Annotated in this window: 58 protein-coding genes (1 of these 58 only partly in view); 5 read left to right on the forward strand and 53 right to left on the reverse strand. The window is 41.0% G+C overall.

The genetic code is table 11. The features are described 5' to 3' along the window. Both parC and parE read right to left on the reverse strand, forming a co-directional pair. On the reverse strand, positions 1–791 hold the 5' end (the start) of the coding sequence (gene parC, locus AC4HAN_RS03285; RefSeq protein WP_491091172.1) for a DNA topoisomerase IV subunit A. 1,672 nt of this gene lie to the left of the window's left edge; only the first 791 of its 2,463 coding nucleotides appear in the window; it begins with the start codon at positions 789–791; the stop codon falls past the left edge of the window. A 250-nt stretch (positions 792–1,041) separates the two neighbouring features. Beyond that, the gene (gene parE, locus AC4HAN_RS03290) at positions 1,042–2,991 is read right to left on the reverse strand and encodes a DNA topoisomerase IV subunit B (RefSeq protein ID WP_491091173.1); all 1,950 of its coding nucleotides are present in this window, start codon (positions 2,989–2,991) and stop codon (positions 1,042–1,044) included. Between the two features lie 112 nt (positions 2,992–3,103). Here parE and plsY point away from each other — a divergent pair, with 112 nt between their 5' ends. Continuing rightward, on the forward strand, positions 3,104–3,748 hold the full coding sequence (gene plsY / locus AC4HAN_RS03295) for a glycerol-3-phosphate 1-O-acyltransferase PlsY (protein WP_491091174.1): 645 nt from the start codon (positions 3,104–3,106) through the stop codon (positions 3,746–3,748). 63 nt (positions 3,749–3,811) lie between these two features. Here plsY and AC4HAN_RS03300 read toward each other — a convergent pair whose 3' ends face one another. From AC4HAN_RS03300 to cpsA, 24 genes are all read right to left on the reverse strand, one after another. Then, positions 3,812–5,080: a dihydroorotase gene (locus tag AC4HAN_RS03300; protein ID WP_491091175.1), complete on the reverse strand. Its 1,269-nt coding sequence runs from the start codon at positions 5,078–5,080 to the stop codon at positions 3,812–3,814. 22 nt (positions 5,081–5,102) lie between these two features. Beyond that, on the reverse strand, positions 5,103–5,756 hold the full coding sequence (locus tag AC4HAN_RS03305) for a uracil-DNA glycosylase (RefSeq protein WP_491091176.1): 654 nt from the start codon (positions 5,754–5,756) through the stop codon (positions 5,103–5,105). A 21-nt stretch (positions 5,757–5,777) separates the two neighbouring features. After that, the gene (locus AC4HAN_RS03310) at positions 5,778–6,431 is read right to left on the reverse strand and encodes an amino acid ABC transporter permease (RefSeq protein ID WP_491091177.1); all 654 of its coding nucleotides are present in this window, start codon (positions 6,429–6,431) and stop codon (positions 5,778–5,780) included. 143 nt (positions 6,432–6,574) lie between these two features. Beyond that, positions 6,575–7,426, reverse strand: a complete 852-nt coding sequence (locus tag AC4HAN_RS03315; RefSeq protein WP_491091178.1) for a transporter substrate-binding domain-containing protein — start codon at positions 7,424–7,426, stop codon at positions 6,575–6,577. 112 nt (positions 7,427–7,538) lie between these two features. Continuing rightward, entirely contained in the window at positions 7,539–8,990 is a 1,452-nt protein-coding gene (locus AC4HAN_RS03320; protein ID WP_491091179.1) for an amidase, read from the reverse strand. A gap of 16 nt (positions 8,991–9,006) precedes the next feature. Then, positions 9,007–9,507 (reverse strand): YbhB/YbcL family Raf kinase inhibitor-like protein, encoded by a 501-nt coding sequence (locus tag AC4HAN_RS03325; RefSeq protein ID WP_491091180.1) that lies wholly within the window; start codon positions 9,505–9,507, stop codon positions 9,007–9,009. A gap of 56 nt (positions 9,508–9,563) precedes the next feature. Then, positions 9,564–10,193, reverse strand: a complete 630-nt coding sequence (gene pyrE, locus AC4HAN_RS03330; protein WP_491091181.1) for an orotate phosphoribosyltransferase — start codon at positions 10,191–10,193, stop codon at positions 9,564–9,566. A 99-nt stretch (positions 10,194–10,292) separates the two neighbouring features. After that, a complete protein-coding gene (gene pyrF / locus AC4HAN_RS03335) occupies positions 10,293–10,988 on the reverse strand; it encodes an orotidine-5'-phosphate decarboxylase (RefSeq protein WP_491091182.1) in 696 nt (231 codons plus the stop codon). Between the two features lie 305 nt (positions 10,989–11,293). After that, entirely contained in the window at positions 11,294–11,452 is a 159-nt protein-coding gene (locus AC4HAN_RS03340; protein WP_491091183.1) for a hypothetical protein, read from the reverse strand. Beyond that, positions 11,449–12,120 carry a zeta toxin family protein gene (locus AC4HAN_RS03345; protein ID WP_491091184.1) on the reverse strand — a complete coding sequence of 224 codons (672 nt, stop codon included), beginning with the start codon at positions 12,118–12,120 and terminating at the stop codon, positions 11,449–11,451. The genes AC4HAN_RS03340 and AC4HAN_RS03345 overlap by 4 nt, the downstream gene beginning before the upstream one ends. Positions 12,121–12,178: 58 nt before the next feature. After that, entirely contained in the window at positions 12,179–13,120 is a 942-nt protein-coding gene (locus tag AC4HAN_RS03350; RefSeq protein ID WP_491091185.1) for a dihydroorotate dehydrogenase, read from the reverse strand. 9 nt (positions 13,121–13,129) lie between these two features. Beyond that, positions 13,130–13,906 (reverse strand): dihydroorotate dehydrogenase electron transfer subunit, encoded by a 777-nt coding sequence (locus AC4HAN_RS03355; protein ID WP_491091186.1) that lies wholly within the window; start codon positions 13,904–13,906, stop codon positions 13,130–13,132. A gap of 375 nt (positions 13,907–14,281) precedes the next feature. Next, positions 14,282–15,028 (reverse strand): Panacea domain-containing protein, encoded by a 747-nt coding sequence (locus tag AC4HAN_RS03360; RefSeq protein ID WP_491091187.1) that lies wholly within the window; start codon positions 15,026–15,028, stop codon positions 14,282–14,284. A gap of 6 nt (positions 15,029–15,034) precedes the next feature. Further along, positions 15,035–15,679, reverse strand: a complete 645-nt coding sequence (locus AC4HAN_RS03365) for a hypothetical protein (RefSeq protein ID WP_491091188.1) — start codon at positions 15,677–15,679, stop codon at positions 15,035–15,037. A 175-nt stretch (positions 15,680–15,854) separates the two neighbouring features. After that, a complete protein-coding gene (locus AC4HAN_RS03370; protein WP_491091189.1) occupies positions 15,855–16,667 on the reverse strand; it encodes a LicD family protein in 813 nt (270 codons plus the stop codon). Beyond that, positions 16,645–17,049 (reverse strand): glycerol-3-phosphate cytidylyltransferase, encoded by a 405-nt coding sequence (gene tagD, locus AC4HAN_RS03375; RefSeq protein WP_491091190.1) that lies wholly within the window; start codon positions 17,047–17,049, stop codon positions 16,645–16,647. Before tagD ends, AC4HAN_RS03370 begins: the two co-directional genes overlap by 23 nt. A gap of 2 nt (positions 17,050–17,051) precedes the next feature. Further along, positions 17,052–17,873, reverse strand: coding sequence for a LicD family protein (locus AC4HAN_RS03380; RefSeq protein ID WP_491091191.1), 822 nt, complete (start codon positions 17,871–17,873; stop codon positions 17,052–17,054). 13 nt (positions 17,874–17,886) lie between these two features. Beyond that, a complete protein-coding gene (locus tag AC4HAN_RS03385; RefSeq protein WP_491091192.1) occupies positions 17,887–18,879 on the reverse strand; it encodes a glycosyltransferase family 2 protein in 993 nt (330 codons plus the stop codon). Positions 18,880–18,970: 91 nt separating this feature from the next. Then, positions 18,971–20,152: a hypothetical protein gene (locus AC4HAN_RS03390; RefSeq protein ID WP_491091193.1), complete on the reverse strand. Its 1,182-nt coding sequence runs from the start codon at positions 20,150–20,152 to the stop codon at positions 18,971–18,973. 11 nt (positions 20,153–20,163) lie between these two features. Continuing rightward, positions 20,164–20,958: a DUF4422 domain-containing protein gene (locus AC4HAN_RS03395; RefSeq protein WP_491091194.1), complete on the reverse strand. Its 795-nt coding sequence runs from the start codon at positions 20,956–20,958 to the stop codon at positions 20,164–20,166. Positions 20,959–20,967: 9 nt separating this feature from the next. Beyond that, positions 20,968–22,077 carry a UDP-galactopyranose mutase gene (gene glf, locus AC4HAN_RS03400; RefSeq protein ID WP_491091195.1) on the reverse strand — a complete coding sequence of 370 codons (1,110 nt, stop codon included), beginning with the start codon at positions 22,075–22,077 and terminating at the stop codon, positions 20,968–20,970. A gap of 9 nt (positions 22,078–22,086) precedes the next feature. Continuing rightward, positions 22,087–23,499 carry a flippase gene (locus AC4HAN_RS03405; protein WP_491091577.1) on the reverse strand — a complete coding sequence of 471 codons (1,413 nt, stop codon included), beginning with the start codon at positions 23,497–23,499 and terminating at the stop codon, positions 22,087–22,089. Positions 23,500–23,597: 98 nt separating this feature from the next. Further along, a complete protein-coding gene (locus AC4HAN_RS03410; RefSeq protein WP_491091196.1) occupies positions 23,598–24,248 on the reverse strand; it encodes a sugar transferase in 651 nt (216 codons plus the stop codon). Positions 24,249–24,433: 185 nt separating this feature from the next. After that, positions 24,434–25,906, reverse strand: a complete 1,473-nt coding sequence (gene cpsA / locus AC4HAN_RS03415; protein WP_491091197.1) for an LCP family glycopolymer transferase CpsA — start codon at positions 25,904–25,906, stop codon at positions 24,434–24,436. 156 nt (positions 25,907–26,062) lie between these two features. Between cpsA and AC4HAN_RS03420 the strand changes: the two genes are divergently transcribed. Next, positions 26,063–26,968 (forward strand): LysR family transcriptional regulator, encoded by a 906-nt coding sequence (locus tag AC4HAN_RS03420; protein ID WP_491091198.1) that lies wholly within the window; start codon positions 26,063–26,065, stop codon positions 26,966–26,968. Between the two features lie 72 nt (positions 26,969–27,040). Here the strand turns inward: AC4HAN_RS03420 and yydJ are convergent, their stop codons facing one another. From yydJ to rpiA, 9 genes are all read right to left on the reverse strand, one after another. Next, positions 27,041–27,763, reverse strand: a complete 723-nt coding sequence (gene yydJ, locus AC4HAN_RS03425; protein ID WP_491091199.1) for a YydJ family epipeptide exporter permease subunit — start codon at positions 27,761–27,763, stop codon at positions 27,041–27,043. A 1-nt stretch (position 27,764) separates the two neighbouring features. After that, positions 27,765–28,385, reverse strand: coding sequence for a YydI family epipeptide exporter ATP-binding subunit (yydI, locus tag AC4HAN_RS03430; protein WP_491091200.1), 621 nt, complete (start codon positions 28,383–28,385; stop codon positions 27,765–27,767). An 88-nt stretch (positions 28,386–28,473) separates the two neighbouring features. Further along, entirely contained in the window at positions 28,474–29,235 is a 762-nt protein-coding gene (locus AC4HAN_RS03435; protein ID WP_491091201.1) for a LytR family transcriptional regulator, read from the reverse strand. Position 29,236: 1 nt separating this feature from the next. Then, a complete protein-coding gene (gene deoD / locus AC4HAN_RS03440; RefSeq protein ID WP_491091202.1) occupies positions 29,237–29,941 on the reverse strand; it encodes a purine-nucleoside phosphorylase in 705 nt (234 codons plus the stop codon). 196 nt (positions 29,942–30,137) lie between these two features. Next, positions 30,138–31,391: a chloride channel protein gene (locus AC4HAN_RS03445; RefSeq protein ID WP_491091203.1), complete on the reverse strand. Its 1,254-nt coding sequence runs from the start codon at positions 31,389–31,391 to the stop codon at positions 30,138–30,140. Positions 31,392–31,480: 89 nt separating this feature from the next. Next, the gene (locus tag AC4HAN_RS03450) at positions 31,481–32,290 is read right to left on the reverse strand and encodes a purine-nucleoside phosphorylase (protein ID WP_491091204.1); all 810 of its coding nucleotides are present in this window, start codon (positions 32,288–32,290) and stop codon (positions 31,481–31,483) included. A gap of 172 nt (positions 32,291–32,462) precedes the next feature. Continuing rightward, positions 32,463–33,257: an alpha/beta fold hydrolase gene (locus AC4HAN_RS03455; protein ID WP_491091205.1), complete on the reverse strand. Its 795-nt coding sequence runs from the start codon at positions 33,255–33,257 to the stop codon at positions 32,463–32,465. Between the two features lie 9 nt (positions 33,258–33,266). Beyond that, entirely contained in the window at positions 33,267–34,478 is a 1,212-nt protein-coding gene (locus AC4HAN_RS03460; protein ID WP_491091206.1) for a phosphopentomutase, read from the reverse strand. A 35-nt stretch (positions 34,479–34,513) separates the two neighbouring features. After that, positions 34,514–35,194: a ribose-5-phosphate isomerase RpiA gene (gene rpiA, locus AC4HAN_RS03465; RefSeq protein WP_027975925.1), complete on the reverse strand. Its 681-nt coding sequence runs from the start codon at positions 35,192–35,194 to the stop codon at positions 34,514–34,516. 128 nt (positions 35,195–35,322) lie between these two features. Between rpiA and mnmE the strand changes: the two genes are divergently transcribed. Further along, positions 35,323–36,690, forward strand: coding sequence for a tRNA uridine-5-carboxymethylaminomethyl(34) synthesis GTPase MnmE (gene mnmE, locus AC4HAN_RS03470; RefSeq protein ID WP_491091207.1), 1,368 nt, complete (start codon positions 35,323–35,325; stop codon positions 36,688–36,690). A gap of 112 nt (positions 36,691–36,802) precedes the next feature. Here mnmE and AC4HAN_RS03475 read toward each other — a convergent pair whose 3' ends face one another. The 6 genes from AC4HAN_RS03475 to uvrC all read right to left on the reverse strand — a co-directional run bounded on the left by AC4HAN_RS03475 (position 36,803) and on the right by uvrC (position 43,137). After that, on the reverse strand, positions 36,803–37,387 hold the full coding sequence (locus AC4HAN_RS03475) for a uracil-DNA glycosylase family protein (RefSeq protein ID WP_491091208.1): 585 nt from the start codon (positions 37,385–37,387) through the stop codon (positions 36,803–36,805). A 222-nt stretch (positions 37,388–37,609) separates the two neighbouring features. Then, a complete protein-coding gene (gene pepV / locus AC4HAN_RS03480) occupies positions 37,610–39,016 on the reverse strand; it encodes a dipeptidase PepV (RefSeq protein ID WP_491091578.1) in 1,407 nt (468 codons plus the stop codon). A gap of 14 nt (positions 39,017–39,030) precedes the next feature. Then, positions 39,031–39,633, reverse strand: coding sequence for a nitroreductase family protein (locus AC4HAN_RS03485; protein WP_491091209.1), 603 nt, complete (start codon positions 39,631–39,633; stop codon positions 39,031–39,033). 438 nt (positions 39,634–40,071) lie between these two features. Beyond that, positions 40,072–40,398, reverse strand: coding sequence for a bacteriocin immunity family protein (locus AC4HAN_RS03490; protein ID WP_491091210.1), 327 nt, complete (start codon positions 40,396–40,398; stop codon positions 40,072–40,074). A gap of 210 nt (positions 40,399–40,608) precedes the next feature. Continuing rightward, entirely contained in the window at positions 40,609–41,307 is a 699-nt protein-coding gene (locus AC4HAN_RS03495) for a GNAT family N-acetyltransferase (RefSeq protein ID WP_491091211.1), read from the reverse strand. Between the two features lie 51 nt (positions 41,308–41,358). After that, positions 41,359–43,137 (reverse strand): excinuclease ABC subunit UvrC, encoded by a 1,779-nt coding sequence (uvrC, locus tag AC4HAN_RS03500; protein WP_491091212.1) that lies wholly within the window; start codon positions 43,135–43,137, stop codon positions 41,359–41,361. 119 nt (positions 43,138–43,256) lie between these two features. On the opposite strand from uvrC, the gene AC4HAN_RS03505 reads away from it, so the two are divergent. After that, positions 43,257–44,411 carry a low temperature requirement protein A gene (locus tag AC4HAN_RS03505; protein WP_491091213.1) on the forward strand — a complete coding sequence of 385 codons (1,155 nt, stop codon included), beginning with the start codon at positions 43,257–43,259 and terminating at the stop codon, positions 44,409–44,411. 95 nt (positions 44,412–44,506) lie between these two features. Here the strand turns inward: AC4HAN_RS03505 and AC4HAN_RS03510 are convergent, their stop codons facing one another. The 9 genes from AC4HAN_RS03510 to AC4HAN_RS03550 all read right to left on the reverse strand — a co-directional run bounded on the left by AC4HAN_RS03510 (position 44,507) and on the right by AC4HAN_RS03550 (position 53,205). Next, positions 44,507–44,740, reverse strand: coding sequence for a hypothetical protein (locus AC4HAN_RS03510; RefSeq protein ID WP_491091214.1), 234 nt, complete (start codon positions 44,738–44,740; stop codon positions 44,507–44,509). 346 nt (positions 44,741–45,086) lie between these two features. After that, the gene (locus AC4HAN_RS03515; RefSeq protein ID WP_491091215.1) at positions 45,087–46,931 is read right to left on the reverse strand and encodes a P-loop NTPase fold protein; all 1,845 of its coding nucleotides are present in this window, start codon (positions 46,929–46,931) and stop codon (positions 45,087–45,089) included. A 238-nt stretch (positions 46,932–47,169) separates the two neighbouring features. Then, the gene (locus AC4HAN_RS03520; protein ID WP_491091216.1) at positions 47,170–48,156 is read right to left on the reverse strand and encodes a DUF3644 domain-containing protein; all 987 of its coding nucleotides are present in this window, start codon (positions 48,154–48,156) and stop codon (positions 47,170–47,172) included. A 350-nt stretch (positions 48,157–48,506) separates the two neighbouring features. Next, positions 48,507–49,313: a Fic family protein gene (locus AC4HAN_RS03525; protein WP_491091217.1), complete on the reverse strand. Its 807-nt coding sequence runs from the start codon at positions 49,311–49,313 to the stop codon at positions 48,507–48,509. Positions 49,314–49,425: 112 nt separating this feature from the next. Continuing rightward, positions 49,426–49,617: a hypothetical protein gene (locus AC4HAN_RS03530; protein WP_491091218.1), complete on the reverse strand. Its 192-nt coding sequence runs from the start codon at positions 49,615–49,617 to the stop codon at positions 49,426–49,428. Beyond that, a complete protein-coding gene (locus AC4HAN_RS03535) occupies positions 49,614–50,621 on the reverse strand; it encodes a hypothetical protein (protein ID WP_491091219.1) in 1,008 nt (335 codons plus the stop codon). The genes AC4HAN_RS03530 and AC4HAN_RS03535 overlap by 4 nt, the downstream gene beginning before the upstream one ends. A 52-nt stretch (positions 50,622–50,673) precedes the next feature. After that, the gene (locus AC4HAN_RS03540) at positions 50,674–51,330 is read right to left on the reverse strand and encodes a hypothetical protein (protein ID WP_491091220.1); all 657 of its coding nucleotides are present in this window, start codon (positions 51,328–51,330) and stop codon (positions 50,674–50,676) included. 441 nt (positions 51,331–51,771) lie between these two features. Beyond that, entirely contained in the window at positions 51,772–52,185 is a 414-nt protein-coding gene (locus AC4HAN_RS03545; RefSeq protein WP_491091221.1) for an Ohr family peroxiredoxin, read from the reverse strand. Between the two features lie 39 nt (positions 52,186–52,224). Then, a complete protein-coding gene (locus AC4HAN_RS03550; RefSeq protein ID WP_491091222.1) occupies positions 52,225–53,205 on the reverse strand; it encodes an NAD(P)H-dependent flavin oxidoreductase in 981 nt (326 codons plus the stop codon). A gap of 136 nt (positions 53,206–53,341) precedes the next feature. Between AC4HAN_RS03550 and AC4HAN_RS03555 the strand changes: the two genes are divergently transcribed. Continuing rightward, positions 53,342–53,923 (forward strand): TetR/AcrR family transcriptional regulator, encoded by a 582-nt coding sequence (locus AC4HAN_RS03555; RefSeq protein WP_491091223.1) that lies wholly within the window; start codon positions 53,342–53,344, stop codon positions 53,921–53,923. Between the two features lie 123 nt (positions 53,924–54,046). On the opposite strand, the gene AC4HAN_RS03560 is transcribed toward AC4HAN_RS03555, so the two are convergent. From AC4HAN_RS03560 to AC4HAN_RS03570, 3 genes are all read right to left on the reverse strand, one after another. Continuing rightward, on the reverse strand, positions 54,047–55,048 hold the full coding sequence (locus AC4HAN_RS03560; RefSeq protein ID WP_491091224.1) for a DUF6568 family protein: 1,002 nt from the start codon (positions 55,046–55,048) through the stop codon (positions 54,047–54,049). Positions 55,049–55,482: 434 nt separating this feature from the next. Next, a complete protein-coding gene (locus AC4HAN_RS03565) occupies positions 55,483–55,719 on the reverse strand; it encodes a hypothetical protein (RefSeq protein WP_491091579.1) in 237 nt (78 codons plus the stop codon). 1,249 nt (positions 55,720–56,968) lie between these two features. Beyond that, on the reverse strand, positions 56,969–57,184 hold the full coding sequence (locus AC4HAN_RS03570; protein WP_491091225.1) for a Blp family class II bacteriocin: 216 nt from the start codon (positions 57,182–57,184) through the stop codon (positions 56,969–56,971). Positions 57,185–57,671: the final 487 nt, after the last annotated feature.

Genomic DNA, 57,671 nt, shown 5'->3' on the forward strand with positions numbered 1-57,671 from the left:
TTGACCTCATAAGGAATTTCTGTTACAACAATCTGCTTTTTGCCGCCTTTGAGGCTTTCAATCTCCGTCTGCGAACGAACAGCTACGCGGCCTTTGCCGGTTTCGTAGGCCTTGCGAATCTCATCCTTACCCTGGATAATGGCTCCTGTCGGAAAATCCGGACCGGGCAGAAATTCCATGAGTTTGTCCAGTTTGGCCTTTGGATGGTCAATCATATAAACAACCGCATCAATGACTTCGGCTAAATTATGCGGCGGAATATCGGTTGCATAACCTGCAGAAATCCCAGTTGCACCATTGACGAGGAGATTTGGGAAAGCGGCCGGCAAAACAGTCGGCTCTTTCTCCGTATCGTCAAAGTTCCAGGCCCAAGGCACGGTGTTTTTGTCGATATCTTGCAGCAAGTAGCCTGCAATTTCAGACAATCTGGCCTCTGTGTAACGCATGGCAGCGGCCGGATCACCGTCCATGGAACCGTTGTTCCCGTGCATTTCAATCAAAGTTTCTCTGTTTTTCCAGTCCTGGCTCATGCGCACCATGGCATCATAGATGGAGCTGTCACCGTGCGGGTGGAAATTCCCCATGACATTCCCGACAGATTTGGCAGACTTGCGGAAGCCTTTGTCATGCGTATTGCCATCTTTATTCATGGAATAAAGAATGCGGCGCTGAACAGGTTTCAACCCATCACGAATATCAGGCAGCGCCCGCTCCTGAATGATGTATTTGGAGTAGCGGCCAAAGCGCTCTCCCATGATATCCTCTAAGGATATGTTTTGAATGTTTGACATTTTCTAAATATCTTTCTTTACTTTGTTTTTTGAAAGCTCCTTTAAGTAGTGGGGGCGGAAGCGAACCTACAGTTCCATTCCTAATTTGAGAGCCAAAGTCTCTCAAATCCCCTCGAAGATAATTATTCTACGATATGAGAAAACAAAATCAATACTATTTTGTTTTCGAGCTAGTGAGCGAGTTAGCTTGTTCGCCTTAGCGGCAAGCGTCTTTTCATTAGATGCTTTAGCATCTGTTTCAAATAACCAATCAAAATACCGTATTCTCTTCCAAGGTAAACTTGACATTATCTTCAATCCATTTGCGGCGGGGTTCGACCTTATCTCCCATAAGGACGGAAACGCGGCGTTCGGCACGCGCCAAGTCTTCAATGGTGACCCGGATGAGGGTGCGGCTGTCAGGATTCATGGTGGTTTCCCAGAGCTGGTCGGCATTCATTTCGCCTAACCCTTTGTAGCGCTGAAGAACAGCGCCCTTGCCGAACTTCTTGCGCAGGTCTTCCAGCTCTTGGTCGGTCCATGCGTATTCGACGACTTCTTTTGCTCCTTTGCCTTTGGACATTTTATAGAGCGGCGGCAGAGCAATGTAGACATGGCCTGTCTCAACCAGCGGCCGCATATAACGGTAAAAGAAGGTTAACAGCAGGGTTTGAATATGGGCACCGTCCGTATCGGCATCGGTCATAATAATGATTTTGTCGTAGTTGGAATCTTCAACCTTGAAATCGGCTCCGACACCGGCACCGATGGTATATATCATGGTATTGATTTCTTCATTTTTGATAATGTCTGCCATCTTGGCCTTGGCAGTATTAAGAACCTTACCGCGCAAGGGCAGAATGGCCTGAAACTTCCGGTCACGCCCCTGTTTAGCTGATCCGCCGGCAGAATCCCCTTCGACCAGATACAATTCATTTTTCTTGGGATTTTTGGACTGGGCAGGAGTTAACTTACCGGATAAGAGTCCCTTATCTTTTTTGCTTTTCTTACCGTTGCGGGACTCATCACGCGCCTTGCGGGCTGCCTCTCTGGCATCCCTGGCCTTAATAGCCTTGCGGACAAGATTGGAAGCCAGTTCCCCATTTTCCATGAGGAAGAAAGTCAGCTTATCAGAAACCAAGCTGTCCACAATCGGCCGTGCCAAAGGGCTGCCCAATTTATCCTTGGTCTGTCCTTCAAACTGCAAATGCTCTTCCGGAACCAAAACAGACAGTACCGCTGACAAGCCTTCACGGTAATCAGAGCCCTCTAAGTTTTTGTCCTTTTCTTTCAGCAGACCGGTCTTTCTGGCATAATCGTTCATAGCCTTGGTAATGGCAGATTTGAGCCCCGTTTCATGGGTTCCGCCATCCTTGGTTCGAACGTTATTAACAAAAGACAGGATATTATCTGAAAAACCGTCATTGTACTGCAGGGCAACTTCGACCTGAAAATCGGACTCTTCGCCTTCAAAGTAAATCACCGGCGTTAGTGTTTCCTTGTCTTCGTTGAGGTACTCAACAAAGTCCTGCACGCCGTTTTCATAGTGAAATTCCACATGCTGTGCTTCTTCCGGACGCTTATCTGTCAGTGTCAGCGTCACATTTTTGAGCAGGAAGGCAGACTCATTCAGGCGTTCAGCAATCGTATTATAAACAAAATCAGTTGTTGAAAAAATACCTGCATCCGGCATAAAAGTGACCTTGGTGCCGGTTTTAGATTTTGGCGCTGTGCCGACCTTTTTTAAGGTTGTTGCCGGTTTGCCCCCATTTTCAAAACGCTGCTTATAAACCGTACCGTCCCTAGTAATCTCAACTTCTAACCAGCTGGACAAGGCATTAACGACAGAAGAGCCGACACCGTGCAGACCGCCGGATGTCTTGTAGCCGCCCTGACCGAATTTACCGCCGGCATGGAGGACTGTAAAAATCACTTCCACGGTTGGAATCCCCATGGCGTGCATCCCTGTCGGCATACCGCGGCCGCTGTCAGAAACGGTTAAGGAACCATCTTTATTAATCGTCACATCAATGCGCTCACCGAAACCTGACAGGGCTTCATCGACCGCATTGTCTACGATTTCCCATACCAAGTGGTGCAGGCCGGTGCCATCGGTTGATCCGATATACATTCCCGGACGCTTGCGGACAGCATCTAAGCCTTCCAGTACCTGAATGGCATCATCATTATAATTAGTGATTGTAATTTCTTTCTTAGCCAAAACTGACCTCCGATTATTTCATCTTTTTTATCTTACAAGTTTTTTGGAAATTTTGCAAAGTTATTTTTGAAAATCAAGAGATTTTCCCCAGAGGATTTGGTATAATGAGACTATGAAAGTCGTTATTTTTTTAATCATTGCCTACTTGCTGGGCTCTATTCCTACCGGACTGTGGATTGGTAAGTATTTTTACGGAAAAAATCTAAGAGACTATGGCAGCGGAAACATGGGAACGACCAATACCTTTCGTGTTCTTGGTCCTAAGGCAGGTTCTGCAACCTTTATCATTGATATGCTGAAAGGAACTCTGGCTACTGTACTGCCCATGATTTTTGGCGTCAGCGGCGTGACACCTCTTCTCTTTGGCTTTTTTGCCATTTTGGGCCATACCTTTCCCATTTTTGCCGGATTCAAAGGCGGCAAAGCTGTCGCAACCAGTGCAGGAATTTTGCTGGGCTTAGCACCGCTCTTTCTTATTTACCTGCTGATTATTTTTGCCCTTGTTCTTTACCTGTCCAGCATGATTTCGCTGGCCAGCGTAACAGCAGCAAGCGCAGCTATTATCAGTGCTTTAATTTTCCCTGCCTTTCATTTTCTCCTACCATTTTACGACTGGCTTTTTACAGCTATTATTATTCTGATTGCGGGCATTATCATTGTCCGTCACAAGGATAATATGATCCGCATCAAAGAAAAAAATGAAAATCTCGTCCCCTGGGGATTAAACCTGACACATCAAAAAAAGAAGGCTGACTAGCCTTCTTTTTAATATTTAAAGCGAATTAAACCTGGGCTACAAACGGCAAAAGGGTTCCATGAATTAAACGTGATAGACGATTTGGCCGCCGCAGATGGTATATTTGACTTGACCTTTCACAGTTTCTCCGATGAAAGGTGAATTGGCCGCTTTAGACGCAAAGTTTTCTCCAATCAAGCGGTCTTCCTTATCTGCAAAGATGACAACATCGGCAGGACCGCCTTCAGCCAGATATCCGGCGTCAAAATCATACAGCTGTGCCGGATTGACTGTCATTTTGGCCAGAAAATCCATTAAACTAAGATGTCCTGCTTGGACTAAATACGTCAAACCAAGTGAGAGCGATGTTTCAAGACCTGTCATACCGGACGGTGCCTTGGTCATGTCAGCTACATTTTTTTCATCAGCATGATGGGGTGCATGGTCGGTAGCAATCACCGAGATGACACCCGATTTAAGCCCTTCAATCACTGCCAAACGATCTGATTCTGAGCGCAGAGGAGGATTCATCTTGGCATTGGCTCCTTTTTCCAGCAGCAGATTTTCTGTTTTTGAAAAATGCTGCGGCGCTGCTTCTGCGGTTACCTGAGCCCCTAATTTTTGGGCAAATTCCACCACTTTGACAGACTCCGCCTTAGATAAGTGCTGGATGTGAATATGAGCCTGCCTGTCATAAGCAATCATGACGTCACGCGCAATCATGCTGTACTCAGCCACGCCCGTTGCACCGCAGAAATTAAAGCGCTCTTTCGCGATGTTTTCGTTAAAACCTAAAATGCCGTTTAATTCAGGATCCTCCTCATGAAGACTGATAAAGGTTCCGTGTTTTTTGGCTAAGTCCAGAGCCTCCTTAACAACCTTAGAGCTCGTCAAAGGAATACCATCATCAGAAAAGCCGACGGCACCCGCTTTTAACAAGGCCTCAAAATCTGTCAGCTGCTGCCCGTCAAAATTTTTGGTAATGGTCGCGACAGACTTAATGTTAATCTTTTCCTTGGCAGCACTGTCCAAAACTTCTGTCAGTGTTGCCACATCAGAGATGGTCGGTGTGGTATTGGCCATCATAACAACCGTTGTCACACCGCCCGCCGCCGCCGCCAGGGCACCTGTATGGATGTCTTCTTTGTGCGTTTGGCCCGGTTCACGAAAATGCACATGAACATCAACAAGACCGGGAGCAACCACCAGCCCTGCTGCATCAATGATTTCAGCCTCAGGTGCTTCGATTTTCTCTGCTATTTTCACCACTTTTTGACCATCAAGCAGCAGATCGCAGATCTTGTCTGTCTGAGATTTTGGGTCAACCAAACGGCCGTTTTTGATAAGTATCATTTATTTTCTCCCTTACATCTAATTATTGCAGCCAATCAATCGGCTCAATTCCTTGAGCCTGCAAGAAATCATTGGTCCGTGAGAAGGGCTTGCTGCCAAAGAAACCTCTGTGAGCAGATAAGGGACTTGGGTGAGGCGACTCAATAATATGGTGAATCGGATTGGTGATCAGTGCCTTTTTGCGGCGCGCAAAACCACCCCAAAGAATAAAGACAACCGGTGTATCCTTTTGATTGACCACCTTAATCACCGCATCGGTAAAGGGTTCCCAGATGCCGTTGGCATGAGCATTGGCCTGATGTTCAGGCACTGTCAGACTGGCATTGAGCAAAAGCACACCCTGCTGCGCCCAAGAGGTCAGGTCATGATTTTTTTTCTCCCCAATATCTGCAGCCAGTTCCTGCAAAATATTTTGCAAAGACGGCGGTGCAGGCACTTGATCAGGCACCGAAAAGGACAGTCCCTGAGCCTGATTGGGGCCGTGATAAGGATCCTGACCGATAATGACCGCTTTCACTTCTTCTAAAGGAGTGGTCTGAATAGCATTAAAAACCTTCTCCCGCGGCGGATAGATTGTCCCGCGGCTGTAAACCTCATCCATAAAATGATTGATCTGCGCAAAATAGCCATCCGGCAGCTCTTTTTTGATCAAATCATGCCAAGCTGAGTGTTGCATACATTTCTCCTTACTAAGTTATCAATAAATACTGAGTTTTGTTTCTAAATGATTTTGAAACATTTCAAATAAAAAGCAAAGCAGCCAATAAATAAAAGCAATCAAAACATACATAGACATATAGTCATATTCGCGGCCGCCAATAATTTTTGCATTTTGGAAAATATCCGGTACTGTAATCATAGCCGCTAAAGAAGAACTTTTGAGCATATCCAGTATAACATTTCCCAAAGGCGGAATAGCAATCCGAAAAGCCTGCGGTATAATAATACTTCTTAAAATAGATTTAGCAGGCAGTCCCAGAGCTCTAGCTGCTTCCCACTGTCCCCTATCCACTGCTGATATGGAAGAGCGAAATATCTCGGCAATGTAAGCAGCACTGACTGTACTAAAACCTATATAAGCACAAAGCAGAGCCGGCAACTGCACTTCAAAATAAGGCAGACCAAAATAAAGGACAAACAGAACAACAAGCATGGGGACACCGCGCATTATCGAAATATAGGTCCGCGCAAAGGATCTGAACCAGAAATTTTCAGACATCCTCAAAACAGAAATCAAAATCCCCAAAAGGCAGCCCGTCAGAAAACTAAGGACGGCAATACCTAAGGTATACGGAATCCCTGATAAAACAAAGGGCAGACTGCCGATAATCAGCTGAAAATTAATGAACATAAATCTCTTATTAATCTTTCTAAAGACGTGATTGCTAAAAATCACGCACTTACCAAACTTATTGTAACAAATTTTTAAATGGCATTCCAGTTAAGAAAAGAAGATAAAAATAAGGCGATTCCTTGAAAAGGAACCACCCGCCCTTAATCAATATCCGAAATATCAATTTTCTTATAGTTGTTTTGGTGTTTTTTTGTCACATCTTCTCCCCGGAAGAATTTTTTCGATAATTTTGAAAGAGTGCCATCCTTGCGCATATCTTTCAAAGCCTTATTGATTTTCTTTTGTAAGAGCTTATTTTTCAGAGACAGCGTAAAGCTTGTACTGTAAGGATTGGCAAAAAGCCCCTCATTAATTCTGACAGCATATTGATCCTTAATAGCTGCAACTGCCATTTTTTGCAAGTAGTAATCATTGATAATAACATCTGTCCGGCCATCAACCAAATCTTTCATGTAGACATCATTAGTCACGTTATCATACACGACCAATTTTGCCCCCAGTTTTTTGGCAATCTTCATATAGTTTGTGCTGGCAGCTCCAGCAGCTCTCTTCCCTTTGATGTCTGACCAAGAATGAATGTCTGAATCATCCTTAGAGCGAACAACCATTGAGGTAAAAGAATATTTATAAGGGGAAGTCCTCAAAAACTTACTGATATTTTTGTTGCCATCCTCTAAAGAAAAATTAGCAAGATCTATCTGGCCGCTCTTGACAGCTGTCAGCATACCATCAACACCCATTTCAGTAAACTGAAGTTTTAATCCCAAACGTTTGCCAATTTCCTTTAAAATCTCAACATCATAGCCTGTTAATTTATTCTGGTCGTCGTGATAAGACTGCGGATACAGCGTTCCCGAAGTAGCAACCTTAAGAGTTCCTCTCTTATCAATCTTATTCCAGCTCTTTTGTCCGGAATCCGATGACTGGGAACAAGCAGCCAGAAACACAGCAGCCATTAGAAGACTTAAAGCTATGAAAAGTTTCTTTTTCATCCTGTATTTTCTCCTTGTATACAACAATATTTTGTAAGCTTGAAAAGGCTTACTTTGTGAAAATACACTTTTCTTAGAAAATTTTCAAGTATTTTATCTGCATTCTCTAACTTTAGACAAAAAGCCGCTGCTCCTCAAAAGACTGTGCCAGAGCTAAAAGTAAATCTTCTCTCCCTTTAGCAGCTGTCAGCTGAACACCCAGTGACAGTTCTTGAGCATCACGATAAAGGGGGAGAGAGATGGCTGGCTGCCCAGTCAGATTGGCCTGCTGTGTAAAAGGCGTCCAAGCTAAACTCTCAGCAAACATCTCCCAAATGAACTCCTGCTGTCGGGTTTGATCAAAATCAGCCATATGCTTTAAATTGTTTTCCAAGTCTGCGGATAAGAAAAATTGCCCATGTTTAGGTGCAGCCTCAGCTGTCGTTGGTGTCAGAATCAGATCGTATTTTTCATGAAATAGCGCCATACGATGACTGTACTGGTCCCATTGGCTGAGTACCTTGGAATAGTCTTTAGCAGGAATCGTTTGACCAGCTTGATAAAGTGCCCAAGACATGATTTCCATATCATCCGGCATCAGACTACGTCCCAAAGCAGCAGACAACCCGTCAAGCATAGCAGCCGTTTCGACACTGTTCATTATATAGTAGGACTGCATAGCCTCTACACCATCTAAGGGCTGCGCTACTTCTTCTACTGTATGTCCTGCATCTTCCAAATATTTAGCCGTTTGTTGAACAGCAAAAACAGCTGAGCTGGAAATTTGGCTGCCAATAGGCGAATCAAGCAACATGGCTATTCTCAATTTTTTCTTTAGAGACTGCTCCAGAGATGCTTTCGGTAAAGTTGGTAGTACGAAAGGACTTTCCATCTGACGGGTCTGCAGATAATACAACAGACGCTTGGTATCCCGTACTGTCTTGGTTAAGGCGAACTGAACAGAGGCTCCCTGCCAGCCTCTAAAAGAAGCGGGTCCGACTGGAATGCGCCCCCTTGTTGGCTTTAACCCAATAAGCCCATTAAAAGAAGCAGGAATACGAATCGAACCGCCGCCATCGCTGGCAGCCGCTAGAGGCAAGATACCTGAACTAACCAAAGCAGCTGCACCGCCGCTGGAGCCACCCGCATTTCGGCTGACATCATCAGGCAAATTGACACTGCCATGCAGACTGGAATCACTAATATTCTTAAAGCCAAATTCCGGAGTATTAGTCCGGCCTAAAATAACGAAACCCAAAGCTTCCAAGCGTTTGACATAGTTGTCAGAGTGACTGGCACGATAATTGGCTAACAAACGAGAACCCGACGTTGATAGCTCGCCAGACTGCTCCTGACCTAAATCCTTAAGAAAGAGCGGAACACCTGCAAAAGGTTTTTCTGAGAAATCTCGATTTTGCGCCTCTAACAAAGCCTGTTCAAAACGCGTATCTACAATAGCATTAATCTTAGGATTGACAGCCTGACTTTTTTCAATTGCTTCTTCTACCAATTCTTTTGGGGAAACGTCTCTGTTCAAAACAGCCTGGGACATTGCGGTTGCATCCAGCCAATTATTAGCTACCATGTTTATCTTCCTTGTACTAAACTCTACCAATTAAATCAATTTCAGCCTGATCAATGATGTGACCTTTAGCAGCATGCCGAAGATCATTCAGGTAAAAGCCCTCTGACAAAGGCAGCTCCTCATCCAGAGCATAGACTGTCAGCGTATACTGATGATCCTTGTCTGGCGGACATGGTCCCAAGTAGCCATTTTCCATGTCGGAATAATCCGTCTGCAAAAACTTGCTGACCAGTGAATTTTTGCCTTTGATGTGATGCTGATCACGTCTGGCAAAGTCTTCTGAAATAGATGTTTTATCAGCAGGAACGTTAGCGACTGCCCAATGAATGTAGGCAAAACCGCAAACTGGGATAGAATCGTAATCGACAAAAGACCAGGCCAGTGTTTTGGCGTCTTTAGGAACCTCTGAAAGTTCAAAAGGAAAAGATTTGACAGCGTATCCCTTGTTGGTATCGCTGGCTTTTTTCCCATAAGCATCCGGGATAATCTGATTGTCAAACGAAACTGTAATTTTCATAGGATACCTCCGTATCTGTTCGTTTTTCGTGTTTTTTCTCTTAAATCTGTCAAGTTTTAGTCCTGCCAGGTTTCTTGATTTTCTTTGAATTTCTTTAAGAGCTGCAGACCATCTGCATCAATATAGCCTTGGACTTTGGCCACCTTGATCAGCTCAGAATAATTGGACAGAGTAACCAGTTTGACCCCGGCCTTTTCAAAGTTTTCGGCAGCTTTTGGCAGTTCATAAGTAAAAATAGCGGCAACACCGAGCACATCTGCTCCTTCTCTTTTGGCTGCTGCCACCGCATCAAGGACCGATCCGCCTGTTGAAATCAGATCCTCAACAATAACCATTTTTTGCCCTTTAACCACCCGGCCTTCAATCTGATTGCCGGCACCGTGGTCTTTAGGTTTGCTGCGGATATAAGCAAAAGGCAGGTTCATCTTGTCCGCAATAATGGCTCCGTGAGGAATTCCGGCCGTCGCAGTGCCTGCAATAACCTCTGCTTCCGGAAAAGTTTCTTTGATGGCCTCCACGAACCCATTTTCAATCAAGGTGCGTGTCTCAGGATAAGACAGCGTAATGCGGTTATCCGTATAAATCGGCGACTTAATGCCGGACGCCCAGGTAAAAGGATCTTCAGGCTTCAAATAAACTGCCTTGATATCCAATAAATCACGTGCAATGTCTTTGGCTAATGTCATAAAAGTCCTCTTTCATTTTTAACGTTCAGCATCTACTGCTGCTTTGAAAATAGATTAGCTAATCCGCTTTTTTCAAAAATGTCGGCTGCACAGCGCTTTTTACATGTCCAGCCACTCTGCTTTAATGGCCTGATAGGCCGCAGCAGGATTTTCAGCCTGCGTAATCGGTCGGCCGACAACGATATAGTCAGAGCCGATTTTTCTGGCATCGCTCGGCGTCATGACACGCTTTTGATCACCGACAGCAGAGCCTTTAGGGCGGATGCCCGGCGTCAGGCAGACAAAGCTGGCTGAGGTTGCTGTCTTGATTTTTGCGGCTTCATGAGCAGAGCAGACAACACCGTCAAGACCGGCTGCCGCAGCTCTTTGAGCATAGTGCACGACGGAGTCAGCAAGGCTGGTCTGAATGTTTTGGTCCTGCCTCATTTGTTCTTCAGAAGTTGAGGTCAGCTGCGTTACCGCCAGCAGCTTGGGGCCTGCCCCCAAGCCTTCACGCGCAGCTTTCATCATTTCAAGGCCGCCAGCAGCATGGACATTGGTCATGTCAACGCCTAAACCTGCCAGCACAGCCATGGCCGACTGAACCGTATGAGGAATATCGTGCAGTTTCAAATCCAAAAAGACGGAATGCCCAAGGCTCTTCACATAGCGGACAATCTCGGGACCTGCCGCATAGTAAAGTTCCATACCGATCTTAACGTAAAGCTTTTCCTCAGCCGGAAAGAGAGCCAGAAATGATTTCACCTGTTCAAATGACGGAAAATCCAGAGCAATAATGGGGCGTTCTTCGCGCATGTTTTCTCCTTTTTACCTAGCATATCATTACAGTGATTAAAATAGAGAGCTTTCAAGCATCAGTCTATTTAACCTCTATAATAGAAAAATAACCCTGCCCAAAGGAGCAAGGTTACACGAAAACAGAGGGCTGGCCCCCTTTTATGCGGAGAAAAACTCCTTCATTCGCTGTCAACCTTCCTCGCCTCTCTGGACTCAATTAAAGGTTATTCTATTTTGTCTTATTATAGCTTTTTTCAGCTTCAAAGTCAAAAAACCATCTATGTTTTTGAAAAATCCTAAAACTTAATTTGGCTACAGATGCTCTATTCTAAACCAACCAATTTTCTTTGTTTTCGATTAGATTCATCAGCTACCCATTTTAAGACCTTTTTATTTTCACGGATAGTTCCCTTATTAAAAAGTTCACCAATACTATCATCATATTTTTTGAGAATTTCTTGAATTTCTTTTTTGTCCGTCATAATAACTGTTCCTCTAATTCTTTTCTAGTATATTTATCTGGCAGAGTAAGTTCAATTGAATCCACATCAAATTGAATATCTGAAATATTATTTTGATAATCCTTAAACACAATATTTAAAGAAATTTTATCACCAAAGTGTTTTATGACTTCTTCAATATTTTGACGTGATTTAAAATAAGCATTAATAAACGTTTCCTTTGGAACAATTCTTCCTTCTACTTGTTCACGTAACTTTGTAAAATTCCAGGCTATTAAAGGATTCTGATAAACATAATAAATAGAAACATTATAGCCGCGATTCAAAGAACGTTCAACATTTTGTTTTGCTTTCGAAACGGCAAAGGTACCATCTAAAATGAATGAATATCCTTTTTTCAATAATTTTGTTAAATAATAATCTACCAGATATGCCGCCCCTCTTTGAAATTGACTAGAATTTTTCCCATTATAATGTGGAAACTGACTTCGAAAAAAGTCAGCATCAATTGTAACCAAGTTTCCAAGTAACTCTGAGAAAGTTTCAGCTACTTCAGTCTTTCCTGCTCCTGGGCTGCCTGCCATAAACAAAGCATCTTTAGTTTCTGAGACTGTTTTTCCTGTGATAATTGTTTTTAAAAAATCTTCTTTATGTGCCTTAGCATAAGTTAGGGAAAAATTCTCACTCATGGAATCACCTCAACGCTATTATATCATAAATGTTTAATTATCACTGCTGTCCTAAAACTTAATTTGACCGCAAGCTGTTCCGAACTTCCTGACGGAGAGTTTCCAGATCTGAAATCCCGTACTTATCCATGACGCTTGGCAGATCGTCAATAATTGTCGGACAGGCATAAGGATCGGTAAAATTAGCTGTCCCAACAGCAACGGCAGAGGCTCCGGCTATCATCATTTCCAGAGCAGCCTCAGCCGAATCAACACCGCCCATGCCAATGATGGGAAGCTTTGAGAAATGCGCGACCTGATGAATTAGTTTAAGCGCCACAGGAAAAACAGCAGGGCCGCTCATGCCGCCTGTGCCATTAGCGATGATTGGTTTTCTTGTCTTTAGATCAAAGCGCATACCCACCAAGGTATTAATCATGGTAAAACCGGCCGCGCCGGCATCTTCTGCGGCTTTAGCAACCGTTGTAATATCAGCTACACTGGGTGTCAGTTTGACATAGACAGGAACATCTGAATGATCGACGCTGGCCTTAACCGCTTTGTACGTAAGATCGGGCACCTGTCCGATAAGCAGCCCTGCATTGCCATGATCCACATTGGGACAGGAAATATTGAGCTCAATAGCCGCCACATTAGGCACACGCGAGATTTTTTCAGAAACATAGGCATACTCTTCGTTAGAAAAGCCGGCAACATTGGCAATGATAGGCAGTTCAGGATAATGCTTAGCCAGCCAGGGCAGTTTTTCAGCGATAACCGCATCCACGCCGGGATTCTGCAGGCCGATTGCGTTGAGCATGCCCGAAGGGGTCTCTGCCACACGAGGTGTCGGATTGCCAAAACGAGGGTGCTGAGTCGTTGCCTTGATCATGATCGATCCAAGCCGGTTCAAATCATAATACTTAGCATACTCCTGGCCGAAGCCAAAGCAGCCGGACGCCGGAATAATCGGATTTTTCAGCTCCAATCCCGGCAGCTTAACAGCAAGTCTATTTGTCACGGTCTCCTCCTAATCCAAGATAATCTGACCGGTCTTAAAAACCGGACCATCTTCACAGACACGAAGATTGCGATCCTCTGTTTGCCCTTTGAGGTGGACAACACAGGCATAGCAAGCTCCCATACCGCAGGCCATGCGGGATTCTGTCGACAGATAAGCATGGGGGTGATTTTCAAACTTAGTATCCACATATTTGAGCATGCCGGGAGCACCGCAGGCATAAACCGCATCAGGGCTAAACGTCAGCTCATCAACTACAGTTGACACATAGCCTTTTTGCCCGTATGAGCCATCATCGGTCGTTACAACAACATCCGCATATAAGCGCATCTTCTCCTCAAGAATAACGGCATCTTTCGTCGCAAAACCCAGCACCGCAAAAACAGCCACGCCTTTATTCTTAAGCTCTTTTGCCAGCTCTACCAAAGGCGGAACTCCGATGCCGCCGCCGATAAGCAGGGCAGTCTGGCCGAAACTCATAACAGACACATCAAAACCATTGCCCTGAGGCCCCAGACAGTCAAGAGTGTCACCGGCTTGGAGCTCGGAAAAGACAGCCGTTCCTTCACCTTCAATCCGATAAACAATGGCAGCCTCTTTTTTGGATTTGTCAATTTCAGATATGGAAATCGGCCGCCGCAGCAGTTTGCTTTTGTCCGGCACACGCAGATGCAAAAACTGACCGACCTTCATTTCACTGACCATTTCACCAGTCAGCACCATCTCAAAAATACGCGGCGCAATCTCCCTCTGACTGACCACCGTCATGTCTTCTTTTAAAATCATAAGCACCTTTCTAACAAAAAAACCTTACCAGCAAGGCAAGGTTGCACAAAAAGCGGGGGAGTGGGACAAAAGTCAGTCATTTAAAGAATAGACTTTGTTGTCCCACCCCCGCACAGTTGGCTAGGTTGGTCGCTATCGCTTGCCCTGCAAGGGATAAGAACAGCCAGCCAACCACTGCGCTAAAAAGTCATTCTCATGGACTATGGAATCAACACCACCCTTTGTCTCAGCCACTTTTAAACGCGATTCCCTTGACAGCCTCTCTGGACTCCATTAAAGGTTATTTCATTTTTTCTCATTATAGCTTGAAATCAGGTAGATGTCAAATGAGTAATTAAAGAATGAATTAGAACATTTTAGTCCATTTGTCAATAATTAAATCATCTCAACAGCATGATAAGTTAGAATAAGATTATCTGTAATCTCTGAATAAAGGCCTACATCCTTAGCCCTACTCCACGGACTTCCCTCTTTATGCGTAATTGTCACTAATTGCGAAGCTGTCTTTTTACCAAACTTCTCAATAGTGGACTTAATCGAAGAAATAATAGATTTTTCATCATCTGATTGAAGAATTTTAGCTAAAGCAAGCGGCATCGTAATTTCATTTAACGTTACCACATGTTCGTCGCTTCTTTCATCAATTTCTTCGCGACCATGCCCTTTGTAAAAGTCATAAACCTCTCGTATAACTGGTCCATATTGCATAGCAATAATTTTATCATCAAAAAGTTTCTTCCCAGTTCTAGTAAGATAATCAGCATAAATCAAATAGATCATCTTTTGCAGCTTAAGATTTGACATTGGCTGAACAGAAAGAAGATACTTTGCAATATCAAGAGCTGTTATTTTTTTATCGCTTGAAATTTCTTTTAAGAATTTATCTAGACTGCTATAAATTTTAATTCCTTCAAAAAAGCTGTCTTTATTAACAACACTGCTCCAGTCTTTTGAATCAGTTGTCAATTTATGAATAGCATAATCTGGTCGCCCTAATAAAGTTCTGGTTTTATCTTCCAGCCCTTTTAAAACACTTTTATCAATAACATCAGCTGCGTAATGCCAAGCAATACGCTTGCCAAGCCGATAAGAACTAGCGATAACAATGACATGCTGCACCATAGCCTCTTACTCCTCTCTATGCTTATTACCTTTATAAATTTCAGTCCAACTAATATACTGGCGCTTTTCCTTATGATCCCTATGAGACTTTTCGTTTAATATTTCATCAGATTTCTCCCAAATTTGAAGCTCCCACGGAAAATACTGATTATGACCGCTTTTAAAATAAATATGAATTCCTATGTAATCTTTATCTTGTCGGACATATGGACGAAAAAGTTCAACCTCCAAAGCATCAGAATTTCTAATGTCAACTAATAACTGCTCATAATCAACATTACCATCAATGACAATACGAAATCCTAGTAAGTCGTTCAAACATTTCTGAATGGGGATTTCAGAAACATTTCTGCCAAAACGATAATAATACAGTTTATTTAGAGCGGACTCTTTATTTTTACCTCGAAACCGCGTTTCAATCACGGGTGAATTAGAATCAAATTCAAGAAAAATCTGCCAAAAAGCAAGCTCCTCTATGTAGTCGTCTACTAGAGTAATAAAGTTCTCATCATAATTCTCTTCGTATAAAACACTGTCAACCCGCTTCTTTTTTAAATTATAAGGAACATGTTTTTCAAAAAATTCCTCTGAGAAACGTTGATGTAGTTGACCAATTTCATTTATTAATTCTATAACTCCATCGAATATCAATGTATCCTCTAAACTATCTTACTTAACAACTAAAGATTGACTGATTGTCTATCATTGTATCATAAACATAGTATTAAGTGCAATTCCTACTATCCAGTCGTAAACAGATACAGCAACATTAAACATCCCACTTAAACACTGGTTTAAAGGAAATTGTCAAGTCGGTTGTGAAAACTCAGTCTTCCACCAAATAAATATCTGCCGTGTGGTTAACTTGTTCGCTTTCCAGCGGCAATTGCATATAGTCGCCATATTTCTTTTCTAAATAATAATCCCAATTGGAAGGTCCCTTAACGGTCAAACCTTCAAAGTTAACATCAACAGTTGTCAAAAAAGCCTCTTTCGGCATCATTTCCTGCGCTTTTCTGGCCATGATATTCTCACCGACAAAATCGCTGTCTGCAATAGTATAACGCCGGCAAACTTTATCCGTATGATCAACCAGACGTTTGACACCTACTGCTTTCAGCAAGCTTTTAGCTACCGGTTTGACTATTTTTTTAAACTTAGACTTGCCTTCGCCAGTTCTGGACAGTGCAATGACTAAAAGTTTGTTTAATCTACCCATCTGATTCAAATAGGATTGTACTTTTTGCTTGTCATTAGGCAAACCATCTAAAGGAAAAATATCAATCCAGAGGAAATTCTCTTGCGGATCATCAATAAATTGCCTATTGCAGATTGTTTTTTTATTTAAGATGCGGCAGTATGGTCTTTTTAAATTATTAAGACGGTTGCTGGCCACCGTAAACGAAAATTCTTCCTCAAAAGTACTGTGCAAAGCTAAAAATTTTTCGTAGTCTTCCCTCGGCATCAGCAGATCGATATCATCATCCCACGGAATAAATCCCTGATGACGGACAGCTCCCAGTAAAGTACCTCCGCACAAAACATAGGTTAACTGATGACGATTGCAGAACTCAACAACAGCTTTCAGCATATCCAACTCTAACAGCTGGATCTCCCTAAGCGTCAGTTTTTTTGTCATTGAGATCCTCCTTGATTTGGCTGGTCGAAATATCCGGTGTCCTTTCCAAATAAACCACTTCGCACAAATCGTTTAAATCATCAAAATGCCCGGTCCAGTCATTGCCGATAACAAATACATCAATGTCAAAGTCTACTATATCCGTACGCTTTTGTTCCCAATTTTCCTCAGGAATCACCTTATCTACATAACGAATCGCTTCTAACATTTTTTTACGTTCCTCGTAGGAAAAATACGTTTTCTTATTTTTCTCACGTGAATTAAATTCATCAGTTGATAAGGCAACAATCAGACAGTCTCCTAACTTGCTGGCTCTTCGCAATAATTCGATATGCCCATAATGCAGCAAATCAAATGTTCCATAAGTAATTACCTTCTTCATAATCACTGCTCTCCTATTTCTGTTTTTACGTTAATATGCTGTGCCAGCTGCTCATGTTCCGGCGGCAATTTCATATAATCACCATACATATGAGTCAAATAGGCATCAACTTGTTCAGGCGCTTTTACCTGCATCCCTTCAAATGCAATGGTTGTGCCTGAACCAAAATAATCCTTCGGTACAAATTCTTTAAAATAGTAGGCCCCCATACAAGTACCAATGACGTCACACTGCTCAATCGAATGTGATTTTAAAGTGGCATCTAAGCGATTTTTTACCTTGGTCGGATTAAAAAGTTTACCAATTTTAGTCACTTTACCAAAAGTAATTGCCAAGCGCTGCTTCCAATCTCTTTTGGTATCACGCAATTGATCAATATAATGCAGGCCAAGAGCCAGCCGGTAGCTGTCCATCTTTAATTTAAAAAGTCTTCGCTTCATGGCTTGGTTTGGCAAACCGTCAATAGGTAAAATGTCCATCCATACCGGAGCAGGCCGGTTAGTTCTGGGGTCAGTAATCTGAACTTGGGTATTAACCAAACGAACAGGGTAAAAATACAGACTAGGATTATCTTTATAATACGCTATGTCAATAGGCCGGACATTTTGTTCCTTAAAAATACGGATAAACTTTTCATAATCTTCACGCGGCATAGCTACATCAATATCATCATCCCAAGGAATAAAGCCACCATGGCGTACAGCACCGATCAGTGTCCCCCCGATGATAAAATAATGTAACTGATGGGCTTCACAGATGGTTTGAAACACTTTGAAAATTTCAATTTCGGCCAGCTGTAAATCTCGTAATGTTTTATCTGTCATGCTCAGTCCCTTACTAAATCCAATTAGGAAATCCTTTAGGGTATAAAACTTTTAATAAGTAATAAGCCTGATAGTTTGTCATGCGAACTAATTTTAAAAATTTACCCAGTTTGCCCAAGGCCAAAATTCCTTCATAAACTTCAGAAGAAGCCGAGTGAATGGCCTGATCAAAGGTTTTCAGACGCTGTTTGGTTTCTTTCGTGACAGCCAAGAGAAATAGGGTTTTAACTCCCTGCAGGTAAGCCGATGTTGCCCGATGCAAGAGATAAGAAGCATTCTCATTCGTTTTCTTATTAGCGTAGAATTGCGCTAACCGTTCACTGATTCCCAGCATCATTTCCGCATTTTTAATCCTTGATTCACGGCTGACACTTTGGCCATCACGTCCTACACGATAGCCATAGACCGGCAAATCAACATATTGAATGGTTTTAATGTAGGCAAAAGGAATGGTTGCATACAAAATATCGGTATATAGGGTTCTGCCCGGCAATTCAAAAGAGGCTTGCCGCAAAATATCCGTTCGATAGCATAAACTCCACATACTGATTGTTTGATAATTTTTAAGCTGAGAAAACAGAGTTGGTTCTTGGGGATAAGCCGTCAAACTTTTCTTTTGTAATTCATTTTTATTTGGACCCCAGTTAAAGGGTGTCACCAGGACATCCGTCTGACTGTGATCTAATAATTCGATGAGCTGATCCAAGCTCTCAGTATCAAACCAGTCATCACCATCTAATAACTTAAAGTATTTGCCCGTCGCATGCGCCATGCTGTAATTAACAGTTGTTCCGTATCCGCCATTTTCTTTGTGAACAGGAATGACAGAAGGATATTGTTTTTGATATTTTTGGGCAATTTCATATGTTCGATCGCTTCCGCCATCATCAACAACAAAGACTTCCAAACGGTCACAATATTTGGAAGCCACCAGCGAGTCCAGTGTCTCTTCAATATAATCTTCAACATTATAAGCTGCAATGGATATGGTTAATAATTTTTGCACTCTGTACTCCTAAAATTTTCATATTTACCAGTAATACTACCGGCAGAAATTCTTTTATTTAAAACTGTAGCTTATACTTTCCAATTCCTTATTATACCACTTGTTCTTGAACCAGCTCTACCTGAGTATCTTCTCGCTTCGGAATCGTGAAAGATGCTAAAAAAAGAACCGCAAAGATATTGTACTGAGGCTCAATCAAATGATGAGCAACTATGCTGTTAAGAGAAATCATGGCTAATACCGCAAGAGTATAGTAATCCCTTCTGCGAAAACGGTTAATTGCTTGAAAGGTCATCAACAATACGAAAAAAAGAATAAAGACGAGACCATATAAAAGAGCAAATTTCAAATACGAACTATCCACAAAATTATAGTGTGAAACTGCTTTTGTTGAACGTCCATTTCCAAAAAACTCAATCACCTGCCCAAATAAGCGTAAACCATATTTGCTCAATGCCTTTCTGCCCAAGTAAAGGCGCCCAGAGAGAGCCTTGTTAATCATTTGTAAGAAGGCATTTTTAGGACTGTAAAAAATGGTTAAAAGATAAGATATTAAAAAACCTATCGGCGTTGATAAAGTACCGATTTTTGCCAAGGGATACAGAGTATCTGATTTCAAAAAATGTACCATGAGAAATAAGATAAGTGCTAAAAACAGTGTTATAGCATCAAGACGGGCATCTGAAAGTTTAAGAACAAAGATTGAGAGAAATACCCCAAGAGCTGTAAATAGATACGGCCTTTCTTCAAAATACAAATAAGCTGAAAACAGATAGGCAAAAAAAACGTGGGCTGCAAAATCTGTCGGGTAAATAATTCCAAATGAATTACGCACAATACCTGAACCCGGCCGAACATACTGCAAATTGGGAATGATTCCCACCATGGAAGCAAGAAAAGCAAGACCCATAATAGAAACAATGATAATAAGGTAAACTCGGATAATTTTTCTAGCATTAAGTCTATAAGCTCCCATTATCAGCAATGTTAAAGCAATTATTTCAGTATCACTTGTTTGAAACCAAGTTAAAACTCCAATCGCCAACAAGGGAAGAGAGGTGATAAAAAATTGAGAACCCCAACTTTTCTTAAAAAAAACACTGGCTAAAGAAAAACCTAAAAAAATTTTAGCGATTGTATAAAGAAATCTTGGAACCGGAAACATTGTAGTTCCCAGCATTGCAATTGTTAGGTAAGGGATAAAACCTAGAAAGAATAAAAACTCATCTGTTCTGATTTTTCTACCTCTAAATTGCACATATTGCTTCATCATGTTGATTTCTCCTAAAAACTTTTCCCGTATTTCTTTCCTAAAAATTTAGCGGCTAAGAAGGACTTCCCTTTTTGGAAAAGGTCGATTTTTTCCATATACATGAAAGGAACTTCTTTGATGGTAAGCTCTTTTTGCTGAGCCAGCCAGACATTAAAGAGACGCTCGCTGACGCGGCCGAACAAGCGCGCATCAAAGCTCGAATAACCCGTCAGATCCAAACGTTTGTAGAGTTCGTCAATAATAGCAAACAGCCATGCACAGTAGGCATCAGACAGCTCTTTTTTCATGATGAACATATTGAACATATAGCCGCTGCGCTGTTTCATGACGCTGTCAAAAGCTGGGAGATAATCCGGATACAGCTCTGCCATTATCTCTCTGGTCACATCCAGATGCTTAGCATCATGGGTATGAGCATAGTGGGAATAAAGGGTTTCAATATAGTACTTGCGCTTCTTAGGTACCACAATATCCGCCTCATCAAGGAGATTTTCTGTATCCGACTGCGAAAGAATGACCTCATCAATCTTTAGGTCTTCTTTATAGGACTGTTTCTTTTTGGTGAAATAACGCCGATAGTGGACCAAACCCAGATAGTCGCAGTCCAGATTTTTCCATGCCCAGTAAAGGCCGGTCAGCTCACAGTAATAGGGATTTAAGCGCGAAATATTATCGCCCGTATTGTCCCCTGTATATCCCAGATCTTTCTTTCCTTCTCTGCCGACATGCAAGGGAAGGTAGAGCGTTTGATCTGTTGGCATTTTAAATTGCTTGTGTGTTGCCACAATTAATTTAATGTCTTTCACGCTAATCCTCTACTTTACTTCTTTTCTGACACATTGAAGGGCTGCGGCAATCACCTGATGCATGTCATAGTAGCGATACTGCCCTAAACGGCCGCCGAAGATAACCTTATTTTCTTTATCAGCCATGGCTTTATAAGCACTGTAGAGATGGTTGTTGCGGTCGTTATTGACAGGATAGTAAGGCTCATCCCCTTTTTGCCAGGTCTTGGAATACTCTTTGGTGATAATCGTTTTTTCCTGAGTGCCGAATTCAAAATGCTTGTGCTCGATAATCCGTGTATAAGGTGTTTCACTGTCCGTGTAGTTGACCACGGCATTGCCCTGATAATTTTCCATATCAAGTGTCTCCGTCTCAAAACGAAGGCTCCGGTATTCCAGCTCTCCTAATTGGTAATCAAAGAACTGATCGATCATCCCGGTAAAGACAATCTTAGGAAAATCTGCCAGATAGCCTTCCTTATCCGCAAAGAAATCTACACCGACTTCCACATCAATATTATCATGAGCCAGCATTTTCTCAACAATCTGCGTGTAGCCGCCGATAGGAATGCCTTGATAGGTGTCGTTGAAATAATTATTATCATAGGTCAGACGGACCGGCAGCCGGCGGATAATGAAAGCCGGCAGGTCTCGGCAGGCCTTACCCCACTGCTTTTCAGTATAATCTTTGATGAGCTTTTCATAGATGTCCGTGCCGACAAGAGAGATTGCCTGTTCTTCCAGATTTTCCGGCTTCTTGCCGCCCAAAACGGCGCGCTGCTCTTCAATCTTGGCCTGTGCCTCCTGAGGCGTTACCACGCCCCACAGCTTATTGAAGGTATTCATATTGAAGGGAAGATTGTAAATCTCCCCTTTATAGTTGGCAATGGGTGAGTTGGTATAGCGGTTGAACTCCGCAAACTGATTGATATAATCCCAAATTTCTTTATCTGATGTATGGAAAATATGGGCACCGTATTCATGAACCTGAATGCCCTGCATTTCTTTGGTATAGATATTGCCGGCAATGTGGCTGCGCTTTTCAATGACCTTGATTTTTTTGCCCTTGAGGGCTGCCTCATGAGCAAAAACGGCACCGAATAAGCCTGCCCCTACTACTAAGTAATCATAATTTGACATGTGAATCTCCTATTTAAACCGCAGCAATAATGATTGAAGGGTATCTAACGTAAACTTTTCTCTTGTGATAAGCAAAAACAGACCATAAACAGCAAAAAAGACAAGCGCTGTCACAGCAAGGGTAAAGAAGGTCCCAAGAGACAAGAATCCTTTTAAAACCAAAGTGGCACCAACTGCTGCCAGTGTGCTTAAGATGATCTTCCATAGACCGATTTGCCTCAGCATGGGCACAATCAAATCACGTAAGAAATACAGCTGAACCAAAACAACTGTCAGCTCTGCAATACTGCCGGCAAAGGCAGCCCCTGCAGCACCGAATAAAGGAATGGTAATGACATTAATCAAAACATCAGCTGCTGCTCCGATGATTGTGGATACCACCACCAGCATTTCTTTTTGCATGGGAACCAAAATCTGGATGCCCATTAAATTGGAAATACCAATAAAAATAACCGTCGGCATAATCAGCTGCATGGGCAGAACCGCAGGCAGGAAATTGTCTCCCGATAAAAAGAGAATGCTTTCCCTAGCATCAAGCACAAAGAACACCGTCAAAGGCACTGCCAGGACAAAAACAAAACTGAGAGCCTTCTCAACAAGGGTTCTGAATTCCGTATGGCGTTCCTGCTCATGATAAAAGGACAAACGGGGCAGCAAAACCGTTCCCAGTGATGTTACGATGCTGACAAGAATCTGCTTAATCTTTACAGCGGCAGTATAGTAGCCGACCTGATGGTCCCCTTTGATAAATCCCAGTAAAGTGGTATCAACATTGAGATAAATGGTTGTTGATACCGTCAAGAGGAAAAAGGTCAGACAGGGCTTGATGTGCTGTTTTAAATCTAAATTTTTAAGAGGTTTGAGGTCGATCAGTCTTCTTAAATTTAAGAAGTTCATCAAGTTGGAACCTACGCCTGCAAATACGGTTATGGCGCCGTAAATAACATAGTCTTCTTTGTTTTTCACCAAAAGGAGCAGTAAAATCAGCGACAGAAATTTGAAAATAATGGACCGAACTGTAATATAGGAATATTTTTCCAAAGCCTTATAGAGCCACTCTACGCCTAAAACATTAAAAATCAATGTTGAGGACATGATCAAGTAGAGCAATTTTTCCTGGGACAGTTTTGGAACCATGAAAACGGAAATGCCTAAGCCAACTAATGCCAAGAGCATCACAATAGCATTGAGCAGAAAAATTTCCTGAACGGTTTTCCGTAATTTTGCCTGATCATCTCTGATTTTGGCACAGGCTCTGATCCCATAAGTCGGAATCCCCATCATGCCTACCATGGTGAAGTAAGTGATGATGGACGTCGCAAACGATACCGTTCCGACCCCTTGAGCCTGTAAAACTCTGGACGCATAGGGAAAGGTTATCAGAGGAAAAATAAAGTTTGAGATGGTCAGAATAAAGTTCATCACGAAATTAAATCTGACGGAATTATAGCGGTTCACTGTATATACTACTCCATTTACGGATAATCTGGTTTAATGCTATCAAAGGTTCAGACTCCTGCCTAATGGGCTCCTTCACCTGTGAAAACTTTTTTGATCGTCAAAAAGAAAATTTTCAAATCCAACTTAAAAGAGAAATTTCTGACATAATAGAGCTCCAGCTGACAGCGCTCGGGATATAAGACCTCGCTTCTGCCAGAAACCTGCCACCAGCCTGTTGCTCCGGGCTTAATAGACAGAAGTTCAGCCTGTTCACTCGGTGTGTACTCGTCTAACTCAGAAGCCAAAATAGGTCTGGGACCGATAAAGCTCATATCTCCCTTAATCAGGTTGATAAACTGCGGCAATTCATCAATACTAGTTTTTCGGATAAAATGGCCGATTCGGGTTAGTCTTGGATCCTCTTCAGGCAGCAGTTTGTAGCTGTTATCAAGGTATTGCTGGTAGAGTTCAGGATTTGTTTTCAAAACGTCCTCAGCATTGACAACCATAGAGCGGAATTTTATGATTTTAAAGGCCTTTCTTCCCTTGCCCATTCTTTCCTGGGTAAAAAAGATACCGCCCTTGTCTCTGCCAAAAAGATAGAAAACAGCAATAATCACCGAAACCGGAAGCAGGAGAAAAACGGCGCCCAAAAGACCGATAATAATATCCAGCAGACGCTTGACATATAAATAAAACCGATGAACCTCCTCAAGGTCATTCTCAGTCAAATAATCCCCTCCTTCTTTGCTTTTTCATAAATCATGGGTTTGGCCGATTCTTTGGAACGGCTCAGAGTGCAGACAAAGTCTCAGTTAGAGCTCGCTCCGCTCACAGATAAATGCTATTTAAATTGGCATTTTAGAACTTCAAAACATAGTCTAGAAAAAATAGCTTTATCTTCAAGTTTCAGTGTTTATTTCCCGTCCATGGTGTCATTGATGGCATCTTTAGCCTTTGTCAGACTAGATTCATCAATAGACAGCATATAAAGACTGGCATTAGGCATGGCGTAAGATGTCAGTTCTCCGGTTGAGCCTGTGCCGGTGAGTGCTTGTGATTTGACCGTGTATTTTGAACCGGACTCGAGCTGTGAGTTCACCAGAGACATCATGGTATTTAAGGACATGTTGGTTTGAATGGATTTGCCAAGTCCTTTGATGATGCTGTTGTAATTGGATACAGCTTTCATAGAAGACAGTTTGTCAACAATAGCTGCGATGACTTTTTCTTGGTTTTTGCCGCGGTCATTGTCCCCTGCTTCCAGTGAATAGCGTTCGCGGACAAAAGCCAAGGCTTTTTCAGAATCCAATTTCAGCTTTCCAACCGGAAAATCATAGTGACCGATATGGCTAGTAAAGGCTTGGTCATTGTAGACCTCAATGCCGCCCAGCAAATCGACCAAGGTCAGGAAAGACGTAAAGTTAATTCTGGCATAGTAATCAATATCAATGTCATAGAGGTTTTCTAGGGTGTGGATTGATGAATCAATACCATAAATCCCTGCATGCGTCAGCTTATCTTTTTGGTTATTGCCGCCGTCAGCAATCGGAACATAGGAATCACGCGGTGTTGTTGTCAGAAGAATCTTATTGGTCTTACGGTTGACCGTCATAATGATATTGACATCTGAGCGTGAAACCGATGAGATAGAACCATAGCTGTCAATACCGCTGATATAAAGATTAAAGACATCTTTATTGGTTTTCTTTCGAGCTGAGGCTACCTTTTGTTTAATCGTGTAGGTGTAAATTGTCTTCAGCTTATCTTTATAATTTTCATCAGTCTGTGACAGCAAATCACTGTAGGCGCTGTTTAAAACCATAGCCTTGCTGGAATCTTCCTGCAGGCTTTGATAAGCACTCTGATAAGAATCAGTCGCTTCTGTAGTCAAATCAACACCTTTATCAGTTTGAATCTTACTGATAAGAGAGGCAATGTTAGTTCCGTCATTGCCGGTTGGTGCTAAAACACTCTTTAAATCAGAAACTTTGGAGACTGAACTGTCTTTAGGGACAACAACACTCATTTTAACTTCTGAATAGGAAGCCGTTTGATTCATCCTGTCAGATACATCAATGGCTGATTTCAGAAAGTATAGAGCACCTGAAGCTGCTATGCTTCCCAGCAAAAGAAGAACAAAGGTCAATTTGGCAGCGCGTTTTTTCAAAATCAAAACCAGCGCCAGCAAGACAACGGCAATCAAGACCACTGCTGCAATGACATTCAACCCTCTGAAAGCCAAGAAATCATAGGCAAAAACAAAAAAGAGAGTCACAGCAGACAGGATTGTAAAAAGAACTAAGAGGACACTGTTAACAACACTTAGCTTTTTGTGATTTCCTGTATGATGACTCTGATGACTACTTCTATTTGAGCGACTAACCATGCTTTTCTTCTCCAAAACTATAATTTATTTGATAGGTAATATTAACCTGTTCATTATACCATTTCAAGAGCTCCTTTGCAATGATGAGCTTTAAGCAAAAAGCCGCCTTAAACAGGCTGTATTTATTAACGGCCTCATTTGTGTTACAATAAGCATATGCGTATCCAACAATTACATTACATTATCAAAATTGTCGAAACCGGCAGCATGAACGAAGCTGCCAAACAGCTTTTTATTACTCAGCCATCGCTGTCCAATGCGGTTCGTGATTTGGAACGGGAAATGGGCATTGAAATCTTTATCCGCAATCCTAAAGGCATCACGCTGACTAAGGACGGTGTAGAGTTTTTATCTTATGCCCGTCAGGTGGTCGAACAGACAGCCTTGCTTGAAGAGCGCTATAAAAGCCAGGGACACACGCGCGAACTCTTCAGTGTTTCATCTCAGCACTACGCTTTTGTTGTTAATGCCTTTGTCAGTCTGCTGAAGGAAACAGACATGACCCGCTATGAGCTTTTTCTGCGTGAAACCAGAACCTACGAAATCATTGACGACGTGAAAAACTTTCGTTCAGAAATCGGCGTGCTCTTTTTAAACAGCTATAATCATGATGTTTTGACCAAGATGTTTGATGACAATCACTTGACTTATACCAATCTTTTCAAGGCCCATCCGCATATCTTTGTCAGCAAGTCCAACCCTCTGGCTGATAGAAAAATGGTTTCCATGAGCGATTTGGAAGATTTTCCTTATCTCAGCTATGATCAAGGGATTCACAATTCCTTTTACTTCTCGGAAGAAATCATGTCGCAGATTTCCCACAAAAAATCCATCGTCGTATCCGACCGGGCTACACTCTTTAATCTCATGATTGGGCTGGACGGCTACACCATCGCCACCGGTATCTTAAACAGTAATCTCAACGGAGACAATATCGTTTCCATCCCTCTGGATGTTGAAGATGAGATTGACATCATCTATCTCAAGCACGAAAAAGCCAACCTCTCCAAAATGGGCGAAAAATTCATCGACTACCTTCTTGAAGAAGTGAAGTTTAATTAATACACAAGAGACCTAGAATCAATTTGAAAGAATGCTGATTCTAGGTCTCTTGTGTATTTTAATATAATCTAATTACAAACCGTTTTTAAGCCACCTTTTTGTCGAAATTCCACCAATAAATAAGCTCAGCAAAATTAGGATCAAAATATAAGGAAAAATGATAAAAAAGGTAGAAATATCACCTATTCTTCCTTCGAATAATGCTTTTTCAACTACAGCATAAAGAGAATTCGACGCATCAAATACTGCAGCTATTTTGAATATTCCACCTACTGCAACAAGAATTATCGATGTCAGCCAATAAAATAAAGATACACCAATAGATACCAGCAGATTTGAAAAAAGGATACTAATGGTAGCAACAATTAAAATGTATTGAAGTACAATTAGTGAAAACATCAAGGTTGAAAATAGAAAGTAAAAGGAACTAAAATGAAAAAGGAGAGCTATCAATAGGTTTGAAATGATAATCGATAAAATAAATTCTAGTAAAAGGACAGCCATTTTTGCAAGTAAGAATTGTAATGAGTTATATCCCCAAAAATAATTTAACAAAATTGTTTTATCTGAGTAATCCTTATTTACAAAATAAACAATCACAAATCCAAAAATTAGAAAACCAAATTGGGTAAATACTGTGTAAGTACTAAAATAAAAATCCCCTATTCCCAGTTGACTAGCCTTGTCAATTCCAAGCGGCAATATATAGCCTAAAATATAGCTTAGTAAGACTGTTGATAAAATATATAAGAAAGTTTTATTTCTAATTGACTTAAATAGCTCTATTTTTAACATACTATTCCTCCCCCAGATACCACTTTATCGCATGTTCAAATGAGGGGACTTTATTCAGTTTTTGATTGTCAATAACAAAATAATTCCCAATCAACACTCTAACATCACTGATATCATGAGAAATATTGATGATTAATTTATCTGGATGGTTATCAATATAATTTTGCAAGAAGAGATGAATTTCACCTACAGTCGTTTTATCTAATGCGTTTGTAATCTCATCCAATATGATGATATCCTTATTCAATGATAGTAAAATATATAATTTAACTTTTTGATTTTGACCATCACTTAAATACTTTAGCTTTATGTTACTGTCAATACTTTTAATATCTAATAAATCATAAATTTCTTTTGATAGTTCCCAAGGGATGACTTTATGAAAATCATTAATCGTTAACTCCCTTGGCAAATTTGAATAACTGGATATTATTAAAGTGCCAGAAGATACTTCACTAGAAAAATTTCTTCCACCATTCAAGAGAAAGTCTTTTGCGAGTTGTGATTTTCCTGAACCGTTTCGACCTAAAATATGATTTATTTTACCCTTCTCAAAAGCTAACTCTGTTTCTTTTAATAATACTTTTTTGCCAACAACCAAACTATAATTTTTTATAAACATAGACATTCTCCATCATCATACTTGCTTAGAGACTCCAAATAAACCAAACAGTATATATTAAAACAGCAACAGCTGTATATTGGGCTTATCAATAAAGATTCTTAATTAAGGCATTGACCTTGTCAAAATAAAAGGTCTGACTGTCATAAATGACCCCTGAAAAAACAGCCAAAGCAATTATCTTCTCTAAAAATGTTTTGGACGAAAAGCCTGTTGTCCGGTGGAGCTCTTCTTCATCAAACGGCTTAATGAGGTGAGCCAGAGGGTTGCGGGCTGATTTTTCAAAGTCCCGCAAGAGCAAAACAGCAGCCTTAATTTCTTCAGGCAGATCAGTCAGCTGGATAAAGTCAACCAAGCTTTTGGAAGTTACCTTGCTGTCTCTTCTCTTAGCGACAAAATCCTGAACAAAGGGATTTGAAGACTGATGCATCTTGTCAAATTCCCAGAGATCATATTGGTCATTTTTGGCATCATAGATATAATCCTCAATATCCGGAATCTGACTGTTCAGCAAACGCATGAACAGCCGATATAAAATCGGACTGACACTCCTGACAAAGTCGATAATGTTATCATTGCGCAGCTTTGCTTCCAAATCCATGATATAGTTTGCCAGCAATTCTTCTTCGTAAGCATTATCCAAAAGAGAAATCTGATGGGCACTTTCCAGTTCTTTCAGACGCGCTCGATGCTCAAAGAGAAAATCAACATTGAGTTCGCGTCTTTCTTTCAAGAGCTCCAAAAGAAAGTCAATATCGTCAGAAAACTCCCGGCTGGCCTTTACAATCTGATAAGCATGGTGATAAGCGTAAACATTCAGCAGAATGTCCAATGTTTCTTTTTCTGTCATGTTAAGCAATCAATGTTTCTAAGCCTACCTTCATCATATCGGTGAAGGTTGTTTCACGTTCTTGGGCTGTTGTGTCTTCATCTGCGACCAGACTGTCTGAAATGGTCATAATGCCCAATGCCTGCACGCCGTGTTTAGCCGCAAGGTAATAAAGCGCTGCTGCTTCCATTTCAACAGCCTTGACGCCCAATTGTCCCAGTTTAATATTATTCTCGGCAAAATCAGAATAAAAGGCATCAATAGATAAAACACTTCCGACATGCGCAGTCAGCCCCATATCCTCAGTAATATGGTAGGCCTTATCTAACATACTGAAGTCTGCAATTTGCGGGAAATCATACTGCGGCCATTCGTTTTTTATCATGCTGGATGTGGTGGCGGCAGCCTGTGCCAATACCAAATCACGGACATGAACATCTTGATTGAGCGAGCCCGCGGTTCCGACACGAATGAGCTTTTTAACGCCGTAAGAGGTGATTAATTCGCTGGCATAGATAGAGATGGACGGCATCCCCATTCCAGTTCCCATGACGGAGACGCGATGGCCCTTATACGTTCCCGTATAACCCAGCATACCGCGGACATTGTTGAAACATTGGGCATCCTCTAAAAAGTTTTCGGCAATGAATTTAGCACGCAGCGGATCTCCCGGCAAAAGAATCTTATCAGCAATTTGACCTTGTTTCGCTTCGATATGAATAGACATAATATTATGATACAGAGAGCGGTCAGAAAGCGACTGAAAATTAGGAAACCGAAGGGAAATCCTGATTTCCCTTAAGGTTTATCTATTTTCTAAGCTTTCCGCTCGAGTTCAAATAATGTGAACAAACTCTCGTCCTTTCTGTAAGTTTACTATTGGGAAGGGGCCTTAGCCCGTATTCAGTTACTCTGAGTACAAGCTATGCCCTGCCTTTCTGTAATTTTGATAAATAAGTATTGACAATATAGGCAGTCGCGACTGCCAATAAAAGCGGTAAATAAGACGGAAAAGACTGCCCTGTAAAAGAGATAACCAAGCCAACGGCAGTCAGCGGCGCTTTCATGGTTACTGCTAAAAATACAGCTGAGCCCAATAAAGAAGCTGCTGTCATTGATAAACTCGGAACAATGATGTGCAGGACTGACACTAAAATGAAGGCCGCGACAGCTCCCATCGAAAAAGATGGTGTCAGGGTTCCGCCGTAGGCTCCTGATTTTAAGACAAGCAAAACAAGGAAGGCTTTAATAGGCAAAACCACCATTGCCTGAACCGGTGACATAGCAGAGAAGACTTTCTGTGCTAAAGCGCCGCCATTTCCCAAAACCTCAGGAAAAGCAATCGATACCGCAGCCAAGATGAGAAAACTCAAGGGCAGCTGCCAAAGGACAGCTCTGCTTTTATCTTTATGAGATTGCGCCCAAGCGGTCAGCTGACGAAAGAGTCCGGCCGCAGGCCCAATGGCAGCTCCCATTACAACAGCCAGTAAAAGCGTGGACCAGTCAGTTGTCAGCTGTCCTGTCCTATAGAGCGGTACATCAGGAATAGCCAGCTGGGCGACTGCTGCCGCTAAAACCGTAGAAAGAAGGGCAAGCAAACCATTGCGCAAAGAAAAACCAACAGCCAGCGTCTCAAAGACAAAGAAAACACTGGCAAAAGGAACTTGGTAAACCGCTGCCAGCCCTGCTGCCGCTCCGCAGGCAATCAAGAGTTTACGGTCGGGCAGACGCAGATGAAAATAATCTGAAATTCGCCCTGCTGTCAAAGCTCCCAACTCACGAGGCGCTCCTTCTTTACCAATAGGGGAGCCTGCTGCGACAGAAGCAATCTGCAAGAAAATATTGCAGAGGTGCACCCAAATGACTGGCTTGAAGGCAGCCTTATTATCAAGTGCTATCTGAGACCTGACTGAAATAATCCGCCGGTTTTTCCTTTGTATGAAATACCACATCAGGGCTGAAAGGACTCCCGCACCAAAAACTGCCAGAAAACGCCGTTCAGAGGGAAGATGATTAAAGAGCTGCAGCTGCGAAGACGCTTCTGCTTGTCCAAAAACCAGCTTTTCCACCAGCTTTTGCAGCTCATGCAGCAATATACCGCCGCAGCCCGTCAGTAAACTGGTCAGAATAAAGGCGGTCAACAATTGACGACTATAAGATTTATCTGATTTAAGCATTGAAACTATCCAGAAATGAAAAGAGTTTGTCATTCATTTCCCTGTCACTAAAGTCTTGAATGACAAAATGAATTCTCATAACCAGCCTCCTAAAGCTCCGCCAGAACAGCCTTTACCAATCTCTTAAAATCTTCTTTGATACGCTCAGTCACAGCAACAACTTCATCGTGATTGAGCTCATCTTGGAAGCCGGCTGCATGGTTGGTGATGGCTGAAATCCCCAAGACTTTCAAACCTGAATGAACTGCGACAATAACTTCCGGGACTGTTGACATACCAACAGCATCAGCTCCCATCGTCTTAAAGGCGCGGATTTCGGCCGGCGTTTCATAAGAAGGGCCTGATACACCGATATAAACGCCCTCATCCAGCTTGATACCGAGTTTATCAGCCACTTGATGAGCTGTCTCTCGATAGTCCTTGCTGTAGGCATTGGACATATCCGGAAAGCGCGGACCGAACTCATCTATATTAGCACCAATCAAAGGATTCTGTCCTGTCAGGTTGATATGATCAGCGATAGCCATGAGTGTCCCAGGACCAAAGCCGATACCTCCGGCCGCATTGGTGACCAAAACGCCCTGGCAGCCCAGAGCTTTCATGATTCGCACAGGGAAGGTCACTACTTCCAGTGGATTGCCTTCATAGAAATGAAAACGGCCCTGAAGTGCTAAGACCTTGCGGCCAGCCAAGTCGCCATAGACTAACTTGCCAGCATGACCAGTAACGGTCGAGCGTCCCCAATTGGGAATGTCAGCGTAGTCCAATAGGACGGCGTTTTCAATCTCTTCTGCCAGCTCACCGAGGCCAGAGCCTAAAATCAGACCAAACTCTGGCTCTTGAACGCCTTGGGCTGTCAGAAAGTCGCGTGTTTCGTTAATTTTTTCTAATAATGTCATAAATTAAGATATAAAGGGCGTTAAACGGACAATAGCAAAATAGGAAACTGACCGAGACGACGCTTGCGCCTAGGTCCGTTTAGCTTTTTGCAGAAGTCCGTATCCCGTATTCAGTTAGATATATCACCCCAACTGAACAATCCTTTCTGCAAATTTTATTTTTTTCTTTTAATCAAGATTGTAAGAAGGTTAAGATTTTTTGATTAAAATCTTTGGCTTCTATGTAAGCAGAGTGCCCTAAATCAGGGTAAATATAGCTCTCACACTTCAGTGCTTGAGCTAATTCTGCTGATGAACGGCTTCCGACTACCTTATCATCAGCTCCTCCGAGAACAAAGACAGGACAGGAAATATCTTTAAGTTTATCCCTCATGTCAAACTGCAAAATGGACTCAGCTAAAATGATAAATCTACCCAACTCTTTAGGTTTTGTCAGCTTAGACATGAGATAAATCAGACAACGGTGTCGTTTGACGTAGCGCTCAGAATAAACCTTATCCATCATATCAAGTACCATCTGCTGACGCTCTTTATCTTGGGCCAGCCTTATCCAGTTGCCTATCGTTGCTCTTGCTCTGTCATTAACATGAGATAGGGTGACGCCGAGAACCAGTTTATTGACCAACTCAGGATAAACAGCTGCTAGGCTCTGAGCGATCATACCACCCTGCGAAACACCAACGATATCTGCCTTTTCCAGATTTAAGTGTTTCAGAGCTTGAGCTAATTCATCTGCCATATCAGCAATGCTATAACCAACCTCAACCTTATCCTTACGGTCGAACATATAGACCTTATAATCCCTGCCAAAAATACGATAGGCATAGGACACTTGTAAGGCCGTCCCCTTGACTCTTTGGGTACTCAATCCAGGAATTAGAATTAGCGGCTTCATCCCTCTGCCGAAAGTCAGATAGTCCATTTTAATGCCGTTAAAAGTCAGGGTTCTATTCTTTGCTTGATACATTTAGACCTTTTACACCAACTGATCTAAGAAGCTCTCGCCTATCATGGCTGTTTCCACACCGAAGTTATCGGCAACAGTAGCTGAGATGTCTGCATAGTGGCCGACTGGAATCACGCCATGACCCTTAAAGGCCGGGCTGTAAGCCAGAAGCGGCACGTATTCACGGGTGTGGTCGGTACCGGCATAGGTAGGGTCATTGCCGTGGTCGGCTGTAATTAACAGCAAATCATTTTCACCCATAGCTGCAATGATTTCAGGCAAACGTCCATCAAATTCATGGAGACAGTCGCGATAGCCATGCGCATTGCGGCGATGGCCGTAAAGAGCGTCAAAGTCTACTAAGTTGGTAAAGGAGAAACCGCGGGTAAATTCAGGCAGGTTCATGGTTTTCAGCAGAGTGTCTATTCCGTGGCTGTTAGACTTGTTGTGACCCATGTCATGATTGATGCCGGAACCGTTGAAGATATCATTGATTTTACCGACCGCATAAGTATCAATCCCTGCTTCATCCAATTTGTTCAAAACAGTTGGGGCAAAGGGAGAAACGGCTAAATCGCGGCGATTGGCCGTCCGCGTAAAGTTACCGGGCTCACCCACATAAGGACGGGCGATAATGCGGCCGAGCAGAGCCGGACGTTCCAAGGTAATCGAACGTGCATACTCGCAAATCTTGTAGAGTTCATCCAGCGGAATCACATCTTCATGCGCCGCAATCTGTAAAACAGGATCGGCTGACGTATAGATAATCAGCTCACCCGTTTCCATTTGGCGGGGGCCAAAGTCCGCAATCACCTGAGTTCCTGAATAGGGTTTGTTGGCTTCACGAATGACCTTACGTCCCGAAAACTCTTCAATTTTGGTAATGATTTCTTCCGGGAAACCATTCCAAAAGGTATCAAAAGGCTCAGTAATATTGAGTCCCATGATTTCCCAGTGACCGGTCATGGTGTCCTTGCCCAGTGACACTTCTTCCAGTTTTGTCGCATAGCCTGTCGGGCTGCTTTCGGCGGGAACGGTTTTTAAGGCCTGCGGACGAGGGATATTACCCAAGCCGATTTTAGCCATATTTGGCACATTAAGCCCCACCGTTTTGGAAATATGCCCCAGTGTGTCCGAAGCACCGTCCGGGACACCGGCATTGGAGAAATTATTAGCATCGGGCGCTGCCCCGATTCCCACAGAATCCAAAACGACTAAATGAATACGATCAAATGTTGACATGATATTCCTCATCTCTAAGATAGCTCTGCTATCAACTATAAATTATCGGCTTCTAAAATCCGTACGCCCTCTTTGCCGGCCACAATTACACGATTAACCATGCCGCAAAAAAGGCCGTGCTCAACAACACCGACTTGGTGATCCAGCTTGCTGCCAAATTCAAGAGGATTGGGAATGCTTCCTAAATCTAAATCAATAATGAAATTGCCCATATCAGTGATAAAACGAACACCGTCATATTCTCTAAAAGAAGGCCGATAGCCTTTTTTCTTAAACTCTCTGAACAAATGCTCAGCACCGTACTGAACGACTTCAACCGGCAGTTTAAAGGCTCCCAGAGTCTCCACCAACTTACTCTCATCAACAACCCAGATATAATCTTTGGTCGGGGTTGCGACTACTTTTTCCATGAGAAGAGCGCCGCCGCCGCCCTTGATTCCGTTAAACTGAGGATCTACCTCGTCGGCACCGTCAACAGTCACATCGATGACATCGACTTCGTCAACAGATTTTAGCGGAATTCCCAAGCTTTCAGCCTGAGCAGTTGTCCGGCTTGAGGTTGTGACCCCGACAACCTGCAGTCCCTCTTCCTGCACACGGCGGCCGATTTCTTCCACAAAATAATAGGCTGTCGACCCTGTTCCGAGTCCCACAATCATGCCGTCTTTGACATATTCTGCTGCTTTGACGCCAGCAATTTTTTTGAGCTCTTCCATAAAGCTTCCTCTTTCACACATAATCACTTTATTATAACATGAAATCGCATACTTGTTAAATGGCAATCTTCCTTTTCTGAACGTCTCAAAATCTTGCAGCTTCCGTTCTTTTGCGCTACAATTAAACTATGATCACTAAAGAATTCGACACAATTACTGCTATCGCAACTCCTCTCGGCGAGGGGGCAATCGGCATTGTCCGGCTTTCGGGCTCCGAAGCACTTGCCATCGCTCAAAAAATCTTTAAAGGCAAAGATTTAAGCAAGGCCGCCTCTCATACTATTAACTATGGCCATATCGCAGAAGGTGACGAAATCATCGACGAGGTCATGGTTTCTGTCATGCGAGCGCCCAAAACCTTTACCCGCGAAGATGTGATTGAGATCAACACCCACGGCGGTGTGGCGGTCACTAATGAAATTTTGCAGCTGGTCATTCGCTCAGGTGCCCGGATGGCTGAGCCCGGTGAATTTACCAAACGGGCCTTTTTAAATGGCCGTGTTGACTTAGCTCAAGCAGAGGCTGTTATGGATTTGATCCGTGCCAAAACTGATAAGGCCATGGCTGTCGCTGTGAAACAGCTGGAGGGATCGCTGTCCGAGCTTATTAACAGCATCCGCCAGGAAATCCTAAACACCCTGGCTCAGGTCGAAGTCAATATTGACTATCCCGAGTATGATGATGTCGAAGAAATGACAACAGCCCTCATGCGCGAAAAAACGCAGGAATTTGAAAACCTGCTGACCAATCTCTTGAAGACTGCCCGCCGCGGCAAGATTTTACGCGAAGGCCTCTCTACTGCTATCATTGGCCGGCCCAATGTCGGCAAATCAAGTCTCCTTAACAACCTGTTGCGCGAAGACAAAGCCATTGTCACCGATGTTGAGGGAACAACCCGCGATGTCATTGAAGAATACGTTAACATCAAAGGCGTGCCTCTCAAACTGATTGACACAGCAGGTATTCGCGAAACAGATGACCTAGTTGAAAAAATCGGCGTTGAACGCTCCAAAAAGGCACTTGAAGAAGCCGATCTGGTCCTTCTGGTCCTCAACAGCGCCGAAAAGCTGACCGATCAGGATCGCGCACTGCTTGAAATCAGCCAAAATACCAATCGGCTTATCCTACTCAATAAGACTGATCTGCCGCAGCAAATTGAAAGCGATCAGCTGCCGGACGATGTTATTAAAATCTCCGTTTTAAAAAATCACAACATTGACCTCATCGAAGAGCGGATCAACCAGATTTTCTTTGATAATGCCGGCATTGTTGAAAAAGATGCTACTTATCTTTCTAATGCCCGCCACATCACGCTGATTGAACAGGCCCTTGAAAGCCTTCATGCGGTTAACGAAGGCTTGGAACTCGGCATGCCAGTGGATCTTTTGCAGGTTGATATGACCCGCACTTGGGAAATTTTGGGAGAAATCACAGGCGATGCTGCCCCTGATGAGCTGATTACTCAGCTGTTCAGCCAATTTTGTTTGGGCAAATAAGCTAATCCTTTAGGGACAGCTGCCGGCAGGCAAACGATTGAAGCTCTTATAAAAAGAAAAACTCTTTGCAGCTTTTGGGCGGCAAAGAGTTTTTCTGTGATTTCTCCTATTGTTACGATTTAAGAATAGCCTGAACAATCTTTCTTAGATCAGGCACCACATTTTCCTCAAACCAAGGATGCTTAGCCATCCAGATTTGATTTCTGGGAGAGGGGTGAACAAGCGGGAAATATTCAGGCAGGTAATCCTTGTAGTGTTCAACTGTATCTGTCAGTTTGACTGAAGCTTTTTGCTCTAAATAATACTTTTGAGCATAATTGCCAATCAAAACAGTCAGCTCAATATCCGGCAGCAAAGCCAAAATCGGCTGATGCCACTTCTGAGCAAAGCCTTTACGCGGCGGCAGATCGCCTGATTTTCCCTTACCGGGATAATAAAAATCCATGGGAATGGCAGCAAAATACCCCGAATGGTAAAAGGTATCATAATCAACCCCCATCCACTCACGCAGACGATCACCGCTCTTATCATTCCAGTAGAGACGCGATTCCTGCGCTTTGATGCCTGGCGCCTGACCGACAATATTAATACGCGCTGTTTTCGGTGCTGAAAAGAGCGGCTCAATACCTTGCTTTGTGAATGTTTCATTTTGGCTGTCTGCCATAATGGACTTGGTAATTTCCTCAATACTTGTCATCGTCTCTCTCCTTTGGTAAAGAGGCTGGGCAAAAACTCGTCCAGTATTCCTGTTTTGGAATAAACTCTTGGCACAGTGGTTGGGAGTGAAACAGTCTGCGGAGAGACCGTTTCAGCTCACCACCTTAAAATCAGGGAGTGGTGAGAACCAAAATTTTCAATTTTTGGGTTCTTTCCCACTCCCTTTTAATTATGTAAACCGTTATGACGGAGCTGCGTTGGCTTATTTGATTAACTCATAAATAGCTTCAGCATAGATGGCTGCTGCCTTGTAGAGATCGTCTACTTCGACAAATTCGTTGGCCTGATGCATGGTATCCTCAGAATGAGGGAACATGGCGCCGTAAGCAACACCGCGTTTCAGCAGACGTCCGAAAGTACCGCCGCCGATAACCCATTCTTTGCCTTTTTCGCCGGTATGTTTTTCATAAACAGCTAAAAGTGTTGACACCAAAGGATCATCCATAGGTACATAGTGAGGCGTGTGCTCGTGTTCAGACAGAGTGACTTCTTTGACACCCTCTAACTGCTCCAGTTTTGCTTTAATGGTTTGTGCATCCGTTCCTTGCGGATAGCGGAAATTAAGAGCAATGGTATTGTCCTCTGCTTCTGCATCAAAATCAAAGACACCCGCATTCATAGATAGGGCTCCCATCTGTTTATCGACAAAAGCAACACCCAGTTTTTCCCCCGCATGGTCGTTCAGCAATATCTTACCTGCTAAATCAAGGTAGGCTTTGGCATCACCGGCAAAATCAAAACGAGATAAAAAGAGAGCCAGATAAGTAGCACCATTGATACCAGCTTCCGGCGTTGAGCCGTGAGCGGATTTCCCATGAACCGTCAAGTGAAAACAACCTTCGTTTTCAGTCAGACTGGCTTTAAGATTGTGAGATTCAGCAAAGGTATCCAAAGACAGCTGCAGATCTTCTAAGCTACTATTGCCTTTAAAAATAGCCGTTGCTGACTCCGGCACCATATTTTCACGCAGGCCGCCCTTAAAAGATTGAAGCGTGAAAGAACCGCCGTTGCTATTGCCAAAATGCAGGTACTCTGTGATATTGCCTTTTTCACCGTTGATGATAGGGAAATACGCATCCGGTGAGAAACCAAAATCAGGTTCCGGCAGACCGACATGCTCAAAATAATAATCCATATCCGCCCAGCCGGACTCTTCGTCCGTACCGACAACAAAGCGAACCTTTTTAGATACCGGCAGACCCAAATCCTTGATGATCTTTAAGCCATAGTAGCAGGCAATAGTCGGTCCTTTATCATCACTGGCGCCGCGCGCATAAAGCTTGCCGTTGATAATTTCAGGCAGGTAAGGCTCGGTTTTCCAGCCGCTGCCAGCCGGCACAACATCCAAATGGGCAAAGATGCCTAAAACTTCATCTCCCTGACCGTATTCAAAATGACCGGCGTAATTATTGATATTTTTAGTTTCATAGCCATCTCGCTCTGCCATTTTTAAAAAATGCTGCAGAGCCTGAGCAGGACCCGGACCAAAAGGATGTTTGGCATCAGCCTTGCTGTCATCACGCTCTGAATTGATCTGTAAAATTCGAAAAAGATCCGCTAAAATATCTCCCCGGCGTTTATCTACTTCTTTTTGAAAATCTACAAACATCTTACTCACAGCTCCTATCTTTCTTCAATAATTGTATCTACCGGCAAACGATAGCTTGGTTCAATCTTTTCATCCGTGTATCCTACGGTAATCAGGAGTTCAGGACGGAAACGCTCATCAATATCTAAAACAGCATTGGTCTTAGTCTTATCAAAACCAAGAATAATATTCGATGAAATGCCTTGAGCTGTCAGGGCTAAAACCAGGTTCATAGCCACCAAACCGGCATTCAAAGCCAGGTATTCACCTGTTTTTTTATCATCAAATCCTGCAAAACGAGCCGGCAGCGTTTCCATATAGTAGGCAATCATATCATCTGGAAGATTCTTGCTGCCAATCCGCGCAATCTTGCGGGAGCACTGAACCAAATCGGTATCGGTAAACAAGGCAATAACATACTGCGCCCCTTCGACTTGAGCCTTATTCAAAGCAGGCAGGTCTTCAGCCAAAGCAGCTTTTCTATCCTTGACAATCACAAATTTCCAAGGCTGAATATTATTGGCACTGGGAGCTAACTGGGCAATTTCAATCGCTGTTCTGACATCTTTAAAATCAACTGCCTGATTATTAAAGTGCTTAGTGGCATGCCGCTTTTTATTTAACTCTAAAAATTTCATAAACGAATAATCCTTCTAATGTGTTAATAGTTACTTTTTTATTTTACCACTTTTTGAAACTGTTTTCAGCTTTTTCAGCATCTTTTAAAATAAATAAAAAAACCCGAGACATTAAAACAGCAGATTTTCAATCTGCTGTCAGGTTGTAGACAAACTCCCAAAACTAAATTCTCTCTAAAATTTCATCATAGAATTGTATCACTTTTCGCTTTTGTAAGATGATATAGAAATGATCAAAGCCTAATCCGATACTTTCCGATGTAGCAAAAGAGGCAGAAACTCAATGTTTCTGCCTCTCGGAGATTTTGAGACCTAGGCTCAAAATCTAGGTATGGAATTCCGAAGGAAGTCGCTACCGTCCGTGCTACCTAAGGAAAGTATCATAACAAAATATTACTTTTTGAGAAAATAGACTTCTTCTTCAATCTGCTGTTTGATTTATAACCAAGTGCCCGAGGCCACGATGATGCCTTTGGCAATTTCATTGTTTCTCAATTCTGATGCCTCTAAACCGTTAAGCGAACCATAAAAAGCTTTAACAGGTTCTGATAAGCCCTTTTTTCTCTGCAAATACTTCAATGACAAGCGCTCTAACTCTCTGCAGAGACGATAAGACTGTCTTGAAAAATCACCTCCAGCCTCCACTTCCTGCTTATAATCCAACAGCAGCTCACGTTCTTCCGGATAAATATCCGGATTGAGCAAAAGATTGTAGTAGTCTGTCATGATTTGCTTTTGCTTTTCGTCATCGCTTTTTTTCGCCATTCATGAGCCCCTTTCACTGAAAGATAATCATCAGCATGCTTGGTCTTGAAAATCGTATTTTCAAAAAACTGCCTTCGGTTTATCATAAAAACAAGGAAAAATATAATGAAAACTTTTCCAAAATAAAACTCACACTTTTTTATTGTTTGAAGTTTCTTTTTCCTTGATTATCATCCTGCGGTCAGTCTCAGGGTTTGAGGTCACACAAGATTAATAGTCTGTGTTCAAAGAGGTAATCTGACGGCCTTGCTCATCAAAATTTGCCGGATTCAGCCAGTTGTCAAACTTAGCTTTCATAGTTTGGTACTCTTCTTCCAGCATGGAATACCAATTGGTATCGCGGCTGCGGTTTTTATAAACTACTGCCCGCCGAAAGGTGCCTTCAAAGGTAAAGCCCAGACGCTTAGCTGCATGATTAGAAGGCGCATTCAGGCTGTCGCACTTCCATTCATAGCGACGGTAACGGAGTTCTTCAAAAACATATTTCATTACCAGATATTGCGCCTCAGTTGCTATTCGTGAGTGTCTCAGCTCCTGCCCGTAAAGAACCCAGCCCATTTCCACCACACGGTTTTTAGGATCTATTCGCATGAGAGAAAACGTTCCGATGACCCTATGGCTTTCCTTATCTAAAATAGCCAAGTAATAAGGATCCTTGGAATCAACCATCCCTTCAAAATAGACTCTAAAATCTTCTTTATTTTCAAAACGCTCAATCGGCAAATAGGTCCACTGTTCTTTGGGACTGTCAGGACCGTAAAAGATATAGGCATCCTCAAAATGCCTGTCGGCATTCAGTGGTTCAACGATGGTATAGTTTCCTATCAGCTGCTTGATAGCCGGCAGCTGACCGGGCTTAAAATCAAAAACTGGTTCTCCAATTGGCTGATCAAAGATATTTGTTGGCATAGCGGTCTCCTTATTTACTGTCATTTAGCGGGTTTTCATTTTCACAGTTTCTTATGCTTTTTCCTGCAGCTTTTCTTTCACATTTTCTGCTACCTTCTGCGGGATTCCCAGAGCAATCATCTCATCCGTACTGGCTGCTTTAATCTTAGTCAAACTCTTGAAGTGCTTCAAGAGCAGCTGTTTGCGTTTGGGCCCGAGGCCTGCAATACCGTCCAGCTTGGAGCTGAAACTGTTTTTGCTGCGGACTTGTCTGTGGAAGGTAATGGCAAAGCGGTGCACTTCGTCTTGAATGCGCTGCAGAAGAAAAAATTCTTCTGAATTTCTGGGCAGATCAATCACTTCTAAAGGATCACCGAACAGCAGCTCCTGCGTTTGGTGCTTGTCATTTTTTTGGAGCCCGGCAATGGGAATCGCAAGCCCCAGCTCTTTTCTGACAACATCTTTGGCAATGTTGACCTGTCCTTGACCTCCATCAATGATAATCAAATCAGGAGCTCTAAGACCATCGCGTTTAACACGGCCGTATCTGCGGCGAATGACTTCGCGCATAGAGGCATAATCATCCGGACCGGTAACTGTTTTGATTTTATATTTGCGGTATTCTTTTTTATTGGGCTTGCCGTTTTCAAAGACCACCATGGCCGCAACCGGACTGGTTCCTTGGATATTGGAATTATCAAAGGCTTCGATTCGAACAGGCTTGTCAATAGCCAGCAGCTCGCCTAAATTGTCAACGGCTCCCTGCGTTTTTTTCAGATCCTTTTCCAGCAAATCAAATTTTTGCTGCAGGCTGACCCGTGCATTTTTCACAGCCAGATTAACCAGCTGCTTTTTCTCACCGCGCTTAGGCTTGATGACCTTCGTATCCACCAAAGCTCTGACGAAGTCCTCATCAATATTGCCGGGAATAAAAATCTCCTTGGGGATAATATGGCGCCTGTCCTGATAAAACTGCCCCAAATAGGTCAAAAAATCTTCCTCGGGTTCATTGTAATAAGGAAACATGTTGACATCACGCTGAATGAGCTTGCCCTGACGGACAAAAAAGACCTGTACACACATCCAGCCCTTATCCACATAATAACCAAAAATATCCCTATCAATCAGATCCTGAGCCATGACCCGCTGCTTGGTTCTGAGAACACCGATAGCACTGATCAAATCGCGATACTCTGCAGCCCGCTCAAACTCCATGTTTTCAGCCATGGTCTGCATTTTTTCTTTGAGGCCGTTGACAATCTTATCATCGTGGCCATTTAGAAAATTGCTGACATCTTCTATCATCTTATCGTAATAGGCCTTGTCCGTATGGCAGACAGTGTGGGCCGAACACTGGCCGATATGATAGTAAAAGCAGACTTTTTCCGGAGGATTGGTACATTTCTTAAAAGGGAAAATCCTGTCCAGCAGCCGTTTAATTTCATTGGCAGCACCGACATCAGGATAAGGACCGAAATAATGCCCCTTGTCCTTTTTAACCTGACGGGTAATCAACAAACGAGGATAGCGTTCATTGGTAATCTTAATGAAAGGATAAGACTTATCATCTCTCAGCCTGATATTGTATTTAGGATGATTTTCCTGAATGAGGTTAATTTCTAAAAGCAGGGCTTCGATATTGGAACCCGTCACGATGTATTCAAAATCAGCGATTTCTGACACCAGCATCTCTGTCTTAGTGTCATGGCTGCCGTGAAAATAGCTGCGCACGCGGTTCTTTAAATTTTTAGCCTTCCCCACATAAATAATGGTTCCTTTTTTATCCTTATGGAGATAGCAGCCGGGACTGTCCGGCAAAAGTTCTAATTTATGCTGTATCAATTGATTCATAATGCTATTATAACAAAAACACAGATGGTTTTCTGGATTTTGTTACAGTTGATTTTGCTTTTCTTTCCGCCGGCTTTTTGGTAGAATATCCTGTGACTTTTTGAACGAAAGGAAATTATATGTCTCAGTTTTTAGCCAAACGTGTCTCCAATTATGAATTGTTTTTTGATTTAGCCGTTGTCCTGGCTCTGGGCCAGCTCACATCAGCCATTCATCTCAATCATATCGGTCTGGGGGAAATTGTCGCCTTCATCACGACCAATATCATTATTTTTAACATTTGGCACAATGAAGTTTTTTATTTCAATAAGTACGGCGATTCTCGGCTGATTGACATCTATACTGTCATCGCACTGATGTTTGTGGTCGGCAATATCGCTCTCAATTTTAACCTCGATCTCAGCCAATACCATGCCGGAAGCCCTAAAGCTATGCTTTTTAACCTGCTACTGATGATGGCTTATGCAATCATTGCCCTGCAGTATTTTTTAAAGGGACGGAAATTAGGATTCACCCATAATATCAAGCTGGATATCGTTACCCAACTTCTTTACAGCCTGTCTTTAACCGGTTTTGCTCTGGGACTTCTGTCCATCAACGGATGGACCATTCTCGTTTACTTGCTGCCAAATATTCTGCCTGTCTACAGACTTAAATTTTACAATCGCCAGCTGGTCAACTTCCCTCATGTTATTGAACGGCTGCACTTGGTGACTATTCTCAGCTTTGGTGAGGCTGTGATCGGTATTATAAAAACCTATCCGATTATGGCAAGACCCTTTACCGGAGCTACCTTATTTTTAGGGATGGCAACACTCTTTGTCTTTTATATGGGACAGACTTTCTTAAATATCAACCATCATCAGGAGACCACCGCTGCAACCCTTTTTTATGCCCATCTGCCTATCTTTATCGGTATCAATATTTTTACCGTAGGCATTGAATTTTTAGCAGATTCACACCATGTTACTATCGGCTTTATTCTCTTTTTAGCCGGTATTCTCAGCTTTTACACAGGAGTTCTGGCCACCTCTCGCTACAATAAAGACCTCTACCGCTTTGACCTGAAGGCTTGGATAGAGTATGCACTGACAATTCTTATCGGCACTGTTGCCATGATTCTTCTCAGACGCCATATGATTGCCCTCGCATTTATTCTGGTCCTGCAAAACAGACTGATGACGCGCATCAATATGGCCAACCGCCATCGCTCACGCGAGCGCCACAATGTCCCGCATCCCGACCCAACCAAAAATCTCAGAGATTTTTCTTAATACAAAAAATGAGCTCAAAGTAAGCTCGCTTTTTATAGGATTTACCGCTGCCGGCAAAGCTGCTCAAAGGTAGCAATATTTGCCATTTCGGACAATCAAAGATTGTGCTTAGCCATGCGCTCTTTAAAGATATCATTGACGATTAAGCTCAGGCTTTCTTTAGCCTCGGGGCTCAACTCGCCCTCTTTTTGTGCTTCCGCATAAGCTTCCGGAAACTCACGCGCAATCAGCTTGCAGGTCGCCTTAGTCGCATGCCCGCGCACCAACCGCGGAATCCGCTCCATATACTCAGGCTTGACCAAAGCTATGATTTTCTCATCAGCATTCATATATTCTCACTCCTTTACCCTAATTACTATACTCCTTTTAAAGGGAGATGTAAATGCTCAAGCAACGAAACGTAGATACTCCCCACCGTTAGCCTTCTTACCATCTACTAACTCATCATTTGGAAATGATTCAGACAGTAAATGGACACCGTAAGGTTAATTGAATTTGATGATTCTTTATGTAACAAAAAACTTGTTTTGCTTTCTAAAAAACTGAATAAAACCAATATGATTTTTCTTGAGTAAACACAACTTACGCTTTTGGACAAGCTCTATGCACCTAACCAAGAAGTCTTCTACTAAAAGTTCAGGGTGCAGCGCTTGTGTCTTAATATAAAGGAGTATTTTAACTTGATAATTTATATTGTTCATCATTACCAGATTTAAAACGGTAACCTCTGTTTTTCATTTCTTCTAATCGTGAAGACATTTTAGAAAGAACTATAGACTGGTAGTCTCTAAATCCATGAGGTGGATCAAATTCATATCGCCCAGTACATAAGTAATAATTTCTTATTTCTGGATTGAAGTCAAAATCATTATATTTATCAGTTGTAGAAAGAACTTTTTGGTATATCCAAAAATTAATATATTGTTCATCATCATCTAACATATTAATAGCACTCCAAATCTTGTCATCCCAATTTTCAAATTTCATCCATAAATTTTGATGAGAAATATAAATTAATAGAATTAGATCCTTTCTCTTAGCCTTATTATAATCTTTATCTGTGATAGAAATATCTGGAAATTTTTCTCCTAAGTCATGCAGACTGATTATGCCATACTTTTGCAATAGATATAATTTTTGCGAGAAATCAAAATTAGCTTCATCAAGAATTTTATCCCAAAATTCAAATATTTTATCACGGTCTGATGATTTTATCGGCTCCCACTTTTCTGCAATTATATATTCAATAGCAGGACTATTAACAGATTGTTGGACGTAAGATAAAGCTAAATTTAGTAATTTTCTCTTTCGGTCTGATGAAAAATTAAGATATTTTGCTGTTAAATATTGATAAAAATCTGTATCACGCTCTAGCAACATTGCTTTCCTTAATTCTTCTTCTGACGAAAACAACTTTTCTAACTCTTCAACCGTCATATTGGATGCTTCTTCATAAATGAAATAAGCTTGTTTATCTTTTGAAAATGGTCTAGGATATTCACCATTCATAGAAAAACGTTTTTTCATTACAGGAGATAGCAACTTTATTATCACTGATGGTAAGTCTTTATTAGGGTTATCATCATCTTTAGCATAAATATCTGAAATATCTTTATTGAAATTATTAATCAAACCTTGATAGAAGTCTGTATGGAATAAGTAGACATAGATGGTAAGTAACTGCTGCTCTATTTGGACATGTCCAAACTTTCCCCTCTCAAAGAACTCCATGTTCACATAGTCATTGAAATGCTTCCTATCCCTTAGATTTCGTAACTCATCTTTTACAAATTGCTGGAACTCTTGAGAAATAGTTATTTTTAAACTCTTCTCTAATTGTTCAAAGTAACTATCCCAAATTGAGGATGGATGTATAGCAAAGGGAAGTTCAACCCTCCTATCAATTATTTTAGATAAATAATCATTGCCGCTAAAACTTATGCTGTTAATATCACCGACAAATATAATGGGAAGTTTCTTGTTTAATAAGGCAAATAGTTTATAAGATTCCTCTTGGCAATTTTCAGAAATTCTATCGAAATCATCAATGACTAGTACTTTGTTAATAAGAGGAATTTTTAGTAGTAACCAAGCATAAAAATCATCTGATTTTATTCTAAAGAATTGATAAACTGCGACTATCAGGACAATAAAACTTCCAAATAGTTTTATCCAGCTTCCTGAAAAATACCCTCCTATCCCTAAATCAACAACATTAGTCATTAAAATCGAAACGACTACAGCTAGTACTGTTGCGAGACGAATCTCCCAATATATAAATGGATGTAACTTCGCTAAGCTTAATTCTATCGCTGTTCTACTATCCTTTAATTTCCAAAAATCAATGTTAACTAATTTTTTCTTCGTATGTTTTTGAACTTCGTTTAAAAATTCTGTTTTTCCCGAACCCCATTTACCGTTTAAAAAATAGGTCTTATTCTCATTTAACAAGTTACTGAAATTTTTAGCTGCTACCGAAGTATCAATATGTTTAAGTTCTATAAAACTTTTATCTTTCATTCATCCTCCTATACAATCATACTTTGAAAAAGTTTTTTCTCCACTTAATGTTTTTAAATTATTAAATATAAACTATCATAATTAGTTTGCCAATTATTTTTATAAAATTTATTATTATCCTTGGAATTATTAATTACATATGTTAAAATAATTTTAGTAAAGATAACTTGTGAAGGATTAACGCTGGGTCCCAGAATGGGGTAGGTGCTATGCACTGAGCATTCCTATGTGCCTGGGGTTATCTTTTTTTAGTGTTGCTGTTTTTCAGACTCTCAACAAAATTTTGAGGGTCTTTTCCTATTTCTTTAACAATAAATTCAATAAAGGCCTGTGAATAAGTATATTGTTCAGATTTTCCAATTGTGTGTTTATATGCAAACTTATCATTCTGTTTAATATGGTAAAAATCTATAATTAAATTTAAAACATACTGATTAAATCCACTTCTATAAGATAATCTAATCCCCTTTTTATTCAATCTATCTGCTACAACAGATATTACATTACTATAGGAGTATTTATGAGTATTAGAAGGATCTTTTAATTCTTTAACAATCGCAACAGAATTATCTGACTGATTTTTTATTGCAACAGTAAAGTCAGCCTTATCTTTTTTCCTCTCTATATATAATTTCTGCCTAATATCAATAGCAAATTTATCAGAACTGTATTCTTTACTCAAAACATCAATTTCATTCGCTTGTTGAATAAATTTTTCTGCTATCTCAGCAGGATATTTTAATCTGATTTGCTCGTCCGTCAGAGGTTCATATTCTGCTGAAATTGTTAGGAAGTTTTGTGCTATGCTTTGTGTAATATCTTTCTTATGGAATCTGATTAATTCATTTGTATAGTTTAAAACACACGCTTGGAATAAGGGGGCGTATTTAAGCTCATAATCCTCTGTAATAAAATGGGTACTTATATTTCTAAGTTCAATAATTCGTTCTAAATTTAAACGAATACGAGTATGTTCATCAGAATAGATCTTCTTTATTGTGTTTTCTAAACTCAAAGTTCTGTTGCGATTATCTTTATAGTAAATATCTTGATTTCTATTTAGCAACTCTGCCTTTAACATCAATTCCCATGCATTGCAGATAAAGAAACTGAATCCTTCTATTCTATATTTTATGGTTGGTTTATTGTAAATTTCTAAACCCATAATAAATGCTTCAACACTTTTTTCGACTAAATTATCTTTCAATTGAGATTCTTTTGACATTATCTACCTCTTTTTACTCTAATAAATTATATTAATGACTAGATATCAATACCATTATACCACCACTTCTGCCCCTCTCAAAGGATGGTTTGCTTAATTTTTCAAGCAATTCTTATTATCTTTAAACTTTGTTACTTTTCCAAAAAAAAAGAAAGATTATATTGAAAACATTTGAAAAGCAACCCAAAATCAAGGGCTGCTTTAACTAGTTTATGATTATCTCCCAATGTCTATTTTTCCAGTAATCATAGTTTCATGCAATAGAACTACCTTCATTGAAATGCTGGTAGTTCTGCTGCTTCCGACTTCTCATGTTTCTTATTCTTGTGAAAATATTGAATTAGAGAGTTTTACAAGAGCAGGTGTTTTTTAGGTCTTTGTGCGGTTAGTTTTAGGACGCCGATTTTTTCCAAGTGGTCGATTTCTCTTTTGATAGCAAGTTTGGCAAAGTCGTGTGAGAGGAGCTCTATGATGTCATTGTCTGAAAGACCCTCATTTGGATCATCCACAAAGACCTTGGATTGAAGCAAGAGATAGAGGATTCGCTTTTGGAGTTCGGTGTAGTCAGAATAATCCAAATCGTTAGAATAGTCGTCTAAGATAGCTTTCTTTTCTTCTAGCGTATTGATAATGTCCTGCTGACCATTTTTGAGGATTTCCATTAGGGATTGGACAAAGAAAGTTCCTTCTGCCTTGTTATCCGCTTCTCCAGTGATGCTAAAGGCTTTGTAGTATTTCTTCTTTTCCTGATTGATTCTTTGAGAGATAACTAGACCTGAGTAGATATCAAGTTTGCGCGCTAAATATCTTGCTAGGATATACCTGCCTGTTCTGCCATTGCCATCGTAGAAAGGATGGACATTTTCAAAGAAATAGTGAGCCAGAAAAGACTTAATCAGCACTGGCACCGTCTTATCATTGATAAAGCCAATCCATGATTGCAGCATGGCAAAGATTTGTTTTTCAGATATGGGCGGAACGTGCTTGGTCTTATTATTAGCAGCATCAATGATTGATACCAGATTATCTCTGAAAAGCTCACCATCCAGCATGTCTTCGCTATCAATCTCACCATCAGTTAACTGATCATAGATAGTTCTGATGGACTGAAGGTTATCAATTTTGAGAAAGTCATTCTTTCGAATATCATTGTACATGCGTACAGTAGATTGGAGCCTGACTTTCCTTTTCTTTTTCCTGTCCAAGGATCTGTGAGCTATTGATACTTCCTTTCTAGGGTGCAAGGGTTAAAAAAAGGGGGTGCATTGTTTAACTTTTATCTTTACCACCAAAAGCATTGTTTAATATGACAGGAATGGCAGTAACAGCAACTCCACCAATTACTTTTCCAAACTTTTTAAGACCGTCAATATTCTTGTTTCTGCATGATTCACATTTCTTATATCTATAATCTATCGGTAGTTTTCTGCCACATTTTTTACAAGTATTACTGTTTGTCATATTAATTCCTCAGTTTCTATTTTACTTAAATTATTATTCGGTAAATTCAGAATAGAACTCTTAATTTTGGGCAGTTCTTCAGTCCAATAATTCGTTGGAGATGGATCAAGCAAATCTAATCTTTCTATTAAATGAGGTGTAGTTAAATAAGTCACATTAAGAAAATGGGCAAAGTACTCAAGACTTTTTTGAGCGGCCTTTTCCTCACCCAATTCATTATAAGCCATAGCAGCTGATAGTGAAGCTAAGTTAACTGCTGATAGGCCATCTCTTATCTCATTAATTCTGGTATCGATTTTCTTTTGTTTTTCTCCTTTAATAAATTTCCCAAGTGTATCTTCGGGCTGTTCTTGTATAAAGGCAACATTCGATTTCTGGCTAAGCATCAAGAGATTTCGACTATCCTCAGCATCCGATATTACTTGAAGTAACATGGACGTCCTTAGCTGTGGATTCACAATTTCTCTAGCCTGTAATAATTTTTGTTGACAACTATATGCTATGGCTAGTCTATCAGACTCTTGTCCTTTTCTAACATCTTCAATTGCCAGCTGTATATTTTCAATCTGTTCTGCAATTTGAGCCATTTGAAGTTGAGAGGCATAGTTTGTAGTTGCTTGAGTTATCTCTGGCGAGAGTTCGACAGATTTTAAAGGGACTGTGGCAGCAATTTTACCAGTTTCTGTATTCAACAAAGTTGCCATTAATGAATCATCTTTCTTGGTCATTAATTTTAAAGCCCCTTTTGCTATCGCTTCTTTTTGTTCCCTGGATAATACAGCTTGTAACGTTTCTTCAGGGATAGTGGCTTTAACTACGTTAATAAATGATGGCGCAGTGTAAAGTAAATTCTCTACTTTAGAAAAAATAATATCGGCATTACGTAATAATGGTTTGGCAATTTCAGGGAGTTTGCTAATAACTGCTTTAGGTCTAGTCTCATAACCTTCGATATCGATAATCTCATAATCATCTGGTCCAAAATATAGGATCCCTTCATCCATTTTTTATTACCTCTCGTATTTTTCATTAAGCAACTAAGTAGCAAGGAGTTGTTTAATTTTTTAAATAGGTGATGTTCACGACACTACCACTTCTGAAAATTTGATCTTTATAAAATTCTGAAACACCATCTATCCTTACCTCGGTCACAGTACCGTTTTTAGATAACAACCTAAAAACCCTGGGCGTTGTATGAACCATTATGTAGCCACTACTAACAAACAAATGTTCCACATCATTAACGTTTTGTCCGATTAAATCTACTGATGACAAGGGAGCAGCTACCTCATAGTTATAAGTGATTTCTCTTATTCTACTAGCAACTTTATCCAAAAATACTTTTGGAATCGTAGAATCATCATTTTCTTTATATCCTATAAAATATTTACCTGAAAGACTACCATAATCATAAAAATCTGCACTAAATTCCCAAGTTGAAATTCCACCACTTGATTTCACCTCGCATCTCACATGTAAACCATCAGTTGAAATTATCTTTAGTCTTTTAATTTCCCTTGCGGATTTTCTACAAAAAGTCTCGAAAACCTCTTCGGATAGGCCTGTTGACCATACAATTGGAATTTCCCTTCTTCCTCGATCAGCTTCAGTAGATGCTTTATAACTTTTATAATTTGCCCAACCGAGCAGACCTAGTAGAGCACCAACACCTAAAAGTGTTCCCCAGCCAAAATCATCGTCATATTTTCCCATAGTTTTTTACGCCTTTGATTGTATTCATTCTAATTATATTATACCACGTAAACTTTGTTATTAAATACCTAATCAAGATTTGTCCTCAAAATTGAATCAAAAACTCTAACTTAGCTATTTCAGTAATATTTTTTAACGATTTAATACTATTAAAACGATTTCTAAAAACCAATCAAACTATAAAACCACTCAATAAGAATCAGTCTAGTCTAATTTGTTTCTAAATATCAACAGAGACAAATATCCCTTGAAACCAAGTGATTTCAAGGGATATTAATTTTTAATTTGTATCAATTTCAAAAAGTAGGAATTTGTAAGACATGGTAAGAATATCCTTTCTAGGGGACATCATTTTACCACCTAAATTTACTCCATTATATCATAAAAACGTAAAGATATCCGTTTTATACTTTTACGTTTTTGAACGTTAGCGATAATTTCTCAGACTGCTTTGACCGTCACTTCAATATTCCCCGAAACTGCCCGAGAATATGGGCAAACCTTATGCGCTTCTTCTAATAAGGCTTGCGCTTGATCAAGTGGTAAACCGTCAATATGACCTTCAATATCAACACCAAGAACCACGTCCGGTACTGGTCCAGTACTGACGTTATACATAGAAACAGTCGCAGAAACTGTGGCCTTATTTGTCAATTGTTGACTAGATAAGACATAGCTGAGGGCGCTGTTAAAACAACTGCTAAATCCTGCCGCAAACAATTGTTCTGGGTTAGTTGCACCAGCTACTTTTTGTCCCGGCTGCACAATTTGAAATTGAATGGAGTTATCTGGTGCGTGAACTTCACCTGTACGTCCACCTGTATTAATCATTTTTGTTGAAAAAATTTTTTTCATATTTTCCCTGCTTTCTTAAATTGGAATCTTCTATTCTTTTTATAAGAATTTACCAATATTCTTGACTAAGCGATCCATAATCACTTGAACTGGTTCGACTTTTTCAATAAAGGAAATTCCAAGTCCAAAGGATGCATAGCCTTTGCTGAGATCTCCAAAGAGCATCCCGTCGCGCATACCGATATAAGCATGCTGAGCCTCGTAAATTTCTTCTTCTGTAGCGCCGGCCTTGCTCATTTCCAGTAACTTCTCAGGAAGTTCTCCCCGTAATGAACGATAGAAAGATGGAACCGTACGATACATCAGCAAATCAGTAGCATCTGATTCAAGAGCCATTTCTTTAATATTTCCTGCTAAAACAGATTCCTCTGCCATCATAAAGGCTGTCCCAACAAAGAGCCCTTCTGCTCCCAGCACAAATGCAGCTTCTGCTGTTCGCTCATCAGCAATCCCTCCAGCTGCCATGACTGGGACACGGCCTTTGGCTGCATCAACAATCAAGGGAACAATTGAAAATGTACCAATCACATTATTAGGAACTGTTCCGCCTTCATCAAAACCAGTTGCCACGATAATATCAGCACCGCCTTCAATAGCTTCTTCAGTATTCTCAACGGTTGGTGTATGCGCTCTAAACACGACTTTAATATTATTATCATGGTATTGTTTTGTCCAATAAGGTGAAAAATCTCCAACCATTATGGCTACTTGCACCCCTTCTTCTACCATCAAATCAAGCATAGCTCTGCCGAACATATCCTCTTCACCTTCAACTGTTGGTGATACATTCAGCCCTAATGGTTTATCTGTTAATTCGCGGGCGATACGAATTTCCCGACGCATATTTTCAACCGTTTCGTCAACTGTATAGACAGCTTCCTTCTGTCCTGCGTTAAAACCAAGGACGCCCAGTCCTCCAGCTTGGCTTACTGCAGCAGCATACTTCCCATCTGTCAGCCAGTTTAGCGGACCTTGAATAACAGGGTTTTTAATACCTAAAATTTGTGATACGCGATTCATCTCAATACCTCTTTGTGATTTATTTTACAGCTTTATTGTAAGGGTTTTCTTTTGTCCAATCAATAGTTAAATGATGTATAAATGTCCTATAAGTTGCTTTTATATGGTATAATGTCCTATAAGTAAGAGGTGGCCTATGAATAAAAATGACCTGAGATATCTCAAAACAGAAAAAAACCTCAAAAGTGCCTATTTGACACTGATTGAGGAGAAACCTTGCCATGACATCATGGTCAAAGACATCTGCAAACAAGCACAGTGCAGCCGCAATACTTTCTATCTGCACTATGAAGTCAAAGAGGATCTTTATCAAACCATTATGGCAGATATTTTAGACAATTTGGCAGACTCATTTGAAACGCGTGTCAGTCACATCAGCCAAGTTGATGACAGCGTAAACCGAGCCTATACTAATGGCATTATTGACAGTATTTCTAGAAATAAGAAAGCTATCAGCATTCTGGCTGCACGCGACAAGGGGCTTTTTCTGAAGCAGTTTACTGATACCATTTTTGATAAGTGTATGCTTGGATCACAAAAGCTATCGAAAAAAGGAGACAGTCCTGCTGTCCGTCTCAACAATGCTTATCTGGCTTCTTCCATCACCGGCTTTATTTTTGAATGGCTTAAGCACCCTGACATCAGCGATACAGACGCTAAGGAACTGCTCTTTACAATTCACAGGCAGACCATGGAAACTTGTTATAAAGCTTTGTGACAAGTTTTTCTACTTTCATTTTTTTAATTTTGTCCCTTGGTCAGGAAACATCTATAGTATAACTTATTTGGGTACCTTTGTATGGCCACTGCTGAAGTTGACTTAATCATAACCTTTTACTCTTTAAGCCTTCCATTTTTCTAAAATGCTTGTTAGCCATGATTTTGCTTGTTCAAGCACCTGTTTAAGAAAATGACTATTGTCAAACGTCGTCTCACTACTTACCTGCTTCTCCTTATTCTTTGTTAAAGATTGTTCTGGAACAGTCGTTGGATCTGGTTCTGCATTGGCTGGTTCAGGAGCTATTTTAGGAGGGGCGGTATCTTGTGCAGCCGGTGTTTGTGTTTCATCAGCTTGTTCAGTACTAACTGCAGGAAAGACTTTATTGTACAGTTCCTGAGCGGTTCCACCGCTGCCTAACTGACCAGAGACAATTTGCCCCTTCTCCAGATGCAGGATAGTCGGTGTAGCATATTCCCCAATCTTTCCTCTCAAAAAATCTTTAGAAGCTGGTGTAAAGTCCGGATTATCGGTATTGAGATAATAGACCTGTCCACCAGTCATTCCATAAAACTCTTTAACAACTGGCGAGAAATCGCGACAATAATGGCAAGTTGGCCGACCAATATAGAGGGTGTAATTACCATCCTGGTCATCAAACATGTGATAGACATCAACCATGGTGACTTGTTTGAGGTCGGCAACATTTGCCTCGTATTTTTCTATAGATAGGGACTCTTGACCTTCTGTACTCTCACTCTCTGTCACTGCTGTAGCCGCCTGAGATTCCGTAACAGGGGCTTGTTGGCTCTGTTGTTCTTTAACCGCCTGATTTGAGGCTTCTTGATCAAAGGAGGTAGGTGTTTGATCCTGATTCTCTGTAGCATCCTGAGCTTGTGAAATTTCCTCAGGAGCTGGCAAGTTTTGTTTCTGTTGGTGATTCGTCTCAGCTGGAAGAATCTGTTGCTCCGTAGTTTGTCGATTTTCTTGACTATCGGTTTGCGCAGCGGCTGCAGGTACTTGCCCTTGGTCAACACTTTGACTCACTTCGTCAGCGTAAATCCTACCTCCTACTAATAACAAAGCTGTCGCTGAGAATAGTAATAATGATTTATAGTGATTCATAAATAACTTTTCCTTTCATTTGTTTGTGATTTTAAAAATCGGTGCTTATTATCCTGCCTTTGATCTAAAATCACATACTTGCAAAAAGCGGAAGCCTTCCTGTCCCTCCTAAAAATTAGATACAAAAACTAACTTTCAGAGGGGACAATATGACCTCCGTTTATCAAATATAATTATTTTTCTTTCAAAATTGGAATGATAATCATGAGAAGAAAGGTAAAAATTAATACTAATCTAAAAATATTGTCGGAAGACGACAAAGCTCTCACGCCAAATAAAACTTAAGATAAGACTAGGGAAACCTTTAGGAATTTCCTCAATATTATCTTACCATTTTGATTAACGTTTTTAAAAATTCACAAATATGAAAACAAGGCGCTGTATAACTAAGGAACTGTAACAGTGATTCTTAGAGAAGGCGCTTAATTTCTATATTAGTTTTCTAAAAAATAGGATAAAATATTGGCAGCTGCAAATACTGTAAAACCTATAACTGCTAGAATTTTTGAAATAGGCCACAGCACCCAGGCAAGCATAAAGGCAGCCGGCATAAGTACCAGTGCCTGTCGTCTGTGATTTCCTTTTTTCATTTTTAAACTCGATTCATTACATCTATCATCCCAAGCTCCCGTGCCTCCGCCGGCAATTCCAGAAATTATATCTTTATCCATTTGCTTCAAACGGTTTAAATGCTTGTGTTTTCATAATATTTAATTTTAGCTGCTTGGCAAACCGATGATATTATCCTAATTTTCAAACCATGCCCTCCTGTGTCATGACTGGTCCTTATTTTGTCGTGAGCAGTAAAAGAGAGCAGGACAGACAGTCATTATAGCTGTTTGTCCTAGATTCTAAGATATTGAGTAGTGTACAATAACTATTTTTCATCTGTTATTGTACAATACAAACCTACTTTTTCTTCCAAAATTTTACTACTAGACCAGCTAAATACAGTAATATACCAATAATTGCAAACGCTATTTACCATAAATAATTTGAAGTCATTAAAACTGTGGCACCTAGCAACAGGATTATCAACGTACATAGAACGATGGTATTTTCTTAATTGCATAAATACCTTTACTCTATAAATGTTATTATAATCTCAAATAAGTAATAGCTAAATAATATCATGAATAAAACAACAACAAACGAATAGAATTGTTTATCATTGAACCATTTTCTTTTTTTTAAACAAACTGAAATTAATAAAAAGAAGAAAAAGATAATAACTTTAATAATGAGTTCCATAGAAGTTAGTTATAGTCCTAGAAAAAAGATTCTACAATACCTACTGCGCATCCTGCTGCCATGCCAGCAGGTCCGCCCCATGCCCCAAGCAAGCATAAAGGCAGCCGGCATAAGTACCAGTGCTTGTCATCTGTGATTTCCTTTTTTCATTTTCAAATTCGCTCCATTCTTTAAAGTTAGCTATCATCCCAAACAAGAATAAAGAGTGGCACCAATAGCTACAGCTTGCACTCCAAGATACATTGAAACAGCTGGTAGGGCAGATGATGCAAGCGCTCCTGCACTTAAACAGGCGCCCTCCATTTTTCCACCCTTAATAATAATAGATAGAAAATTGTTTTAATTAAATAGATCTTCCTACAATAACTGCACAAATATTTTAAGAAATTGGATAATTAATTTACCAGCGGTTATGTCAGAAATGACTAGCAATATTACAATATCTATGGCATTACAAAATTCTTTAGATATATCTTTTTGTATCATTTATTATCCGAAAAATAAAGCAAAATATTTGCTACCGTAACCAGTATGAATCCTATAATAGCCAAAATTTTCGAAATAGGCCACAGCAGCCAGGCAAGAACAAATGGTAGTGGCAACAAGCCAAGTGAAACTAGTTTATTATTATTTCTCATTTTATTTAATCAAAGTCATTTTTCAGCGATATTAGTGTGTACAATAATGGTAGTTTGCAGCAGTAGCAAAGGCTTGTGCTCCCAAATACATTGCTGCAGCCGGTACAACAGATGAGCCAATCGCTGCAGCCCCGAGTCCTAATGCGGTTGCTGCAGATGCTAAGCAAGCTCCCGTACCTCCGCCAGCAATTTTGGAAAGCAGATCCATGTCCATTGTCTCAAATTGCTCAAATGCTTGTGTATTCATAACAAAACTCCTTTTTCATTTTTGATTTTGTTCCTTGGCCAAGAAACACCTATAGTATAACTTATTTTAATCTGTTTGTGTGGTGATTGTCGTAAATGGTATCAAATAGGTCGTGAATGGTCATTTTATTGAAAAATCAAGAGCTATTTTCCCCATTCACGACATATTTCAGGGCGTTCACGACATTCATTCCAATTCTTGTAATTTTTTTGGTATAGTGAAGGCAGATTTATGAAAGAATGGAAAGGTAAAAAGAATTGGTCCAGCACCCCGACAAATAAAAAATAGAAATATTTACATTCCTTAATCACTATGAAATACTCACTAGCTATGAACTCTCCCAAGTAAATGGCGGAATTAGTCTAGGGTTTCTTGATACTACAGCGTTACTGCAAAAGCAATCCAGTGCTAATTATCACAAAGAAAAAGGGAATCGCTAGTTAGGTTTATATAAAAAATCTGTGAAGACAAACTCCTCCACAGATTT

The organism is Streptococcus sp. ELY_86 (assembly GCF_058314495.1).

What these genes read in the sequence shown, in the direction of transcription:
- plsY (WP_491091174.1), top strand. Translation starts at nt 3,104, where the DNA reads ATGAAAGTCGTTATTTTTTTAATCATTGCCTACTTGCTGGGCTCTATT.
- AC4HAN_RS03300 (WP_491091175.1), bottom strand. Translation starts at nt 5,080, where the DNA reads ATGATACTTATCAAAAACGGCCGTTTGGTTGACCCAAAATCTCAGACA.
- AC4HAN_RS03305 (WP_491091176.1), bottom strand. Translation starts at nt 5,756, where the DNA reads ATGCAACACTCAGCTTGGCATGATTTGATCAAAAAAGAGCTGCCGGAT.
- AC4HAN_RS03310 (WP_491091177.1), bottom strand. Translation starts at nt 6,431, where the DNA reads ATGTTCATTAATTTTCAGCTGATTATCGGCAGTCTGCCCTTTGTTTTA.
- AC4HAN_RS03315 (WP_491091178.1), bottom strand. Translation starts at nt 7,426, where the DNA reads ATGAAAAAGAAACTTTTCATAGCTTTAAGTCTTCTAATGGCTGCTGTG.
- AC4HAN_RS03320 (WP_491091179.1), bottom strand. Translation starts at nt 8,990, where the DNA reads ATGGTAGCTAATAATTGGCTGGATGCAACCGCAATGTCCCAGGCTGTT.
- AC4HAN_RS03325 (WP_491091180.1), bottom strand. Translation starts at nt 9,507, where the DNA reads ATGAAAATTACAGTTTCGTTTGACAATCAGATTATCCCGGATGCTTAT.
- pyrE (WP_491091181.1), bottom strand. Translation starts at nt 10,193, where the DNA reads ATGACATTAGCCAAAGACATTGCACGTGATTTATTGGATATCAAGGCA.
- pyrF (WP_491091182.1), bottom strand. Translation starts at nt 10,988, where the DNA reads ATGCGCGAAGAACGCCCCATTATTGCTCTGGATTTTCCGTCATTTGAA.
- AC4HAN_RS03340 (WP_491091183.1), bottom strand. Translation starts at nt 11,452, where the DNA reads ATGACGGACAAAAAAGAAATTCAAGAAATTCTCAAAAAATATGATGAT.
- AC4HAN_RS03345 (WP_491091184.1), bottom strand. Translation starts at nt 12,120, where the DNA reads ATGAGTGAGAATTTTTCCCTAACTTATGCTAAGGCACATAAAGAAGAT.
- AC4HAN_RS03355 (WP_491091186.1), bottom strand. Translation starts at nt 13,906, where the DNA reads ATGATTTTAAAAGAAGACATGACGGTGGTCAGTCAGAGGGAGATTGCG.
- AC4HAN_RS03360 (WP_491091187.1), bottom strand. Translation starts at nt 15,028, where the DNA reads ATGGTGCAGCATGTCATTGTTATCGCTAGTTCTTATCGGCTTGGCAAG.
- AC4HAN_RS03370 (WP_491091189.1), bottom strand. Translation starts at nt 16,667, where the DNA reads ATGACAAAAAAACTGACGCTTAGGGAGATCCAGCTGTTAGAGTTGGAT.
- tagD (WP_491091190.1), bottom strand. Translation starts at nt 17,049, where the DNA reads ATGAAGAAGGTAATTACTTATGGAACATTTGATTTGCTGCATTATGGG.
- AC4HAN_RS03380 (WP_491091191.1), bottom strand. Translation starts at nt 17,873, where the DNA reads ATGACAGATAAAACATTACGAGATTTACAGCTGGCCGAAATTGAAATT.
- AC4HAN_RS03390 (WP_491091193.1), bottom strand. Translation starts at nt 20,152, where the DNA reads ATGATGAAGCAATATGTGCAATTTAGAGGTAGAAAAATCAGAACAGAT.
- glf (WP_491091195.1), bottom strand. Translation starts at nt 22,077, where the DNA reads ATGTCAAATTATGATTACTTAGTAGTAGGGGCAGGCTTATTCGGTGCC.
- AC4HAN_RS03405 (WP_491091577.1), bottom strand. Translation starts at nt 23,499, where the DNA reads ATGAACTTTATTCTGACCATCTCAAACTTTATTTTTCCTCTGATAACC.
- cpsA (WP_491091197.1), bottom strand. Translation starts at nt 25,906, where the DNA reads ATGGTTAGTCGCTCAAATAGAAGTAGTCATCAGAGTCATCATACAGGA.
- AC4HAN_RS03420 (WP_491091198.1), top strand. Translation starts at nt 26,063, where the DNA reads ATGCGTATCCAACAATTACATTACATTATCAAAATTGTCGAAACCGGC.
- yydJ (WP_491091199.1), bottom strand. Translation starts at nt 27,763, where the DNA reads ATGTTAAAAATAGAGCTATTTAAGTCAATTAGAAATAAAACTTTCTTA.
- yydI (WP_491091200.1), bottom strand. Translation starts at nt 28,385, where the DNA reads ATGTTTATAAAAAATTATAGTTTGGTTGTTGGCAAAAAAGTATTATTA.
- AC4HAN_RS03435 (WP_491091201.1), bottom strand. Translation starts at nt 29,235, where the DNA reads ATGACAGAAAAAGAAACATTGGACATTCTGCTGAATGTTTACGCTTAT.
- deoD (WP_491091202.1), bottom strand. Translation starts at nt 29,941, where the DNA reads ATGTCTATTCATATCGAAGCGAAACAAGGTCAAATTGCTGATAAGATT.
- AC4HAN_RS03445 (WP_491091203.1), bottom strand. Translation starts at nt 31,391, where the DNA reads ATGCTTAAATCAGATAAATCTTATAGTCGTCAATTGTTGACCGCCTTT.
- AC4HAN_RS03450 (WP_491091204.1), bottom strand. Translation starts at nt 32,290, where the DNA reads ATGACATTATTAGAAAAAATTAACGAAACACGCGACTTTCTGACAGCC.
- AC4HAN_RS03455 (WP_491091205.1), bottom strand. Translation starts at nt 33,257, where the DNA reads ATGTATCAAGCAAAGAATAGAACCCTGACTTTTAACGGCATTAAAATG.
- AC4HAN_RS03460 (WP_491091206.1), bottom strand. Translation starts at nt 34,478, where the DNA reads ATGTCAACATTTGATCGTATTCATTTAGTCGTTTTGGATTCTGTGGGA.
- rpiA (WP_027975925.1), bottom strand. Translation starts at nt 35,194, where the DNA reads ATGGAAGAGCTCAAAAAAATTGCTGGCGTCAAAGCAGCAGAATATGTC.
- mnmE (WP_491091207.1), top strand. Translation starts at nt 35,323, where the DNA reads ATGATCACTAAAGAATTCGACACAATTACTGCTATCGCAACTCCTCTC.
- AC4HAN_RS03475 (WP_491091208.1), bottom strand. Translation starts at nt 37,387, where the DNA reads ATGACAAGTATTGAGGAAATTACCAAGTCCATTATGGCAGACAGCCAA.
- pepV (WP_491091578.1), bottom strand. Translation starts at nt 39,016, where the DNA reads ATGTTTGTAGATTTTCAAAAAGAAGTAGATAAACGCCGGGGAGATATT.
- AC4HAN_RS03485 (WP_491091209.1), bottom strand. Translation starts at nt 39,633, where the DNA reads ATGAAATTTTTAGAGTTAAATAAAAAGCGGCATGCCACTAAGCACTTT.
- AC4HAN_RS03490 (WP_491091210.1), bottom strand. Translation starts at nt 40,398, where the DNA reads ATGGCGAAAAAAAGCGATGACGAAAAGCAAAAGCAAATCATGACAGAC.
- AC4HAN_RS03495 (WP_491091211.1), bottom strand. Translation starts at nt 41,307, where the DNA reads ATGCCAACAAATATCTTTGATCAGCCAATTGGAGAACCAGTTTTTGAT.
- uvrC (WP_491091212.1), bottom strand. Translation starts at nt 43,137, where the DNA reads ATGAATCAATTGATACAGCATAAATTAGAACTTTTGCCGGACAGTCCC.
- AC4HAN_RS03505 (WP_491091213.1), top strand. Translation starts at nt 43,257, where the DNA reads ATGTCTCAGTTTTTAGCCAAACGTGTCTCCAATTATGAATTGTTTTTT.
- AC4HAN_RS03510 (WP_491091214.1), bottom strand. Translation starts at nt 44,740, where the DNA reads ATGAATGCTGATGAGAAAATCATAGCTTTGGTCAAGCCTGAGTATATG.
- AC4HAN_RS03515 (WP_491091215.1), bottom strand. Translation starts at nt 46,931, where the DNA reads ATGAAAGATAAAAGTTTTATAGAACTTAAACATATTGATACTTCGGTA.
- AC4HAN_RS03520 (WP_491091216.1), bottom strand. Translation starts at nt 48,156, where the DNA reads ATGTCAAAAGAATCTCAATTGAAAGATAATTTAGTCGAAAAAAGTGTT.
- AC4HAN_RS03525 (WP_491091217.1), bottom strand. Translation starts at nt 49,313, where the DNA reads ATGTACAATGATATTCGAAAGAATGACTTTCTCAAAATTGATAACCTT.
- AC4HAN_RS03530 (WP_491091218.1), bottom strand. Translation starts at nt 49,617, where the DNA reads ATGACAAACAGTAATACTTGTAAAAAATGTGGCAGAAAACTACCGATA.
- AC4HAN_RS03535 (WP_491091219.1), bottom strand. Translation starts at nt 50,621, where the DNA reads ATGGATGAAGGGATCCTATATTTTGGACCAGATGATTATGAGATTATC.
- AC4HAN_RS03540 (WP_491091220.1), bottom strand. Translation starts at nt 51,330, where the DNA reads ATGGGAAAATATGACGATGATTTTGGCTGGGGAACACTTTTAGGTGTT.
- AC4HAN_RS03545 (WP_491091221.1), bottom strand. Translation starts at nt 52,185, where the DNA reads ATGAAAAAAATTTTTTCAACAAAAATGATTAATACAGGTGGACGTACA.
- AC4HAN_RS03550 (WP_491091222.1), bottom strand. Translation starts at nt 53,205, where the DNA reads ATGAATCGCGTATCACAAATTTTAGGTATTAAAAACCCTGTTATTCAA.
- AC4HAN_RS03555 (WP_491091223.1), top strand. Translation starts at nt 53,342, where the DNA reads ATGAATAAAAATGACCTGAGATATCTCAAAACAGAAAAAAACCTCAAA.
- AC4HAN_RS03560 (WP_491091224.1), bottom strand. Translation starts at nt 55,048, where the DNA reads ATGAATCACTATAAATCATTATTACTATTCTCAGCGACAGCTTTGTTA.
- AC4HAN_RS03565 (WP_491091579.1), bottom strand. Translation starts at nt 55,719, where the DNA reads ATGGATAAAGATATAATTTCTGGAATTGCCGGCGGAGGCACGGGAGCT.
- AC4HAN_RS03570 (WP_491091225.1), bottom strand. Translation starts at nt 57,184, where the DNA reads ATGAATACACAAGCATTTGAGCAATTTGAGACAATGGACATGGATCTG.